47 protein-coding genes and 1 riboswitch (1 of these 48 cut by a window edge) are annotated in these 57671 nt (G+C 69.9%); of the genes, 27 read left to right on the forward strand and 20 right to left on the reverse strand.

The genetic code is table 11. The features are described from left to right. Positions 1-177: 177 nt before the first annotated feature. Positions 178-1716, reverse strand: a complete 1539-nt coding sequence (locus ACFU9P_RS28675; protein WP_384086222.1) for a S1C family serine protease — start codon at positions 1714-1716, stop codon at positions 178-180. A gap of 392 nt (positions 1717-2108) precedes the next feature. On the opposite strand from ACFU9P_RS28675, the gene ACFU9P_RS28680 reads away from it, so the two are divergent. From ACFU9P_RS28680 to ACFU9P_RS28690, 3 genes are all read left to right on the forward strand, one after another. Then, entirely contained in the window at positions 2109-2909 is an 801-nt protein-coding gene (locus tag ACFU9P_RS28680; protein ID WP_376383162.1) for a glycerophosphodiester phosphodiesterase, read from the forward strand. Between the two features lie 299 nt (positions 2910-3208). Then, on the forward strand, positions 3209-3817 hold the full coding sequence (locus ACFU9P_RS28685) for an ATP-binding protein (protein ID WP_384086404.1): 609 nt from the start codon (positions 3209-3211) through the stop codon (positions 3815-3817). A 258-nt stretch (positions 3818-4075) separates the two neighbouring features. Continuing rightward, a complete protein-coding gene (locus ACFU9P_RS28690) occupies positions 4076-5041 on the forward strand; it encodes a DUF5926 family protein (protein WP_384086225.1) in 966 nt (321 codons plus the stop codon). 443 nt (positions 5042-5484) lie between these two features. On the opposite strand, the gene ACFU9P_RS28695 is transcribed toward ACFU9P_RS28690, so the two are convergent. Both ACFU9P_RS28695 and ACFU9P_RS28700 read right to left on the reverse strand, forming a co-directional pair. Then, positions 5485-6108 (reverse strand): hypothetical protein, encoded by a 624-nt coding sequence (locus tag ACFU9P_RS28695; protein WP_384086228.1) that lies wholly within the window; start codon positions 6106-6108, stop codon positions 5485-5487. A gap of 347 nt (positions 6109-6455) precedes the next feature. Then, positions 6456-7133 (reverse strand): bifunctional DNA primase/polymerase, encoded by a 678-nt coding sequence (locus tag ACFU9P_RS28700; protein WP_376383276.1) that lies wholly within the window; start codon positions 7131-7133, stop codon positions 6456-6458. 737 nt (positions 7134-7870) lie between these two features. On the opposite strand from ACFU9P_RS28700, the gene ACFU9P_RS28705 reads away from it, so the two are divergent. After that, positions 7871-9367: a PP2C family protein-serine/threonine phosphatase gene (locus tag ACFU9P_RS28705; RefSeq protein ID WP_384086231.1), complete on the forward strand. Its 1497-nt coding sequence runs from the start codon at positions 7871-7873 to the stop codon at positions 9365-9367. A 159-nt stretch (positions 9368-9526) separates the two neighbouring features. Continuing rightward, positions 9527-11002, forward strand: coding sequence for an aminopeptidase P family protein (locus tag ACFU9P_RS28710; RefSeq protein WP_384086234.1), 1476 nt, complete (start codon positions 9527-9529; stop codon positions 11000-11002). A gap of 48 nt (positions 11003-11050) precedes the next feature. On the opposite strand, the gene ACFU9P_RS28715 is transcribed toward ACFU9P_RS28710, so the two are convergent. Beyond that, positions 11051-11569, reverse strand: a complete 519-nt coding sequence (locus ACFU9P_RS28715; protein WP_384086237.1) for an ATP-binding protein — start codon at positions 11567-11569, stop codon at positions 11051-11053. Positions 11570-11809: 240 nt separating this feature from the next. Between ACFU9P_RS28715 and ACFU9P_RS28720 the strand changes: the two genes are divergently transcribed. The 9 genes from ACFU9P_RS28720 (at position 11810) to ACFU9P_RS28760 (ending at position 22398) form a co-directional block, all read left to right on the forward strand. After that, on the forward strand, positions 11810-12661 hold the full coding sequence (locus ACFU9P_RS28720; protein ID WP_384086240.1) for a hypothetical protein: 852 nt from the start codon (positions 11810-11812) through the stop codon (positions 12659-12661). Between the two features lie 176 nt (positions 12662-12837). Beyond that, complete coding sequence (locus tag ACFU9P_RS28725; protein ID WP_384086243.1) at positions 12838-13629, forward strand: YcnI family protein; 792 nt, start codon at positions 12838-12840, stop codon at positions 13627-13629. Positions 13630-13796: 167 nt separating this feature from the next. After that, positions 13797-14453, forward strand: coding sequence for an SCO family protein (locus tag ACFU9P_RS28730; RefSeq protein WP_376383179.1), 657 nt, complete (start codon positions 13797-13799; stop codon positions 14451-14453). Continuing rightward, on the forward strand, positions 14450-14968 hold the full coding sequence (locus tag ACFU9P_RS28735; RefSeq protein ID WP_384086246.1) for a copper chaperone PCu(A)C: 519 nt from the start codon (positions 14450-14452) through the stop codon (positions 14966-14968). The genes ACFU9P_RS28730 and ACFU9P_RS28735 overlap by 4 nt, the downstream gene beginning before the upstream one ends. 14 nt (positions 14969-14982) lie before the next feature. After that, positions 14983-17085 (forward strand): copper resistance CopC/CopD family protein, encoded by a 2103-nt coding sequence (locus tag ACFU9P_RS28740; protein ID WP_384086249.1) that lies wholly within the window; start codon positions 14983-14985, stop codon positions 17083-17085. A 144-nt stretch (positions 17086-17229) separates the two neighbouring features. Beyond that, complete coding sequence (gene efeB / locus ACFU9P_RS28745) at positions 17230-18456, forward strand: iron uptake transporter deferrochelatase/peroxidase subunit (RefSeq protein WP_384086407.1); 1227 nt, start codon at positions 17230-17232, stop codon at positions 18454-18456. Positions 18457-18616: 160 nt separating this feature from the next. After that, positions 18617-19552, forward strand: a complete 936-nt coding sequence (gene pheA, locus ACFU9P_RS28750; RefSeq protein WP_384086252.1) for a prephenate dehydratase — start codon at positions 18617-18619, stop codon at positions 19550-19552. 648 nt (positions 19553-20200) lie between these two features. Continuing rightward, on the forward strand, positions 20201-21478 hold the full coding sequence (gene serS / locus ACFU9P_RS28755; RefSeq protein ID WP_384086255.1) for a serine--tRNA ligase: 1278 nt from the start codon (positions 20201-20203) through the stop codon (positions 21476-21478). 113 nt (positions 21479-21591) lie between these two features. Then, the gene (locus ACFU9P_RS28760; protein ID WP_384086257.1) at positions 21592-22398 is read left to right on the forward strand and encodes an HAD family hydrolase; all 807 of its coding nucleotides are present in this window, start codon (positions 21592-21594) and stop codon (positions 22396-22398) included. A 428-nt stretch (positions 22399-22826) separates the two neighbouring features. On the opposite strand, the gene ACFU9P_RS28765 is transcribed toward ACFU9P_RS28760, so the two are convergent. The 5 genes from ACFU9P_RS28765 to ACFU9P_RS28785 form a co-directional block, all read right to left on the reverse strand. Beyond that, positions 22827-23522, reverse strand: a complete 696-nt coding sequence (locus tag ACFU9P_RS28765; RefSeq protein ID WP_384086410.1) for a hypothetical protein — start codon at positions 23520-23522, stop codon at positions 22827-22829. Between the two features lie 261 nt (positions 23523-23783). Next, positions 23784-24503, reverse strand: coding sequence for an ABC transporter permease (locus ACFU9P_RS28770; RefSeq protein ID WP_376383190.1), 720 nt, complete (start codon positions 24501-24503; stop codon positions 23784-23786). A 16-nt stretch (positions 24504-24519) separates the two neighbouring features. Beyond that, positions 24520-25431, reverse strand: a complete 912-nt coding sequence (locus tag ACFU9P_RS28775; protein ID WP_376383192.1) for an ABC transporter ATP-binding protein — start codon at positions 25429-25431, stop codon at positions 24520-24522. After that, the gene (locus tag ACFU9P_RS28780; RefSeq protein ID WP_376383194.1) at positions 25428-26351 is read right to left on the reverse strand and encodes an ABC transporter permease; all 924 of its coding nucleotides are present in this window, start codon (positions 26349-26351) and stop codon (positions 25428-25430) included. Before ACFU9P_RS28780 ends, ACFU9P_RS28775 begins: the two co-directional genes overlap by 4 nt. Continuing rightward, positions 26341-27375 (reverse strand): ABC transporter ATP-binding protein, encoded by a 1035-nt coding sequence (locus ACFU9P_RS28785; RefSeq protein ID WP_384086414.1) that lies wholly within the window; start codon positions 27373-27375, stop codon positions 26341-26343. Before ACFU9P_RS28785 ends, ACFU9P_RS28780 begins: the two co-directional genes overlap by 11 nt. A gap of 298 nt (positions 27376-27673) precedes the next feature. On the opposite strand from ACFU9P_RS28785, the gene ACFU9P_RS28790 reads away from it, so the two are divergent. The 4 genes from ACFU9P_RS28790 (at position 27674) to ACFU9P_RS28805 (ending at position 32157) form a co-directional block, all read left to right on the forward strand. Further along, a complete protein-coding gene (locus ACFU9P_RS28790; protein ID WP_384086261.1) occupies positions 27674-28507 on the forward strand; it encodes a M24 family metallopeptidase in 834 nt (277 codons plus the stop codon). After that, positions 28504-30354: an SDR family oxidoreductase gene (locus ACFU9P_RS28795; protein WP_384086264.1), complete on the forward strand. Its 1851-nt coding sequence runs from the start codon at positions 28504-28506 to the stop codon at positions 30352-30354. Before ACFU9P_RS28790 ends, ACFU9P_RS28795 begins: the two co-directional genes overlap by 4 nt. A gap of 59 nt (positions 30355-30413) precedes the next feature. Beyond that, positions 30414-31358 carry a metal-dependent hydrolase gene (locus tag ACFU9P_RS28800; RefSeq protein ID WP_384086417.1) on the forward strand — a complete coding sequence of 315 codons (945 nt, stop codon included), beginning with the start codon at positions 30414-30416 and terminating at the stop codon, positions 31356-31358. 244 nt (positions 31359-31602) lie between these two features. Next, positions 31603-32157 (forward strand): RNA 2'-phosphotransferase, encoded by a 555-nt coding sequence (locus tag ACFU9P_RS28805; RefSeq protein ID WP_384086267.1) that lies wholly within the window; start codon positions 31603-31605, stop codon positions 32155-32157. 130 nt (positions 32158-32287) lie between these two features. Here ACFU9P_RS28805 and ACFU9P_RS28810 read toward each other — a convergent pair whose 3' ends face one another. After that, positions 32288-33181 carry an LLM class flavin-dependent oxidoreductase gene (locus ACFU9P_RS28810; RefSeq protein WP_384086270.1) on the reverse strand — a complete coding sequence of 298 codons (894 nt, stop codon included), beginning with the start codon at positions 33179-33181 and terminating at the stop codon, positions 32288-32290. A gap of 171 nt (positions 33182-33352) precedes the next feature. Here ACFU9P_RS28810 and ACFU9P_RS28815 point away from each other — a divergent pair, with 171 nt between their 5' ends. Next, the gene (locus ACFU9P_RS28815) at positions 33353-34264 is read left to right on the forward strand and encodes a Cof-type HAD-IIB family hydrolase (protein WP_384086273.1); all 912 of its coding nucleotides are present in this window, start codon (positions 33353-33355) and stop codon (positions 34262-34264) included. Between the two features lie 167 nt (positions 34265-34431). Here ACFU9P_RS28815 and ACFU9P_RS28820 read toward each other — a convergent pair whose 3' ends face one another. From ACFU9P_RS28820 to hisC, 5 genes are all read right to left on the reverse strand, one after another. Beyond that, entirely contained in the window at positions 34432-36138 is a 1707-nt protein-coding gene (locus ACFU9P_RS28820; protein ID WP_384086276.1) for a GAF domain-containing sensor histidine kinase, read from the reverse strand. A gap of 66 nt (positions 36139-36204) precedes the next feature. Continuing rightward, a complete protein-coding gene (gene cydD, locus ACFU9P_RS28825; protein WP_384086279.1) occupies positions 36205-39981 on the reverse strand; it encodes a thiol reductant ABC exporter subunit CydD in 3777 nt (1258 codons plus the stop codon). A 62-nt stretch (positions 39982-40043) separates the two neighbouring features. Continuing rightward, entirely contained in the window at positions 40044-41042 is a 999-nt protein-coding gene (gene cydB / locus ACFU9P_RS28830; RefSeq protein WP_384086282.1) for a cytochrome d ubiquinol oxidase subunit II, read from the reverse strand. Positions 41043-41069: 27 nt separating this feature from the next. Continuing rightward, entirely contained in the window at positions 41070-42578 is a 1509-nt protein-coding gene (locus ACFU9P_RS28835) for a cytochrome ubiquinol oxidase subunit I (protein WP_376383209.1), read from the reverse strand. A 306-nt stretch (positions 42579-42884) separates the two neighbouring features. Next, entirely contained in the window at positions 42885-43991 is a 1107-nt protein-coding gene (hisC, locus tag ACFU9P_RS28840) for a histidinol-phosphate transaminase (protein WP_384086285.1), read from the reverse strand. A 546-nt stretch (positions 43992-44537) separates the two neighbouring features. Between hisC and ACFU9P_RS28845 the strand changes: the two genes are divergently transcribed. From ACFU9P_RS28845 to ACFU9P_RS28855, 3 genes are all read left to right on the forward strand, one after another. Further along, positions 44538-45650: a LacI family DNA-binding transcriptional regulator gene (locus tag ACFU9P_RS28845; RefSeq protein ID WP_376383213.1), complete on the forward strand. Its 1113-nt coding sequence runs from the start codon at positions 44538-44540 to the stop codon at positions 45648-45650. A gap of 344 nt (positions 45651-45994) precedes the next feature. After that, positions 45995-47098, forward strand: a complete 1104-nt coding sequence (locus tag ACFU9P_RS28850) for a metallophosphoesterase (RefSeq protein ID WP_384086288.1) — start codon at positions 45995-45997, stop codon at positions 47096-47098. 147 nt (positions 47099-47245) lie between these two features. Beyond that, positions 47246-48196 carry a hypothetical protein gene (locus tag ACFU9P_RS28855; RefSeq protein WP_384086291.1) on the forward strand — a complete coding sequence of 317 codons (951 nt, stop codon included), beginning with the start codon at positions 47246-47248 and terminating at the stop codon, positions 48194-48196. Between the two features lie 118 nt (positions 48197-48314). Here ACFU9P_RS28855 and thiC read toward each other — a convergent pair whose 3' ends face one another. Continuing rightward, the gene (gene thiC, locus ACFU9P_RS28860; RefSeq protein WP_384086294.1) at positions 48315-50189 is read right to left on the reverse strand and encodes a phosphomethylpyrimidine synthase ThiC; all 1875 of its coding nucleotides are present in this window, start codon (positions 50187-50189) and stop codon (positions 48315-48317) included. Next, a riboswitch (TPP riboswitch) is annotated at positions 50182-50327 on the reverse strand. It overlaps the preceding gene by 8 nt. 71 nt (positions 50328-50398) lie before the next feature. Here thiC and ACFU9P_RS28865 point away from each other — a divergent pair. After that, positions 50399-51853, forward strand: coding sequence for a YibE/F family protein (locus ACFU9P_RS28865; RefSeq protein WP_384086297.1), 1455 nt, complete (start codon positions 50399-50401; stop codon positions 51851-51853). Positions 51854-51929: 76 nt separating this feature from the next. Here the strand turns inward: ACFU9P_RS28865 and ACFU9P_RS28870 are convergent, their stop codons facing one another. From ACFU9P_RS28870 to ACFU9P_RS28880, 3 genes are all read right to left on the reverse strand, one after another. After that, entirely contained in the window at positions 51930-52364 is a 435-nt protein-coding gene (locus ACFU9P_RS28870) for an SsgA family sporulation/cell division regulator (RefSeq protein WP_376383223.1), read from the reverse strand. 565 nt (positions 52365-52929) lie between these two features. After that, the gene (locus ACFU9P_RS28875; RefSeq protein ID WP_376383225.1) at positions 52930-53148 is read right to left on the reverse strand and encodes a DUF5326 family protein; all 219 of its coding nucleotides are present in this window, start codon (positions 53146-53148) and stop codon (positions 52930-52932) included. Positions 53149-53365: 217 nt separating this feature from the next. Next, positions 53366-53683: a cupin domain-containing protein gene (locus ACFU9P_RS28880; RefSeq protein ID WP_376383227.1), complete on the reverse strand. Its 318-nt coding sequence runs from the start codon at positions 53681-53683 to the stop codon at positions 53366-53368. A gap of 14 nt (positions 53684-53697) precedes the next feature. On the opposite strand from ACFU9P_RS28880, the gene ACFU9P_RS28885 reads away from it, so the two are divergent. The 4 genes from ACFU9P_RS28885 (at position 53698) to ACFU9P_RS28900 (ending at position 56924) form a co-directional block, all read left to right on the forward strand. Then, positions 53698-54075 (forward strand): phage holin family protein, encoded by a 378-nt coding sequence (locus ACFU9P_RS28885; protein ID WP_376383229.1) that lies wholly within the window; start codon positions 53698-53700, stop codon positions 54073-54075. A gap of 37 nt (positions 54076-54112) precedes the next feature. Continuing rightward, positions 54113-55234 carry a cystathionine gamma-lyase gene (locus tag ACFU9P_RS28890; protein WP_384086420.1) on the forward strand — a complete coding sequence of 374 codons (1122 nt, stop codon included), beginning with the start codon at positions 54113-54115 and terminating at the stop codon, positions 55232-55234. A gap of 264 nt (positions 55235-55498) precedes the next feature. Then, positions 55499-56392, forward strand: coding sequence for a LysR family transcriptional regulator (locus ACFU9P_RS28895; protein ID WP_376383231.1), 894 nt, complete (start codon positions 55499-55501; stop codon positions 56390-56392). A gap of 52 nt (positions 56393-56444) precedes the next feature. Next, on the forward strand, positions 56445-56924 hold the full coding sequence (locus tag ACFU9P_RS28900; RefSeq protein ID WP_046494291.1) for an NUDIX domain-containing protein: 480 nt from the start codon (positions 56445-56447) through the stop codon (positions 56922-56924). A gap of 127 nt (positions 56925-57051) precedes the next feature. Here the strand turns inward: ACFU9P_RS28900 and ACFU9P_RS28905 are convergent, their stop codons facing one another. After that, positions 57052-57671, reverse strand: the final stretch of a protein-coding gene (locus ACFU9P_RS28905; protein ID WP_384086422.1) for a globin domain-containing protein. 1030 nt of this gene lie beyond the right edge of the window; 620 of the gene's 1650 nt are visible here — the last part of the coding sequence; its start codon lies off the right edge, out of view — the gene reads right to left on this strand; its stop codon occupies positions 57052-57054.

Raw genomic sequence — 57671 nt, forward strand, 5'->3', positions numbered from 1 at the left:
CGAAGAGGGCGGGATGGGAGAGGGACACCCGCTAACTGGGATGTCGGGCAGGCGGTGACGAGGAACGAAACAAAGAGAGCCCTGCCGAAAAGAGGAACAACGGGAGACCCGCCCCCCCCCGGCCCCCCCGCCTTCTGGCCTGCTACGGGCAGGCCCGTCAGTTCTCGTGCCCGCTCGTCAGTTCTCACCCTTGCGTTCGCCCAGGGTCACCTGGACCGTGGCTTCCTTGCCGTCGCGCTTGTACGTGAGGGTCACCTTGTCGCCCGGCTTGTGGGTCCAGATCTGGCCGATCAGGGTGGGGCCGCTGTCGATCGGGGTGTCGTTGAACTTGGTGATGATGTCGCCCGCCTTGAGGCCGGCCTTCGCGGCCGGGCCGTTCGGGGTGATCGCCGGGGTGCCGCCCTCGCCCTGGGGCGAGATGGTGGCGCCTTCGCCGCCCTCGGCCATCGTCACCGTGGCACCGATCAGGGGGTAGACCGGCTGGCCCGTCTCGATGAGCTGCTCGGCGACGTTCTTCGCCTGGTTGATCGGGATGGCGAAGCCGAGGCCGATCGAGCCCGCCTGGGACTGGCCCAGGCCGCCGCTGCCCGCCGACTGGATGGCCGAGTTGATGCCGATGACCGCGCCACGGGCGTCCAGCAGCGGGCCGCCGGAGTTGCCCGGGTTGATGGAGGCGTCGGTCTGGAGGGCGCTCATGTACGAATTGCTCGCCCCGGAACCGTCACCCGAGGCCACCGGGCGGTTCTTGGCGCTGATGATGCCCGTCGTCACCGTGTTGGACAGGCCGAAGGGCGCGCCGATCGCGATCGTCGAGTCGCCGACCGCGACCTGGTCCGAGTTGGCGAGCGGCAGCGGGGTCAGTCCGGCGGGCGCCTTCTTCAGCTTCACCACCGCCACGTCATAGCCCTGGGCCCGGCCGACGACCTCGGCGTCGTACTTGTCGCCGTTCGAGAACGTCGCGGTCAGGTCACCGCCGTTGGCCGCGGACGCCACCACGTGGTTGTTGGTGAGGATGTGGCCTTCCTTGTCGTAGACGAAGCCGGTGCCCGTACCGCCCTCGCCGTTCCCGCCCTGTGCCTCGATGGTGACCACGCTCGGCAACGACTTCGCGGCCACCGCGGCGACCGTGCCGGACTCACGCTTGATGTCCTTCGGGGCGTCCGCCGCGGCGACCGTCGTCGAACCGCTGCCACCGCCGTCGCTGCGCTCCGCCGCCCAGTAGCCGACTCCGCCGCCGATACCGCCCGCGACCAGCGCGGCCGCGACCACGGCGGTGATCAGCCCGCCCTGCCGCCTGCGCGGCGGCTTGGAACCGTCGCCGGGAACCGGGTCGCCCCACTGCGGCCCGTCGCCACCGCCTCCGTACGAGCCGCCATCGCCGTACGAACCACCGCTCCCGCCGCCGGTCCCGTACGAGGGGAGTACGGGCGGGGGAGGCGGCCAGCCGGCATCGGCCGCCGCGTGCCCGGAGGCAGGACCAGAACCGGAGGCAGGACCAGGCCCGGAAGAAGCCGGACCCGAACCGGAAGCCGGACCCGAACCGGCCCCGGAGGCAGAACCGGAATCAGCCCCAGGAGCCTGCTGCCCCTCCCCATGCGCCTGCCCGTCCCCATGCGCCGACTGCGCCGACGCGGGCGTGGCCCGGGGAGCGGCATCCGGCACGGGAGGTACGGACGGGGCGGCGTCGGCCGCAGTGCCCTCGTTCTCAGTGCTCACAGCTCGTTCTCCTCGGTTCCGCATCAGTCTTCGGCAAGCGTCCCGCAGAGTCCCGCCCTGCGAGTTCCGCGGTTGTGCACATCGGTCGCGCACGTCAGTCGGTCGCACGTCAGTCGGTCGCACGTCAGTCGATCGCGCACGTCGGTCGACCGCACAAGTCAGTCCACCGCGCATGTCGGTCGATCGCGCACATCAACCACGCACGTATCTGCGGTCAGCTTTTCCCACAGCACGTCAGACCACTGTAAGCAGGACCTGTGTGTCAGTCCGCCGCCCTTTACTTCGGACACTTCACATAAAACGATTGCATCGTGATCCGATCAGCCGCAGAACCCCGTCCGTTCACCCGCCTACTCCGCCTGCCTACCCCGTCTCGATGACACCATGACGCGGTGACTCAAGCACGACAGCACAGCATCCAGGTCGTCGCCCACCGAGGAGCCTCGGAGGACGCGCCGGAGCACACCCTGGCCGCGTACACAAAGGCCATCGAGGACGGCGCCGACGCCCTGGAATGCGATGTACGGCTCACGGCCGACGGCCATCTCGTCTGTGTCCACGACCGCCGTGTGAACCGCACCTCCAACGGCCGCGGCGCCGTCTCCGCCCTGGAGCTGGCCGATCTCGCGACGCTCGACTTCGGCTCCTGGAAGGACAGCGAGGAGAGCCCGGACTGGCGGGACCGCGAGTTCACCTCCGTACTGACGCTGGAGCGGCTGCTCGAACTGGTCGCGGACGCGAGCCGGCCCATCCAGCTCGCCATCGAGACCAAACACCCCACCCGCTGGGCCGGACAGGTGGAGGAACGGCTGCTCAACCTGCTGGGCCGGTTCGGGCTGAACGATCCGGAACCGGGCGAATCGGCCGTACGGATCATGAGCTTCTCGGCGCGCTCGCTGCACCGGATCGCGTACGGCGCGCCCCGGCTGCCGACCGTCTATCTGATGCAGTTCGTCACACCCCGGCTGCGCGACGGGCGGCTCCCCGCCGGCGCCCGGATCGCGGGCCCCGGAATGCGGATCGTCCGCAATCACCCCGGCTACATCGCGCGGCTGCACAGAGCGGGCCACCGTGTCCATGTCTGGACGGTGAATGAGCCGGAAGACGTCGATCTCTGTGTACGTCTCGGAGTCGAAGCGATCATCACCAATCGCCCCAAACAGGTGCTGTCCCAGTTGGGCCGCCTTTCCTGACATTCACCGCGCCACCGCGCCCATTCCCGTACCCACGCCTCGACAAAGCGGTGCGAATCACCACCAAATATCCGATGACTGGGAGTGCACCGGCGCATTCGGTCCGTATCCGATCGTCATGAGTGCGTCAAAGGGCTTCTCCTGGCCGGTTTCCGGTCCAGGCCATTCGGGCATCCAAACGGTGGCGTGGGGCAAAGGAGGTCTCGGGGGTGGCGTTTGTGGTGGCACAGGAGGTGCCCACGTCGTCGAGCATGGCCGTTCCCCATGGCCCTGCGGGCGTGGGGGAAGCACGGCACCGGATGCGGGAGCAGCTCAGCCGCAGCGGGGTGTCGGACACGGTGGTCGACGATGCCGTACTGATCCTTTCCGAACTGGTCAGCAATGCCTGCCGGCACGGCAGACCGCTGGGGCGCGAGCAGATCGGCGACGGTGACATCCGTGCGGCCTGGCGCGTCGACAAGGCGGGGCGGCTGATAGTCGAGGTGACGGACGGCGGTGGCCCGACCCGGCCCATACCCGCGACGCCCTCGGTGACGGCCCGCGGCGGCCGCGGACTGAACATCATCTCGGCGCTCGCCCAGGAGTGGGGCGTACGGGACAGCGAGTCGGGCGAAGTCACCGTGTGGGTGATCGTCTCAGCGATACACCACCGCGACGATTACGCTACGCGCGTCACAGGCCCAGGATCGGGAGCAGGATCCGGTACGAGCACGGCATCGGGTGCGAGCACAGGATCGGGTACGGGTACGGCCCTGGCGCCCGGCAGAAGCGCGGCCGGTGCGTGCGCCGAACTGGACGCGATCGACGAGCTGGACGCGATCGACGAGTTGGACGGGCTCGACGGACTGGAGAGCCTCAGCGGCCTGGACCGCCTCGCCTTCGCGGACCCCTTCGACGACGCGACCTGAACGGCCGCCCGCGGCGAAGCCCGTACCGTACGGCAGCGGCACCGGCAGCAGCACCGGCCCGCCTCCGTACGCCCGCACCGCCTCCCGTACGCCCGCAGCACCGCCCCGTACCGCCCCCGCACACACGACGTACGCCCAACGTACGCACCACCGCGCCCCGCACCGACCCTCCCGCGCGTCGCGTAGCGCCCCCCGCCCTGCCCGTACGGCTAGGCTCGCGCCGACATCGCACCGCCGCTAACGGGAGAAAGCCACACCATGGCCAAGAAGCGCCCCCAGACGAAGGCCGCCACGGCGCAGCTCAAGGACGGACCGATTCCGGTGGTGGGGGCCCGCGAGCCCTGCCCGTGCGGTTCGGGCCGCCGCTACAAGGCCTGTCACGGCCGGGCCGCCGCGCACGCCGTGACCGAGCTGGTCCAGCGCCCCTTCGAGGGCCTGGCCGGTGAGTGCGACTGGGTCGCCCTGCGCGAGCTGGTGCCCGCCGCGACCGCCGAGCTGACCCTCAAGGACGGGCTCCCCGAGGGTGTGCCGTCCGTGACGCTCGCGACCGTACTGCCCATGGCCTGGCCGGCGCTGCGCCGCGACGACGGCTCCGTACTGCTCGCGCTCCAGAACGACACCTCGTCCGGCGATCTGAGCCGCGATCTCGCCGATACGCTCCGGCGTGCGCTGACCGCAGAGCCCGGCAATCCGGTCGCCGCGCAGCGGGTGCCCGCCGACGGCCCGCGGCTCCAGGACCTGCTCGACCCGGACGCCGACTTCAAGCCCGTCGTGCACGCCGGGTTCGAATTCTGGGTGCCGGACGCCGAGAACGCCTCGGCCGAGGTCAACGCCTCGCTGGAGCGCGCCAACGCCGCCGCGATCCCGACCGTACTGCTCTCGGGCAGCGACGCCGCCTACTGGTGCGAGACCCCGGAGAAGAACCATCTGCGCTGGGTGATGCCGTACGACGAGGAGCCGTTGCTGGACGCGCTGGCCCGGCTGCACGCCGCCGGTACGGCGAGCCTCGGCGAGGGGACCCGGCTGGTCGGCTCCTTCCGGGCGCACGGGCTGACCGTACCGGTGTGGGACCTGCCGAGCGCGATGAGCGCCGAGGAGTGCGAGAAGCCGGCGGCGGAGTTCGCCGAGCGGCTGACGGCGGCGCTCGGCGTCAATGCGCCATTGACGGCGGACGAGCGCCGGGCGCGCGGCGGACTCACCAACCGCCAGGTGACCCTGAGCTGACTCACCGCGGCGGCGCCGGGCCGGCTCCCGGGGCTCCAGGCACGGGCGCCGGCCGCATCGTCACCGGACCACCGGATCGCCACCGGGCCGCCACCGGACCGCGTTCGGAGCGCCTTCGGGCCGCCGGAACGTTAACGGAACGTATCCGTCACCGAGTCCTCGGCCGCGTGACGTTCGCACGGCCGGCTGGTGACACCTGTCACATCAGGCCTCACACGCGCCCGTACCTGCCGGTAATTCATTGTCCGAATACACCGGATCGAATTTGCTAACTGCCGATCTCTTGTTACCGTTCTAAAAGCCCGGTCGCTGGTGCATCCCCCGTCGCCAGCGATCGGGCGTCCGCGTTCCCGGATGCGATCGGTACGCCAACAGGCCGCAGCAGCCCACGAGTTGCTCCCCACCAGCATCCCACCCCTGTCGCGGCCGCCGCCGGGCGGCAGTTACGAGTTGCTCCCCGCGCGCAGAAGCAAAGGCCCGATGTCCTCGCTGTCGCCCCCGGTCCGGGGCGCTGCCTGGGCCGTCGAGGCCGCGAACTCCGCGATCGCGGTGTACTCCACGAGCGCTCCCAGCGAGGGCTCACGCGGCGTCTGACAGGTCGCCGACCCGGCCGTCGCGGCGACCACGCACTGTGTCTGTACGGTGCGTCCGCGCGGGCCCATCAGGCTCAGCGCGGCGACCAGTTCATCGCCGGACGCGTTGCGGTAGTGGGTACGCGCCCAGGTGTCGCGCCCCTCGCTCAGTACACATGTCCGCGCCTCGATCCCTTCCGGAGAGGCGACTTCAGGCCCACATCGTTCACCGGCGCGTACGACCGGGTCTTCGGACGGAGCGGACGCGGAAGCCGCGTCCGTGGGCGAGGCGGACCCGTCAATTCCGGACAGGGACTGACGGCCCGGTCCCGGCTTCGCGTCGAGGTCTCCCGGTGCGGAACCCGTCCGGGATGCGTCGGCGGGTTTGACGGCTTCGCCGGGCCGGGCAGGATCGGAGGACCCGGCGGTGGCGGCCACCGGCAGAAGTACGGCGAACACCGCGACGGCGGCGAACCCGATCGCGCGAAGATTCATGGTGGGCCACCTGCCACTGCCGGAGATCGCTGACGGTGGCCGAAGATACCCACGGCACGGGCTGTTGAGAGGCACCGCGCGCACAGTCCCCGTACATGTCGGGGCAGCTCACACCCGTACGAGTGATGCGCGTGATGCAGTGGTACGAGCGACCGGCGCGCCGCCCGCGGGACGGCACACGGACGCGACCGCGCCGACCGCCGCCGGTGCGGCGGTCCGTACGCGATCCCGCGTCCCCGTTCGCTGAGCGCCGTTCACCGTCGCTGAGCGCGGTTCACCATGCGCCGTTCTTCATATGTCCGTACGTGTTCATCTGTCCGTACGTGGACGTGCTGGACCGGCGCAGATCAGTACGCGAGTCTGCTGCCGCCGTCCGGCGCGCTGGTGCTCGCCTCCACGAGCGCGTCCACGACCGCCTCCACATCCGGCAGCCAGGGCGCCGCCGAGCCCGCCAGCGGCCCGCGCTCCCAGCGGACCTGTCCGCCCGCCGCCTCGGAGGGCGGCAGTACGAGATAGCCGCCCTCGCCGTGGAACCGCAGCGAACTGGGCACCCAGGCCTTGGCGTAGAGCAGCTCGCCGAGCTGTTCGAGGGTGTACGGAGCCACCAGCAGCGACCAGCGCGTGGGCGTCGCGACCACAGGACCGAGCCGGATCTCCATCCGGTCCAGCTCCGCCAGCGCCCGCGCCCCGGCGACGGCCGGCAGGCTCACCGCGCAGGGCGCGCTGCCGCCGGTGGCCAGCACGATCGGGGCCGTGGGCCGGTTCCGCCACCACCAGCGCACCATCCGCTCATCGGTGGTGGCGGCGAGCAGCCCCGGGTCGAAGGGGTGTGCGCCGGGTACGGCGCAGTCGAGGTCGGGGCAGGCGCAGCCGCGCCCGCGCGTCCCGCGTCCGCCGGCCGCCGTGAGTCCGGCGCCCGGGAGTACGGGCCATCTCCACGCGGTGGCGCAGACGAGCGCCGTGTCGAGCTGGTCAGGCCCCCCCTTGCGCCGGAGCCTGCGTCGCCTTCCGAGGATCTCGCGCATGAGCGCTCGTTCCTTTCCGTTGAACGCCGAGGTCCACATGACACTGACACCATGTGTGTGCATCACTTCACCGTGCGTACCGCCGTGCGTATTCATCGCGTGACTCGTCAACACGCGCCGCCATGCACGGCCGTACACCGCCATGCACCGACACGTACCGTCGTATACCGCCACGCACCGCCGCATGACCGCTCCGTACCTCAGGGCACGGACAGACTTCTCCCGGCCTGCGGCGCGCCGCGCCGTTCCTGGGCCGAGACCGGACTGTCTTCGTTGAGCGTGTGGCGAGGGGTGGCGTGCGCGTGGCGCTTACTGTCCCGCTCTGTCCCGCTGTACTTTTCTCGCCACTCCGGGGGATGAGGCTTGGCCTACGGCGGTTAAGACGCCCGGTCCTGCCGCCAGGTTCCAGGGCGGTCCCAACTGCCCCTGTCCGTCACCGTTTACGTACCCATCACGTTCGGAATGACGCTCCACCCGGGTCGTACATGAACTCATCCCTGGAGGACCCCCTGTTGAGCTCCCTCAGTCGATCGCAAAACCTGACCCGGGGGGTAATTTTTTTGCCAACTTGAACGTCTCAGGACACCGGCCATCCGGACCGGACAATGCTGGACATTGCTCAAGTTGTACGTGTACATGTGGACACATAGGCAGTCGTGCGGAATGACGTAGGGGTTTGCGATGCTATGGAGTGAAACGCACCCGTCGGAAAGCCGACTGCCATGAGCGCCCCGAACATGCCGAAAGTGGCTGGAATCGATCCAACAGTTCCCGCTCCCGCGCACACTGCGCAGCCGCCGGCCGATCTTCCGGCCGCGCCCGGCGCGCTGATCCGGGACCGGCTGGCGGGCTGGGTCTCCGATCTGACCACGCTCCACGAGCTGACCGAACGCCTGGCCAGGACCGGCTCACTGGACGGCGCACTCAAGGAACTGCTGCGCGCCGGAGCCGCCCTCGTCGGTGCCCGCCGGGGGCTGGTCGTCTTCGAACCGGCCGACCGTCTGGGGCCCGCCACCACCCTCGGACTCGGGCTGGCCCACGCGGATCTCGGCCATCTTGAGACCGTGCCGCGCCGCGTCTCCTCGTACGGCGGGCTCCTCGACGGCACCACCGCGCGCAACGAACCGGTGGCCGCGCCCGATCTGTTCGGCGGCACGGATGTGGACCCGCGCCAGCGCGAGGTCGCGGTACGGCTCGGATACGGCGCGAGCTATGCCGTACCGCTCATCGCCGGAGCGGCTGCCGGCGCGGGTGCTGGTGCTGGTGCTGGTGGCGGTACGGGTGCCGGAGCCGCGAGCAGTGGTCGTACCGGCGCTGTTTCCGGACGGCTGGGGGCCGTTGTCTGGTTGTACGACGAACCCGCCGAACCGGTGGAACGGCAGCGCCATCTCGTCGGTCTCTACGCCCGGTACGCGAGCGAGCATCTCGCGCGGCTGCTGGAGCTGGAGCGGGCCCGTACCCGCGTGGCCACCATCGCCGAGGAACTGCTCCCCACCCGGCTCCCCCGGATCCCCGGGGTCCGGCTCGCCGCACGGCACCGCACCGGACCGTACGGCGGCGGCGACTGGTACGACGCGCTGCCGCTGCCCGAGGGCGCCCTGAGCCTGGCCGTGGGCTCCGTCAGCGGCTCCGGGCCCGGCGCGGTGGCCGCGATGGGACGGCTGCGCGCCTCGCTGCGCGCGTACGCCGTGATGGAGGGCGAGGATCCCGTCGCCGTACTCTCCGATCTGGAACTGCTGCTGCGGCTCACCGAGCCCGCTCGTACGGCCACCGCGCTGTTCGCGTACGCCGAACCGGCCCAGGGCAAGATCGTGCTGGCGGGAGCCGGGCACGCGCCGCCGCTGATCGTCGGGGACCGGCGCGCCGAGTTCGTGGAGACGTCCCTGTCCGCGCCGCTCGGGATGCTCTCGTGCTGGGAGGCGCCCAGCGTGGAGCTGTGGCCCGCGTCCGGCGAAACGGTGCTGCTGTATACGGACGGGCTGTTGCGGCGTACGGGCGACCCCATGGACCGCGCCTTCGCGCGGCTGCACAGCGCGGCGGCGAGCGTGCCCGCGTCCGCCAGGGAGGATCCGGGGGCGGTCGCCGACCATGTGCTGCGGACCGTACTGCCGCGCGGGCACGAGACCGGGCGCGGCCAGGGTGCGAGCGCAGGCGTGGGTGCGGGTGCTGGCACAGGTGCGGGGAAGGCTGAGGGCGCGGAGGATGTCGTGGTGCTCGCCGTCCGGTTCGACTGACAGCTTTCACCGACCGCTTGCACCCACCGCTTTCACCGACAGCTTTTTGACCGCTTTCATTCGCGGCTGATCGATTCCTCACAGGCGCCCGGGGCCGTCTTCCTCTCGCACATACGATGGGAAGGATGACCCGCACTGATAGTCGTACAAGGAGAAGACGTGGCTGACGAGCTCCCCCAGGAGACCCCGGAACCGGCGACCCCGGAGACCGAGGAAGAGCCGATCAAGACCAGGAAGAACGGTTTGTATCCGGGCGTGTCCGACGAGCTCGCAGAGATCATGAAGTCCGGCTGGGCCGACACCGAGCTGCACGGCCTGGAGCCCGTCCCGCAGGCCGCCCACACCGCCGCGCGCCGCGCCGCGCTCTCCGCGCGCTTCCCCGGCGAGCGTCTGGTGATCCCCGCGGGCAACCTCAGGACCCGCTCCAACGACACCGAGTACCCCTTCCGCGCCGCCACCGAGTACGCGTACCTCACCGGCGACCAGAGTGAGGACGGCGTCCTCGTACTGGAGCCGAAGGACGGCGGGCACGACGCGACCATCTATCTGCTGCCGCGCTCCGACCGCGAGAACGGCGAGTTCTGGCTCGACGGGCAGGGCGAGCTGTGGGTGGGCCGCCGCCACTCCCTCGCCGAGGCCGGACAGCTCCTGGGCATCCCCGCCAAGGACGTACGGAAGCTGACCGCCGCCCTCAAGGACGCCACGGGACCGGTCCGTAACGTACGTGGACATGACGCCTCCATCGAGGCCGCGCTGACCGACAAGGTCACCGCGGAGCGCGACGAGGAGCTGCGCGTCCATCTCTCCGAGGCGCGGGCCGTCAAGGACGACTTCGAGATCGGCGAACTGCAGAAGGCCGTCGACTCCACCGTGCGCGGCTTCGAGGACGTCGTGAAGATCCTCGACAAGGCCGAGGCGACCAGCGAGCGCTATATCGAGGGAACGTTCTTCCTGCGCGCCCGCGTCGAGGGCAACGACATCGGTTACGGCTCGATCTGCGCGGCGGGACCGCACGCCACCACCCTGCACTGGGTGCGCAACGACGGCGACGTACGCTCCGGGGACCTGCTGCTGCTCGACGCCGGGGTGGAGACGCACACCCTCTACACGGCCGACGTCACCCGCACACTGCCCATCAACGGCCGCTACAGCGAGCTGCAGCGGAAGATCTACGACGCGGTGTACGAATCGCAGGAAGCCGGTATCGCGGCGGTGAAGCCGGGTGCCAAGTACCGCGACTTCCACGACGCCTCGCAGCGTGTCCTCGCCGAGAAGCTCGTCGAGTGGGGACTGCTCGAAGGGCCGGTCGAGAAGGTCCTGGAGCTGGGTCTCCAGCGCCGCTGGACGCTGCACGGTACGGGTCACATGCTCGGCCTGGACGTGCACGACTGCGCGGCCGCCCGCAGGGAGGCGTATGTGGACGGGACGCTGGAGCCGGGAATGTGCCTCACCGTTGAGCCGGGGCTCTACTTCCAGGCCGATGATCTGACCGTGCCGGAGGAGTACCGCGGCATCGGGGTGCGGATCGAGGACGACATCCTCGTCACCGAGGACGGGAACCGGAACCTTTCGGCGGGGCTGCCGCGCCAGGCCGATGAGGTGGAGGCGTGGATGGCCGGCCTCAAGCAGGCCTGATCACTCTGATCACCGACTTACTGATGCGCGGAGGGCGCGCTGCTCGGGTCACATGGCCCTGAGCAGGGCGTCCTCCCGCCATTTGAGGATCTTGTCGAAACTGACCACCGCGCCGTGCCCGGGTTTGTTGCGGAAATGGACATGATCGGCGAGCTGTTCGATCAGACCGAGTCCCCGGCCGTTCTCGCAGGTGGGGGCAGGCGCGGGCGCGGGACGGCGGAGCACCCGCCGGGCGGGGAAGCCGGGGCCCGAGTCGGCCACTTCGATACGGCATCTCTCACCGTCCAGATACGCGGTGACGCGGTACGCCCCCGGCGCCTCGGCGGCCGGTCCGTCCGCGCCGGGCCCGCTGTCGCCGGCGTCCGCGGTGCCCCAGCCGCCCCCGCCGTCGGCACCGGCGCCGCCGTGCTCGACGGCGTTCGCACAGGCCTCGGTGAGCGCGACCGAGAGATCGAAGGAGACGTCAGGATCGACCCCCGCGGTCTCCATGGCGCCGAGCAGGAGATGACGGGCGAGTGGAACACTCGCGGCTTCGCGCCGCAAGTGGAGAGACCACCAGATGCTCATGCTCCAGCCTTTCTGGCTGTGGCTCGACATACCGATACGTATTGCCCCTCTTGGGGGGTCGTAAGCACGCGGTTGACGTGATAACGCTCATTCGGCGGACGCGAACGCGGCGCATGGCGGTGTATGGGGGCGCTGTACGGAACGGGCGCGGACCGGTGCACGGGCGGTGTATCGGACAGAGGGCGACCTTACGGACCTGCCCTACGGCGCCCGGAACCGCAGTGCGATGATGGCCCGGCCATGTCTGCTCGACTCGCACGCGCCGGAGCCGCTCCGCGGCTGCTGAGGGCCGCGGTGTTCACCGCGGTCTGTGTTGTGCTGTCGGCGACCGGACATGTGCTGGCCGCCTGCGCTCCGGTCCCCTGGTGGACCCTGCTCCTGGGCTTCGTGGCCGTCTTCGCGGTCGCCGCTCCGCTGGCCGGGCGTGCGCGCTCGACGGGGTCCATCGTGGTCGCCCTGACGGCTGGACAGCTCGGTCTGCACAGCCTGTTCGGCATCGGCCAGCAGCATCCCACCGTACCGGCGGGCACCGACGACGCGCTGATCAGGCTGGCCGCGAAACTCGTCTGCGGAGCCGGTCCCGCTTCACTCAGCGCCGTCGACGCACAGCGCATCGTGGCCAACGCCGGGCTCAACCCGGCGGGTTCGGGCGCGACGGCCGGTACGGGCTCAGATGTGATGGCGGGCGCTCATCAGCATATGGCGGGCATGGGCGTGCCTTCGGGCTCCGCTTCGGCTTCCGTACACGCTTCCGTCGAGGGGCTGCTGCCGTCGCTGCCCATGGTCCTCGGGCATCTGCTGGCCGCCCTCGCGACCGGCTGGCTGCTGCGCCGCGGGGATCTCGCGCTCGTACGGCTCGCGCAGCTCTCGGCGCAGGGCATCGGTGAGGTGACGGACAGCGCGGCGCTGCGAGCGCTGCGCGCCGCCCTCGCGCTCGTACGGGCGCTGCGCGCCGGGCTGCCCGGCGTACCCGCTGCTGCCGTACGCGCCCCGCGCACCTCGTATCTCACTCCCCCGGTGACGCCCGGGGAGACACTCCAGCACTCGGTGATCAGGCGCGGGCCTCCCGCCGTCCTCGCTCTCGCAGCCTGACGCGACGCATCCCTCCCGTCCGTCCGTACACCCCCGGCATGTCCGTACGCCATGCCCGTACTCCATGTCCGTACGCCGTGGGTTTTGCCGGACCGGGTGATGCCGCGCAGCCGTCGCGCGTCCGCGCCGCGGCCTTCGTCCGACCACCTCTTCATCACAACACCGTGGAGTGTTCCGTGTTCTCACCGTTCTCCGCCCCCTCCGGGTCCGCGGCCAAGAACCTCACGCGCCTCTCCGTCGCCGGCGGTATCGCCGCGACCGCTCTTCTGCTGCTGGCGGGCCCCGCCTCCGCGCATGTCAGCGTCCAGCCGCAGGGCGAGGCCGCCAAGGGCGGCTACGCCACGATCAACTTCAAGGTCCCCAACGAGCGGGACAACGCCTCCACCGTCAAGGTCGAGGTGAACTTCCCCACCGATCACCCGCTGGCGTCGGTGTCGCCGCAGGCGGTGCCCGGCTGGAAGATCGATGTCACCAAGAGCAAGCTGGCCAAGCCGCTGGAGATGCACGGCAATACGATCACCGAGGCCGTCTCCAAGGTCACCTGGACCGCGGACGGCGGCAAGATCGCACCGGGGTATTTCCAGCAGTTCCCCCTCTCGGTCGGGCAGCTTCCCGAGGACGCCGACCAGTTGGTGTTCAAGGCGATCCAGACGTACGACAACAAGGAAGTCGTGCGCTGGATCGAGGAGCCCAAGGAAGGCGCGGCGGAGCCCGAGAACCCCGCGCCCGTCCTGAAGCTCAGCGCGGCCACCGACGACGAGCACGGCGGGGCGGCCACGGCCGACAAGCCCGCCGCCGAGCCGGCCGCCGCGCAGGACAGCGCGAAGGCCGCGGACACCAAGACCGAGACGGCATCGGCGGACAGCAGCGACACGACCGCCCGGGTCCTGGGCATCGTCGGAATCGTCGTCGGCATCGCCGGGGTGGCCTTCGGCGTCCTGGCCGGCCGGCGCCGTACGACCGTCTGACCCGCCCCCATCGGCACTGCCGACCGCCGCACTTGACGCAACCGCGGCACTTGACGCACCAGGCAAGCGCCACGCTCCACGTATCCGAGGCGCCCGGGGCACGCGAGGCCGGAACTTCCCGGCCCCGCGTGCCCGGTGCCCGTACTCCACAACCGGGAACTCTCTCCATGCGCAAGAAGACCCTGACCTCCGCCGCCGCTCTCGCGGTGACGGCGGTCCTCGCCCTGACCGCCTGCGGCAGCGGCGACGACCCCGCGAAACCGATCGCCGAAGTCTCCGTCCAGGAGAAGACCAAAGCGGCGACGGTGCTCGACCAGCCCTTCAAGAAGCCGGACCTCGTCCTCAAGGACACCAAGGGGCAGAGCTACGACTTCCGCGAGCGGACCAAGGGCAAGCCGACGCTGATCTACTTCGGCTACACCAACTGCCCGGACGTCTGCCCGCTGACGATGAGCAATATCGCCATCGCCAGAAAGGCACTTCCCAAGGCCGACCAGGACAAGCTCCAGGTCGTCTTCGTCACCACCGACCCCGAGCGCGACACCTCGGCGGAGCTCGCCAAGTGGCTGCCCAGCGCGGGCGACCCCTCCTTCATCGGGCTCACCGGCGACTTCCCCACCATCCAGGCGGGCGCGCGTCAGCTCGGCATCGGGATCGACCCGGCGAAGAAGGAGAAGGACGGCAGCGTCGTCTCCATGCACGGCGCCCAGGTCATCGCCTTCTCGCCGAAGACCGACGCCGGCTATGTCCTCTACGGCGAGGACACCACCGCCGACGACTACGCCAAGGATCTGCCGAAGATCATCAGGGGTGAGACCCCGTGAACCGCCGCGCTCCGCTCGCGCTCGCCGCCGGACTCACCGCCACGCTGGCGCTGGCCGGCTGTTCGTCCGACTCATCCGTATCCACCTCCGGATCTGCCTCCGGGTCCGCCTCCAACTCCGCTTCCGCGCAGGGCGGCTCGTCCGAGCGGCCCCAACTGTCCGTCAGCGGCGCCTATATGCCCGAGCCCGTCAGCGATCTCGCGGCCGGTTTCGTCGTCGTCACCAACAAGGGCGGCACCGCCGACAAGCTCACCTCCGTCACCGGGGACATCTCCGACGACATCACCATCCACAAGACCGAGAACCAGAAAATGATGGAGGTGACGTCCTTCGACATCCCGGCCGGCGGAGAGCTGGATCTCGAACGCGGCGGCAGCCACATCATGTTCATGAATCTCAAGCACCGCCCCCGGCAGGGGGAGAAGGTCCGTATCGAACTGCGCTTCCAGAAGACCGCCCCCATCACGGTCGAGCTTCCCGTGAAGGAGACCACGTACAACCCGGCCCAGCAGTGAGGGACTGAGACGCCATGACAGCCACCGCTCCGCGCTTCGGACACGCTCCCCTGATGCGACTGCTGCTCGTCACCACGGTGCTCTTCGGCACCGTCTTCACCGTGCTCTCCGGCACGGCGTCGGCGCATGCCGCACTGACCGGGAGCAGCCCCGGGGACGGGGCGGTGGTGGCAACAGCTCCCAAGGACATCACTCTCACCTTCTCCGAACAGGTCGCCATGGGCGACAACTCGATCCGCGTACTCGATCCGGACAGCAAGCGCGCCGACGCGGGGAAGATCCGCGATCTGGGCGCCGGGGGCACCGTGCGCTACGGCGTCGGTCTGCGCCCCGGACTGCCCGACGGCACCTACACCGTCGCCTGGCAGGCCGTGTCCGCCGACAGCCACCCCGTCTCGGGCGCCTTCACCTTCTCCATCGGTGCGCCGTCCGAGACCACCGCCACCGTGCCCACCGAGGAGGTGGGCGGCGGACTGGTCGGCACGCTGTACGGCGCGGCGCGCTATGTCTCGTACGCCGGGTTCATCCTGCTCGTCGGCGGCGCCGCCTTCGTACTCGCCTGCTGGCAGCGCGGCGCGTCCGTACGGCCCCTGCAACGGCTGGTCGTACAGGGCTGGCTCGCCCTCACGGCCGCCACACTCGTCCTGCTGCTCCTGCGCAACCCGTACACCGGCTCCGGCAAGCTGGGCGACGCCTTCGATCTCGACGGCCTCCAGGACGTCCTGGCCACCAAGACCGGAGCGGCGCTGGTCTCCCGGCTGCTGCTCCTCGGCGCCGCGGCGCTCTTTGTCGCCGTCCTCTTCGGCGCGTACGCCAAGAAGGTGGTGGCGGACGAGAGCGGGCAGCCGGACGGCGAGCGGTCGGATGACGGCAAGCGGTCGGACCAGGAGGGGCGGGGGGAGAGCGAGGAGCGCAAGGAGAGGAAGGACCTCACCTTCGGGCTCAGCCTGGGCGGCACGGTCGTGGCCGCCGGGATCGCCGGTACCTGGGCGCTCGCCGAGCATGCCTCGACCGGGATCCAGCCCGGTGTGGCCATGCCGGTGGACGTCCTGCATCTGCTGGCGGTGGCGGTCTGGCTGGGCGGCCTCACCGCACTGCTCGTCGCTCTCTACCAGGCGCCTTCGATGGAGAGCGCGGCGGTACGGCGCTTCTCGCGCATCGCCTTCCTCAGTGTCGTCGTGCTCGCCGCGACCGGGCTCTACCAGTCCTGGCGTCAGGTCGGATCGTGGTCGGCGCTCGGGGAAACGGCATACGGGCAGCTCCTGTTGGTCAAGGTCGGACTGGTCGCTGTACTGGTCGGAATCGCTTGGTTCTCACGGCGGTGGACAGGGCGGCTGGGAGAGCCGGCCGAAACGGGCGAAGAAGAAACGGGCGAAGAAGCAGAAGAAGGCCAAGAAACGGCGGACGGACTGACGGCGGGCGGACGGACGGCGACCGAGGCCGGCGCAGAGGCGGAGGCGGAGGCCGAGGCAGAATCGGAGGCCGCGACACGCTCCGGATCCGAGACCGCCACCGCGACGGCTGTGGTCGATGACAGTCGGAGAGCTACCCAGCTCGCCCGCCAGAAAGCCGCACTGGCGACTGCACGCCAGAAGCGCCTCCGGGACGCCGACCCCGCGCGGACCGGACTGCGCCGTTCCGTTCTGGCCGAGGCCGGTGTCGCCGTGGTGCTGCTCGCCGTCACGACCGTACTGACCTCCACCGAGCCGGCCCGTACCGCCGAGCAGGAGGCCGGCCGGACCGGCGCCGCCGTGGCCCAGGCACCCGCCGACCAGGGCCCCATCAGCGTCAGCATGCCCTTCGACACCGGCGGCCCGAAGGGCAAGGGAACGATTCGGCTGACCCTGGATCCCGGCCGTTCCGGCGGCAATGTCATGCACATCTACGTCGACGGCACCGACGGACAGCCGCTGGAGGTACCCGAGGTGAAGGCCGCTTTCACGCTCGATGCTGAACAGATCGGCCCGCTGCCGATCGTTCCCGACCGTTTCGCGCCAGGGCACTGGAGCGCGGACGGCGTACAGATCCCGATGCCCGGCGACTGGCGGCTCCAGGTGACCGTGCGGACCTCCGACATCGACCAGACGACCGTCGACAAGAACGTGAAGATCGGCTGACCCATCGTGAGCGAGACCCGACAGGACCACAACGACCGGACCGGCCAGAACGGCGGGCAGGGGGTGCGCGGCGGGCAGAGCCCGCACGGCTCCCCGAAATCGCAGGACTCTCCGGGCTCCCCGGACTCCCCGGCCGGTTCCGGCATCTCCCGGCGGCGGCTCCTCGGCACCGCGGGCGCCGCCGGAGCCACCGGGCTGGCGCTCGGAGCGGCCGCCGGAGCCGGTACGTACGCGGCGAGCCGCCCCGAGCCGGCGATGGCGCTGACCGCGCTCGGTTCGGCGGCCGTCCCCTTTTATGGCGCGCACCAGCCCGGAATCACGACACCACTGCACGCCCGCGGGCATCTGATCGCCTTCGATCTCGCCCCCGGCGCCGGCCGTAAGGAAGCCGCCGCGCTGCTCCGCCGCTGGTCGGAGTCGGCGCGGGCGATGATGGCGGGCGAACCGGCGTCGAGCGGTGACACCGGAATCGCGCTGGACGCCGGGCCTTCCTCCCTCACGGTGACCTTCGGCTTCGGCCGTACCTTCTTCGACCGTACGGGCCTGACCGGCCGGCGCCCCGCCGCCCTGGACCCGCTGCCCGCCTTCTCCTCCGACCATCTCGATCCGCGGCGGAGCGAGGGTGATCTCTGGATCCAGATCGGCTCCGACGACGCACTCGTCGCCTTTCATGCCCTCCGTACGCTCCAGAAGGACGCGGGCGCGGCGGCGCGGGTGCGCTGGCAGATGAACGGGTTCAACCGTTCGCCCGGCGCGACCCCACACCCGATGACCAGCCGCAATCTGATGGGCCAGATCGACGGGACGGGCAATCCGAAGCCGTCGGAGCCGGACTTCGAGCGGCGGATCTTCGTCCCGGCGGCCCCGCCGTCCGACACCCCGGCCTGGATGGCGGGCGGCTCGTACGCGGTCGTACGGCGGATCCGGATGCTCCTCGACGACTGGGAGAAGCTCGCCCTCGCCAAGCAGGAGCAGGTCATCGGCCGCCGCAAGTCCGACGGCGCGCCGCTCACGGGCGGTACGGAGACGACCGAGCCGGATCTCGACCGGCTGGGGGCCGACGGCAAGCCGGTCATACCGGCGAACGCGCATGCCCGGATCTCCACGCCGGAGGCGAACGGCGGGGCCGCGATGCTGCGCCGCCCGTTCTCGTTCCATGACGGGATCGGGGCGGACGGGACTCCTGACGCCGGACTGCTCTTCATCTGCTGGCAGGCGGATCCGCTCAAGGGGTTCGTACCGGTGCAGCGCAAGCTCGACCGGGGGGACGCGCTGTCGGCGTTCATCCGCCACGAGGCGAGCGGGCTGTTCGCGGTGCCGGGGGGCGCGGGGCAGGGGGAGTACGTGGGGCAGCGGCTGCTGGAGTCCTGAGGGCCGCGGTCCGGGGGGCCGCGCATGTGCAGGGCGCGCGGGTGAGGGCTCGGGGGACGCGTCGGCGCCCAGGCGGCGGGTCGGGGCTCGGGGGCGCGCTGGTATTCGAGGGCGGGTCGCGCTCGCGGCATGAGATCCGCCGGGCCATTAGGGTGACCGTATGTCGGCCACGCGCTACACGTATCTCGGCCCCGAAGGCACCTTCACGGAGGCAGCCCTCCGTACGCTCCCGGAAGCCGCCACCCGCGAACTCGTCCCCATGGTGTCCGTACCGGCGGCGCTCGACGCCGTACGGAACGGAGATGCGGCGGCGGCGCTCGTACCGATCGAGAACTCGGTGGAGGGCGGTGTCACCGCGACCCTCGACGAGCTGGCCTCCGGCGAGCCGCTGATGATCTACCGCGAGGTGCTGCTGCCCATCACCTTCGCCCTGCTCGTACGGCCCGGGACCAAGCTCTCCGATGTGAAGACGGTGACCGGTCATCCGGTCGCGCAGCCGCAGGTACGCAACTGGCTGCGGGCCCAGCTCCCGGACGCACTGTGGGAGTCGGCGGCGTCGAACGCGGACGGGGCGCGGCTGGTCCAGGAGGGGCGGTTCGACGGGGCCTTCGCGGGTGAGTTCGCGGCGGCGACGTACGGTCTCGAACCGCTGGTGACCGAGATCCATGACGCGGAGAACGCGGAGACGCGCTTTGTGCTGGTGGGCCGGCCCGCGCGCCCGGCGGCGCCGACCGGCGCGGACAAGACCTCGGTGGTCATCTGGATGGGCGACGACCACCCGGGCGCGCTGCTCGAACTGCTCCAGGAGTTCGCGGTACGCGGGGTCAACCTGATGCTGATCCAGTCGCGGCCGACCGGCGCCGGGATCGGGAACTACTGCTTCGCGGTGGACGCCGAGGGCCATATCTCGGAGCGGCGGGTGGGCGAGGCGCTGATGGGGCTGAAGCGGATCTGTCCCAAGGTGCGCTTCCTCGGCTCGTACCCGCGGGCGGGGGTGTCGGCGGACGATGTGTCGACACTGCGACGGGGAACTTCGGACGCGGAGTTCATCGAAGCGGCCGAGTGGCTGGCGCGAAGCCAGGACGGCCGCGCCTGAGGGCTGGGCTTGAGGACTGGTCCTGAGGGCTGGACCTGATGGGGGCGTGGCTGGGCGCCGCGCGGGTTCTGTGAACCTGCCCTGTGAACCTGCGGTCTGTGAGCCTGTGGATGAAGGCCGGAGTTATCCACAGGCGCGCTTCTCGACCTGGGGACAAGTCGACAACGCAGGCCGACCAAGTCGACAAATCTCTGCGGTCACCCACATCCATCCACAGGGCGTCCGACGGCCTCGCGTCAGCCCGATTCCAGCGATCAACTCGTTGGAGCGAGCAATTCCCACCCGAATGAGTGTGTGAAGTGGGTTTACGAGGGAAATCTCCGGCCCGCCCGCAGCTCGCACGACCCGTTCTTTTCCGCAATCCACAGGCCCCTCGCGCAGCCTGTGGATAACTCGCGCGACCGGTGCGCCTCTGTGGACAACACCCTGTGGGGTTCGACTCAAGTCCCCTTCTCCACAAGGGAAGTGAGTCAAGCAGACCACCACCTTATGCCTCGTTGCGGCGAATTGGATCCGCTTTATTGACGAACAGCGAATGACCGCCGGGATATTTTCCGGCAGATTTCTCATTCACGACAATTTAGACAAAGAGGTGTGCCTGTTGATATCGAGTGGGTCGGTGTCAGCGGGCACCGGTAGCCTGGTGGGGTGATTGACCTTCGCCTGCTCCGTGAGGACCCCGACCGTGTCCGCGCCTCCCAGCGCGCCCGTGGAGAGGATGTCGCCCTGGTCGACGCCCTGCTCTCCGCCGATGAGCGGCGCAGGTCGTCCGGCCTCCGCTTCGACGAGCTGCGTTCCGAGCAGAAGTCGCTCGGCAAGCTGATCCCCAAGGCGTCCGCCGAGGAGAAGGCCGAGCTGCTCAAGAAGGCGGAGCAGCTCAAGGCGGATGTCAGGGCCGCCGACGCCGAGCAGCACGACGCGGACGAGGAGGCCAGGCGGCTGCTCCTCCAGCTCGGCAATATCGTCCACCCCGATGTCCCGGTCGGCGGCGAGGAGGACTTCACCGTCCTGGAGACGCACGGCACGATCCGGGACTTCGCGGCGGAGGGCTTCGAGCCCAAGGACCATCTGGAGCTGGGCGAGGCGCTGGGCGCCATCGACGTGGAGCGCGGCGCCAAGGTGTCCGGCTCGCGCTTCTACTATCTGACGGGCATCGGCGCGCTCCTGGAGCTGGCCCTTGTCAACGCGGCGATCGCCCAGGCCACCGAAGCCGGGTTCACCCCCATGCTGACTCCGGCGCTGGTCCGCCCGCGCGCCATGGAGGGCACGGGTTTCCTCGGCCAGGCCGCGGAGAACGTGTACCACCTGGAGAAGGACGACTTCTACCTGGTCGGCACGTCGGAGGTGCCGCTCGCCGCGTACCACATGGACGAGATCATCGAGGCCGACAAGCTGCCCCTGCGGTATGCGGGCTTCTCGCCGTGCTTCCGCCGTGAGGCCGGTACGTACGGCAAGGACACCCGGGGCATCTTCCGGGTCCACCAGTTCGACAAGGTCGAGATGTTCTCGTACGTCGATCCGGAGGACGCGCAGGCCGAGCACCAGCGGCTGCTGGACTGGGAGAAGCAGTGGCTGGCCGGTCTCGGGCTGCCCTTCCAGGTGATCGATGTGGCGACCGGCGATCTGGGGGCCTCGGCCTCGCGGAAGTTCGACTGCGAGGCATGGATCCCGACGCAGGGGAAGTACCGCGAGCTGACCTCGGCGTCGAACTGCGACGGTTTCCAGGCGCGCCGGCTCTCCATCCGGGTGCGGGACGGCAAGCAGATCAAGCCCCTGTCGACGCTGAACGGCACGCTGTGCGCCGTACCGCGCACGATCGTGGCGATCCTGGAGAACCACCAGCAGGCCGACGGTTCGGTGGTGGTGCCCGAGGTGCTGCGGCCCTATCTGGGCGGCCGTGAGCTGCTGGAGCCGGTCGCCAAGTGAGCACCGGCCCCGACCCGGCGTCGTCGCCGGCGCCCTCGTCGTCCGCGCGGTCCTCCGTGGCCGGGTCCAGGTCTTCAGAGGTCCCGGCCACAGGCTCGTCCGCAGGTCCGTCCGTGGCGTCGTTCCCGTACCGGCTGGTCGCGACCGATCTCGACGGGACGCTGCTGCGTGAGGACTACACCGTCTCCGGGCGTACGCGCGAGGCGCTCACCGCGGTCACGGAGGCGGGGGCCGCGCACATCATCGTCACCGGGCGCGGCGTGCCCTGGACGCGGCACATACTGGACGATCTGGGTTACGAAGGCCTCGCGGTGTGCGGCCAGGGCGCGCAGGTCTATCACGCCGGTGAGCGCAGGCTGCTGACGTCGGTGACGCTGGACCGCCAACTGGCCAGGCTGGCGCTCGCCAAGACCGAGGCGGAGACCGGGCCGCTGGCGCTCGCGGCGAGCCGGGACGGCCTCGACGGCGAGGTGGTCATCGGCCCTGGTTACCGGGTGCTGGACGGTGAACTTCCGGCGCTGTTCGTCGACGACTTGGCGGAGCTGTGGGCGGAGCCGCTCAACAAGGTGTACATCCAGCATCCCGAGCTGGACGACGACGCACTGGCCCGGGCCGCGCGGGCGACGGTCGGCGGCCTGGTGGATGTGGTGATGGCCGGGGCCGGGGTTGTGGAAATCCTGCCGCTGGGCCTGAACAAGGCAACGGGGCTCTCACTGGCCGCGCGCCGGCTCGGGGTCACGGCCGCGGACACGATCGCGTTCGGCGACATGCCCAATGACATCCCGATGTTCGCCTGGGCGCGGCACGGGGTCGCGATGGCGAACGCGCATGAGGAACTGAAGGCCGTGGCGGACGAGATGACGGCGTCGAACGAGGACGACGGCATCGCGGTGGTGCTGGAGAAGCTGCTGCTGGGCTAGTTACGGCCTGGGGTAGTTACGGCCTGGGGTAGTTACGGCCGTCGGCTGCGGTCTGTGGCTACGGCGTGGTGCTGATCTGGGCCTGCGCGTCGCAGCCGTACCGCCGTTCGTCTGACGCTCGCTCAGTCCTCCGGGAAGGGGCGGCCCGCGCGGATGCGCGCTCGAAGCGGCCGCCCCCGGGCAGCGCCCCGGCGGCCGCGCGGAGCAGTGATGGCTACTCCGGCGCCTGCGCGGTGCTGCCCTGCTGGGAACTCGGCGGACACGGAATCCCGGTCGTCGCCGTGCTCCGCTCCCGGTCCTGAGGTGTGCCTTGACAGAACTACTGTGCCCGGGGCGGCGACGTCCCGCCACCGAATATCGGCGCCATGGCCCACGCCCGCCCGTACGGTTACCACGGACGGACGCGGGCCTGCGGGCTACGAGCCGGATCAGCGGCGCTTACGGCCCCGGCGCAGATCCCTCAGTTGATGGACGACATCGTCCACCCTGGCATCCACCCGGTTGATGTCCTCGGACATCTGGCACAGCCGGTTGCTGATGGCCCCGACGACCTGATTGGTCGCATCGAGCCGCCGGTCCAGACTGTCGAGCCGGTACGACATCCGGCTCAGAACCGGCCCCAGCTCCTGAAGCGCCACACCGACCCCGCCGAGACACGCCTCGACATCGGTCACCCGCCGGTCAAGGTTCGCGTACCCCGTGCGCAGCTCGTCCTCGGCGTCGAGGAGATACGTACGCACGCACCGCGCGATGTCACTGTCGCGAAGAAGCATCGCGATGTTGAGCACGGCGCGGCGGGTGTAGAGCGTGAGCTGAGTGGCTGCCTGTGGATAACTTTTGGCTGCCTCGGAGCCCCATAGTGACACCATGTCACTATGATAAAGACGCAGGTCAGCGCCTCGCAGCACGCGCATCCCATTTTCGACGAGCTCCGCCCGATGCCGGGCTGTGAGTTGCCTGACCACATCTGTGGATACTTCGAAGTACCGGGCCACGTCCTCTGTGCGAACGTGAATTCCGTCAGGAAGCATGACAAGAGCCTTGATCTTGTCGAGAGCGTCTACGCGCCCGAGATGCTCGACACGCAGCGTCTGCGATTCGAGCAGGGCACCTTCTAGTGGCATGGACATGCCTTCCACGTGAAACCGATTGATGGTCGGCCCTCTCCCCGGGCTACAGGGGCGGAGGTCGGCTCACGGTGGCTACTCACTCAATGACCGGCATACGCAGCTTTGGGCCCCGCGCCGGCAATCCCCAGCTTCACAAACGCTCGACGTCACAGACTCCAGTTGCCTCCACGCGCCCTGGACAACGAAGCGATAAACGTACAGTTACGCGGCAACCCCCGCCCATCGGGCGGGGGTTGCCGTGCGGAGCGCACGCGTCTATTCCTCGCCCGCGAGCTTCAGCGTCCTGAGCTTCTGGCCCGCGTACCAGGTCGCGGCCACCGAGACCCCCGCCAGCAGGCCCACCGCCAGCGGCAGGCCGACGTCCGAGGTGATCGTGCCCTCGCCGCCTATCTTCTGGGCGAGCGCCAGAGACCACTGCTGGACGCTGAGCGTCCGCGCGCCCGCGACCAGGCTGCCGAAGAGCGTCTCCCAGACCAGCGCGTAGACGAGTCCGATGACCACCGCATGGCGGCTGACCGTACCGAGCAGCAGGAAGAGCGCGCTGTACGCGATCGAGGCGACCAGCGCCGCGACCGTGTAGGCGACCGCGATCTGCTGGCCGTTGCCGTTCAGGATGTATCCGGCTATGAACGTGGGGATCGCGGAGAAGGCCATGGTCACGGCTATCGCGACGATCAGCTTGGTGAAGATGATCGACGACCGCTTCACCGGCTTCGAGAGCAGATAGACAATCGAGCCGTCGTCGATCTCGGGCCCGATCGCTCCGGTCCCCGCGATGACACCGATCAGCGGCACCATCGTGGCGAGCGCGAAACCGCCCAGCACATCCACCGCGACCTGGTCGTCCGCGCCGTTGAGCACACGGACGGCCACCGCGATGACGATCAGCAGCGCGGGCAGCAGGAAGAGAATCGCGGCCCGGCGCCTGCCGAGCAGGGCCCGGTAGGTGAGCCGGGCGACTGTGGGGTTGTACATGACGTCACAGCTCCTTTCAGGCCGCTACGAGGTACGAGAAGACCGACTCAAGGGACTCGTCGGAGGGCGAGACCGTGAGCAGCCGGATGGAGTGTTCACGGGCGACCCGCGGCAGCAGTTCGGTGAACCGGCCGAAGTCGACCGCCTGGATGCGCAGCGCGCCCTCGGCGAGGTCCACCTCGATACCGGCCGTCGACGGGTCGGCGATCAGCGCGGCGGCGAGCGCGCGGTCGTCGCTGGACCGTACGAGATAGCGGTGCGGCCGGTCGGTCATCAGCCGGCGGATCTTGCGGAAGTCCCCGGAGGCGGCATGGCGCCCGGCCACGATCACCTCGATGTGCGAGGCGAGCTGCTCGACCTCCTCCAAGATATGGGAGGAGAAGAGAACGGTGCGGCCCGTGGCGCCCATACGCCGCAGCAGATCCATGAGCTGCATGCGCTGACGCGGGTCCATACCGTTGAACGGCTCGTCCAGAAGCAGCACGGACGGGTCGTGGACCAGCGCGGACGCCATCTTCACGCGCTGGCGCATGCCCTTGCTGTACGTCGCGATCTTGCGGTCCTGCGCGTACTCCATCTCGACCGTGGCGAGGGCCGCGCGGGCCTCCTTCATCCCCAGCCCGTGCAGTTCGGCGTTGGCCACGACGAACTCCAGGCCGGTCAGGAAGTCGTACATCGCCTCCCGCTCCGGCACGATGCCGATCTGCCGGTAGACGGACTCGTTGCGCCAGATCGGCTGCCCGTCGAGGGTGACACTGCCCGTGGAGGGGGCGAGGAAGCCGGCCATCATATTGATCAGGGTCGACTTGCCCGCGCCGTTGGGGCCCAGCAGTCCGGTGACACCGGGCGCGATCGTCATCGTGACGTCGTTGACGGCCACCACATTGCCGAACCAGCGCGAGGTGTGCTCGATATTGATGGTGGTCACAGCCCGACCTTCCGGTAACGGCGCATCAGAACGGCGTACGAGCCGGCTACGAGCGCGAGGACGACCAGCAGATAGACCACGCCCACGCCGGCCGAGGGCCCCGCCTCGCCCGGGAAGGCGGAGGTTGCACCCAGGAAGGCGGTCTGTACGCCGTCGATGAGCGTGACCGGCGAGAAGAGGCCGAGCCACTTGACGGCTCCGACCGCGTCCGAACTCCACGCGATCGCCTGGAGGGTGGAGACCGCGCCGTACGAAATGGTCAGGGTGGCTATGACGGCGGCGACGCCGAAGCCGCGCCGCGGTGTGAGGGCGGCCATCACCAGGCCGAGCCCGCCGAAGAGCAGGGAGAGCAGCGCCACCGACACCAGCCCCTGGCCGAATCCCTTGGTCTGGTCCGCGAAGTCCATCTTGGCCAGCAGTGAGCCCGCGTAGAGGATGACGAGCGGCGCCCCGGTCAGTACGAAGAGGGCGGAGGCCATCGCCCCGTACTTCGCCAGTACGTAGTCGATGCGCTCGATGGGGCGGGAGAAGTAGAGCGGCACGGTCTTGAAGCGCAGATCGCGGGAGACGGACTGCGGGGCCTGGGAGGCCAGATAGAGACCGATGACGGCCTGGGTGAAGATCGCGTAGCGCGTGTAGTCGAGGGGCAGTTCCTTGAGGTTGGTCGCGATGGCGACGGCGACGATGATGGCCGCGGGCAGGCACATCACCGCGAAGAGGATCATCGGCAGGACCTTGGACTTGGCCGAGCGGCCGAGTCCGTACGCACCGCGCAGGGACTGCGAGTAGAGGGAGCGGCGCGCGTAGGCGCGGCCGAGGCGCGCTCCGTCGTAGGTGCGGTATCCGATGTTGTGGATCCGGGTGGCCGCGGCTCCGGTTCCCGTACCGGCCTCGGTCCCGGTCGTGGTCTCAGCGCTCATCGTGGACGCCTCCCTTCACCAGTGCGTGGTCCGTTCCCTGTGCGGCCCGGCCGTCCGGGGCCTGTTGAGGTGTGCCCTGCGGGTGTTCGGTCTGCTGGGGGCGGAACACCTCCGCTATGTGGTGGCGCCGCTGTTCCATCCGTACGAGTCCGAGGCCGAGCCCGGCGACGGTGTCGCGGACGACGTCGTACGTCTCCTCGCCCTTGGCCTCGATCAGCAGGATGTGGCCCGCGCCGGGGAGCCCCTCCTCCACGCCCGCGTGGAGGGTCAGTCCGGCCGTCGTGAGGGCCTCGCGCAGTGTCCCGGTGCCGTCGGGGTGCGTGTCCGTGTCCGTGACCTCGACCGCGAGGGTCGTGGTGATCTGGGTGAAGTCGCTGGTGGAGCTGGAGCGCAGCAGCGTCCCGCCGTCGATGACGACGACATGGTCACAGGTCCGTTCGAGCTCACCCAGGAGGTGCGAGGTAACCAGGACGGAGATGCCGAAGTCTGTGTATACGCGGCGGATCAGGCCGAGCATCTCGTCGCGGCCGACCGGGTCGAGGCCGTTGGTCGGCTCGTCCAGGAGGACGAGCTGGGGGTCGTGGACCAGCGCCTGCGCGAGCTTGACGCGCTGCTTCATGCCGGTCGAGTAGCCCCCGATGGGGCGGTAGCGCTCCTCGTAGAGGCCGACATGGCGCAGCGTGTCCGCGGTGCGCTCGCGCGCCGCGGTCGGGGGGAGTCCGGACATGCGCGCCATATGAACGACGAACTCGGTGGCCGAGACGTCCGGCGGCAGGCAGTCGTGCTCGGGCATGTAGCCCACGCGCTCACGGATGGCACTGCCGCTGGTGGCGACATCGAGACCGAGCACCGTGGCCCGGCCTTCCGTGGCGGGGGAAAGACCCAGCAGGATCTTGATCATGGTGGACTTGCCGGCTCCATTGGCACCCACCAGACCGGTCACGCCCGGTCCGATGTCCAGAGAGAGCCGGTCAAGCGCGGTTACCCGTGGGAACCGCTTACTCAGGCCTTCTGTCGCGATCACATTCACGGCTCCGACGGTAGTGGCGAAGGTAACAAGGGGCGTCAGCCTTGGCGGCTGTATCCCTGTCCCCCTCAGGGCGTACGGACCCGTAAGGGGGCTGTTGGGGAACTGGGAGAAACCGTAGTCGATCGGCCGATTCGCCGGCCGAGTTGTCCACAGGGCCCGGCGGGCGGTTATCCACAGGTACAGTCCGGCCCTTGACGTTGCCGCCGGGGCATTGCCACATTCGTCACTGCAATATCGGTTTGCGTGACATGACGAACACGCACCGCACACGGAACCAGTCGGAGGCGATGCCGTGACGGACCAACGGACCGCGGAGCTGCGGGGATTCAGGGAGGTCCAGCGCCTGGCGTACGAATGCGCGGAGACCGTCGCCGCGCGGCTCACGCCGGGGGTGACGGAGCGCGAGGCGGCGCGGATGCAGCGCGCGTGGCTGCGCGCCCGCGGCGTGCGCGACTGGTTCCACCTGCCCTTCGCCTGGTTCGGGGACCGTACGGCGTTCGCCGGCTTCCGGATACCGCTGCAGTTCTTTCCCACCGGCCGACGTCTGGAGACCGGGATGCCGTTCATCCTGGACCTCGCGCCCGTCCACCGCGGCTTCACGGCGGATGTCGGCTATTCGGGCTGCCTCGGTCCGAACCCTCTGCACGACAGACTGCTCACCGATCTCCGGGTCCACCGCGAGCTGATCCTGCGGGAGGTGCGTGAGCGGCGGACGCTGCGGGAGATCTACGAGGACGTGGACCGCCTCATGGTCCGGCAGGGCTACGCCAACAGACACCGGGCGTATCCCTTCGGCGTCATCGCCCACAAGGTCGACCGGGTGAAGGACCGCCGCTGGTCACCGCATGTGTTCGGGTTCGGCACCCAGTCGCTCAAGGGGCTCGCGAGCGACGCGCTGCGCGGCCACCGGGACGGCTGGTCGCCGCTGTGGAGCCCGTACCGATTCTCCGACCACCCGCCGACGCCGGGGCTGTGGGCGGTCGAACCGCATCTCGGGTTCCGGGGTACGGGCGCGAAGTTCGAGGAGATCCTGGTCGTCACCGACTCCCGGGATCCGGAGCAGAGCGCGTTCTGGCTGGATGACGATCTGCCGCATGTGCGGCGCTGGACGGAGGCGGCCGTATGAGTACGGACACAGGTGCGGACGCGGGCGCGGGTGCGGGCTCCTCGGGCGGCTGCGGCGGTACGGTCCCGGGGCTGGAGGGGGCGCGGGAGCGCCGGGTGCGGACGGGCGGGGTCGAGCTGTGTGTCGCCGAGCTGGGCGATCCGGCGCGGCCGACCGTGGTGCTCGTGCACGGCTATCCGGACACCAAGGAGGTCTGGTCGGAGGTCGCGGGAAGGCTGGCGAAGCGCTTCCATGTGGTGCTGTACGACGTGCGGGGACACGGCGGGTCGACGGCGCCGGACCCGCTGCGCGGCGGCTTCACGCTGGAGAAGCTGACGGACGACTTCCTGGCGGTCGCCGACGCGGTGAGTCCGGACCGGCCGGTGCATCTCGTCGGCCACGACTGGGGTTCCGTACAGGCGTGGGAGTTTGTGACCGTCGCACGCACCGAGGGCCGGATCGCCTCGTTCACCTCGATGTCCGGGCCGTCCCTGGACCATATGGGGCACTGGATCAAGCGGCGCGCGGCGCGCCCCACTCCACGCCGGGTCGGTCAGCTCCTGGGCCAGGGCGCCAAGTCCTGGTACGTCTATGTGCTGCATACGCCCGTGCTGCCCGAGTTGGCCTGGCGCGGTCCTCTCGGCAGGCAGTGGCCCAAGATCCTCCGCCGGGTCGAAAGGCTTCCCGGCGAGGCGTATCCGACCGCGTCCCTGCCCCAGGACGCGGCGCACGGGGCGTGGCTCTACCGGGACAACATCCGCGCCCGGCTGCGCCGTCCTCGTACCGACGCCCATGCGCACGCACCTGTCCAGCTCATCACTCCGACCGGCGACGCCTTCCTGTCGGAGCGGCTCTACGACGATCTGGAGCAGTGGGCTCCGGGCCTGGTACGGCGCACGCTGCCTGCCAAGCACTGGGTGCCACGCACCAGGCCCGACCAACTGGCCTCCTGGATCGGCGACTTCGTCATCGCCCACGAGAGCGGTGGTCCTCCGGAAGGAGGTGCTGAGTCAGGTACGGGCACGGCGCCGAGGGGAGCGTACGCGCAGCGCTTCGGCGGACAGCTCGTCCTGGTCACGGGCGCGGCCAGCGGCATCGGCCGCGCCACCGCCTTCGCGTTCGCCGAGGCGGGCGCGCGGATCGTGGCGGTCGACCTGGACGGGGAAGGGGCCGCCAGGACCGCGGAACTGGCCCGGCTGACCGGAGCCCCCGAGGCCTGGGCCGAGACGGTCGATGTCGGTGACGGCGAGGCGATGGAGAAGCTCGCCGAGAAGGTCGCCACGGAGTACGGCATCGTCGATGTCCTGGTCAACAACGCGGGGATAGGGCTGTCCGGCCCCTTCCTCGACACCACCACCGAGGACTGGAAGAAGGTCCTGGACGTCAATCTGTGGGGTGTCATCCATGGCTGCCGCGTCTTCGGCAGGCAGATGGCCGCGCGCGGACAGGGCGGCCATATCGTCAACACCGCCTCCGCGGCCGCCTATCAGCCCTCGAAGGCACTGCCCGCGTACAGCACGTCCAAGGCGGCCGTGCTGATGCTCAGCGAATGTCTCCGGGCGGAACTGGCCGGGAAGGGCATCGGGGTCTCCGCGATCTGCCCCGGTTTCGTCAACACCAACATCACCTCCACCGCACGCTTCGCCGGTGTCTCGGCGGAAGAGGAGGAGCGGCGCAGAAAGAAGACCTCCCGGCTGTACGGGCTGCGCAACTACCCGCCGGAGAAGGTCGCCGACGCCGTACTGCGCGCCGTGGTGCGCAACCAGGCCGTCGTGCCGGTCACTCCGGAGGCCCGCGGCGCACGGTTCCTGTCCCGCTTCGCACCCGGGGCGCTGCGCGCAATCGCACGGGTGGAGCCGCCGCTGTGAACACCGACAAGCGAGCAGGGGACGGGGAGTTCGGGCCGGACGAAGAGAACGGGAAGCCCATGGGGACCGAGCGGACCCGGGAGACCGACGGGACCGGGGAGCGGTATGCCATCGTGCCGCGCCGGGTCTCGTTCGACTGGCACGGGACTCCTCTCCACTGGATACCGGACGAGCCCACGGCCACCCATGTCATCAATGTGCTGCACCTGCTGCTGCCGGCGGGCGAGCGGTGGTTCGTCAAGGTCTTCAAGGAGGCCCTGCCACTGGTCACCGACCCGGAACTGCTCAAGGACGTCAAGGGGTTCATGGGGCAGGAGGCCACGCACAGCGTCCAGCACTCCTATGTACTGGACCACCTGGCCGAGCAGCGGCTGAACACCGACGCGTACACCCGCCGTGTCGACTACCTCTTCGAGAAGTTCCTCGGCGAGAAGCCGCCCTGGGGGATACCCTTCCCGGCCGGAAGATGGCTGCTCTATAGGCTGGCGTTCGTCGCCGCGATCGAGCAGTTCACAGCGGTCCTCGGTGACTGGGTGCTGCGCGCGGAAGGGCTGGACCGGGCGGGATCCGACAAGGTCATGCTCGATCTGCTGCGCTGGCACGGCGCGGAGGAGGTCGAACACCGCGCCGTGGCCTTCGACATGTACGAGCACTGCGGCGGCCCGGGCGCACTGCGCTACGCGCGCCGGGTCGGCACGATGTGCGTCACCGCGCCCGTACTGCTGTGGCTCTGGTCCTCGGGCGCCGCCTATCTGATCCGGCACGACCCCCAACTCGCCGGACGGCCGCGCTACTCGCTGCGGGAGCACAACAAGGCGATGAGCAAGGGGCTGTTGCCGACCTGGCGCGAGCTGGGCGGGGCGATACCCCGCTACTTCCGCCGGTCGTACCACCCCTCGCAGGAAGGCTCGTTGCGCAGGGCTGTCGACTACCTCGCGACCTCGCCCGCGGCCCGGGCGGCGGCGGACGCGGTGAGCCGCGCGGCGCCAGGACGGAGGGAGTGAGCGCGCCGGGGCTGTCATCGCAGCGGCGACCGAACGGGAGCTACGCCCAAGGACCTTGGGCGCTCTCGCCTCAATCAACAAACAAGGCAGCCATATTGATCAAATAGGCTATAAGCCACAGACCTTGTCCACAGGATCGTCAAATCCCCCTGTGGATAACTGAGTTGGCTGTGGATCAAACCTGTGAACACGACGAATTTCAAATGAGTGGCGGCCTGGAGACCCTACCGGCCACGCTGTTCGGATGAACGTAACACCCGATGAACGACGCACCGTGAAGGTGTCGAAGTACCTCGCCAAGCATCTGCGCCACCAGCCCGAGCGGATCGGTATCACGCTCGACACGAACGGCTGGGTGGCGGTCGACGAGCTGATCCGCGCCGCCTCCGCGCATGGCTTCCGGATCACCCGCGCCGAACTGGACCATGTGGTCGCCGTCAACGACAAGCGGCGCTTCACGGTCGACGGTGACCGTATCCGCGCCAACCAGGGCCACACCGTCACGGTCGACCTGGACCTGCCACCGGCGGAGCCGCCCGCGTACCTCTACCACGGGACCGTCGCCCGCCATCTCGACGCGATCCGGGCCGAAGGGCTGCGGCCCATGGCCCGCCACCATGTGCACCTCTCGACCGACCGTGAAACGGCGACCCGGGTCGGCGCGCGCCGCGGCCGGCCGATCGTGCTCTCGGTGGACGCGGGCGCGATGCACCGGGACGGGCTGGTCTTCCATGTGAGCGCCAATGGGGTCTGGCTCACCGACTCCGTACCACCGCGGTACCTGCGCTTCCCCGACTGACCGCCGCCCCCACGAACGCGCACGGCACAGCCCGGCCCCTCGCCCAAGCCCGAGCCCCGGTCCCGGCAGGCCCCGACCCGAGACCCGGTCCCGCCCCGTCCAAGCCTCAGCCCCGGCCCTCGCCCCCCCGTTACGAGCGAAGCTGCGCCGGCGCCTCGGTCGCGATCCGCTCGAAGACCCGCTGGTCGGCGGCGAAGACCGAGTCCGGAATGGGGGCGTGCACCACGATCTCGTCGATCCCCAGCTCCATATGCCTGCCCGCGAAGTCCACGAACGCGTCCAGAGACCGCATCGGCCCGTCCCGGTCCGGTGTGAAGCCGGTGAGCAGGATCTTCTCCGGCACCTCGCGCCCGACCTCCGCGCAGACCTTGCCGAGCCGCTCGATCTGCCCGCGAATGGCCTCCCGGGACTGCTCGGGCGTACCGGTTTCGAACAGCTTCGGATCGCCCGTCGTCACCCAGGCCTGGCCGTACTGCGCGGCGAGTCGCAGCCCGCGCGGCCCGGTGGCCGCGACCGCGAACGGCAGCCTGGGCCGCTGCACACACCCCGGGATGCCACGGGCCTCGACGGCGGAGTAGAAGGTCCCCTCGTACGTCACGGAGTCCTCGGTCAGCAGCCGGTCCAGCAGCGGCACGAACTCGGCGAACCGGTCCGCCCGCTCCCTCGCCGTCCACGCCTCCTGCCCCAGCACCGTGGCGTCGAAGCCCGTACCACCCGCACCGATCCCAAGAGTGATGCGTCCGCCCGAGACATCGTCCAGCGTGAGCAGGTCCTTGGCGAGCGTGACGGGATGCCGGAAGTTCGGCGAGGTGACGAGCGTCCCCAGCCGCAGCCGCTCGGTGACGGCGGCTGCCGCCGTCAGTGTGGGCACCGCCCCGAACCACGGGCCGTCGCGGAAGGTACGCCAGGACAGATGGTCGTACGTGTACGCGGCGTGGAAACCGAGCCGCTCGGCGCGCAGCCACTCGTCGCGGCCGCCGTCGTGCCAGCGGCGGGCGGGAAGGATCACGGTACTCAGGCGCATGCCCCGACCCTACGTCCCGTCGTGCGACGGTCCGCGCGCCAGTCGGCCGTACGCGTCCCGTCCCTGCCCTGGCCCCAAACCGCCCCTCTGCCCCGCGCACCGCCGGCTGATCCCGTCTCAGATGTGCGCCCCTCTGCACGCCCGTGCGCACCCGTACGGGAGAATGGCGCCGTGACCTCGCCCACGGACGACTCCCCAGAAGCCCCGGACGCCACAGCTTCCCCAGCCGCCCCGGAGGCCGCGGCCCCTCCCGGCGCCCCGCTTCCCGCCCGGCCCCGGCTGATCGCGACCGATCTCGACGGCACCCTGCTCCGCGACGACAAGTCCGTGTCGGACCGTACGACCGCCGCGCTCAAGAACGCCGAGGAAGCGGGCATCGAGGTCTTCTTCGTCACCGGGCGTCCGGCCCGCTGGATGGATGTCGTCAGCGAGCATGTGCACGGCCATGGCCTGGCGATCTGCGCGAACGGTGCCGCGGTGGTCGATCTGCACGCCGGCGGCGAGCTGCTGAAGGTCCGGGACCTGGACCGCGCGACCGGGCTGTATGTCGTCCAGGCCCTGCGCGACGCCGCCCCCGGCACGGCCTTCGCCGTCGAGATGGCCCATGGCATCCGCTACGAGCCGACGTATCCACCCTTCCTTGAGGACCCGGGCGCGACCGTCGCCACCGCAGAGAAGATCTTCGACGAGGCGTACGAGGACTCAGCGGGCCCTGTCGTCAAGCTGCTCGCCCACCACCCCGCCCTGACGCCCGACGCCTTCCTCACCCTGGCCCGTACGGCGGCCGGCGACCGCGCCACGATCACCCGGTCGAGCCCCACCGCGCTGCTGGAGATCAGCGCCCTGGGCGTGAGCAAGGCCAGCACGCTCGCCCTCTGCTGCGCCGAGCGCGGCATATCGTCCGACGAGGTCGTGGCCTTCGGCGACATGCCGAACGACCTGGAGATGCTGGCCTGGGCCGGGACGTCGTACGCCATGGGCAACGCCCATCCGGATGTGCTGGCCGCCGCATCAGGCCGTACGGTCACCAACAACGAGGACGGCGTGGCGATCGTCATCGAACAGATCCTGGCCCGGCTCTAGGCACTGTCCGCCCGGCTCCAGGCCCTGTCCGCCCGCCTCTAGGCCCTGTCCGCCCGGCTCTAGGCCTTGTCCGCCCGGCTCCAGGCCCTGTCCGGCAAACCCCGCCTGGCGCGGTTCTGGCCCCCGCCGCGCCACGCAAAGCCCGCAACAAACCACAACGCCCCAGGTCACAGCGGCGCCTCCCAGAGCACCGTCGTACCGCGTCCGCCCCTCCCGATCCCCGGCCCGCACACGCTCGAACCGCCCAGCGACTCGGCCCGCCGCGCCAGATTGCGCAGTCCGCTGCGCCGCCCGCCGTCCGGGATGCCCACCCCGTCGTCGGCGACCGACAGCCGTACCGCCGCCCTGCCGTCGGGCAGCCGGGCCGTCGCGTCGACGACCACTTCGATACGGGTGGCATGCGCGTGCCGGAACGCGTTCGAGAGGGCCTCACGGAGCGCGGCGATCAGATTCTTCCCGGCCAGTTCACCGACAGCGGCGTCGACCTGCCCGAGAAAGCGGTGGCTAGGCCGGAACCCCAGGGGCACCGCCGCCATATTGATCTCCCGCAGTACGCGCGTGCGCACCCCGGCCAGCGCCTCGGCCGGACCCTGCTGGAGCGCGAAGATGGCCGTACGGATCTCCTGAATGGTCACATCCAGCTCGTCGACGGCCTTGTCGATGCCCTGGTGCACCTCGGCGGCGACCGCTCCGCGCTGGGCGCTCGCCAGCGTCATCCCCGTGGCGAACAGCCGCTGGATGACCAGATCGTGCAGGTCACGGGCGATACGGTCCCGGTCCTCCAGAACCGCCAGCCGCTCCCGGTCGCGCTGCGCCTCGGCCATCATCAGCGCCAGCGCGGCCTGGGCGGCGAACTGATCGGCCATGGTCCGTTCCCGCTCCCCGAAACGGCGCGCGCCCCGCGCCCGGGGCATGGCCAGCGCGCCCAGCACCCGGCCGTCGGCCCGCAGCGGCAGCAGCATCCCGGGCCCGAAATCCGCGGCAAGAGCGGGCGTCACCCGCGGATCGGTGGCGAGATCGTCCAGAAACATGGACTCACCGGCCAGCAGGGTCACGGCGACAGGATTCGTGGCCGGTACGACGTACTTCCGCTTCACCGTCGGATGCTCGGCGGATACGGCCACGACCTCCAGCCCGCCGCCCTCCGTGCGCAGCAGCACCACGCCGATGACCGAATCCGCCAGCCGGCGCGCCTGCTCGGCAACCACGGACAGCGCGTGCCCCGCGTCACCGCTGGTGAGCAGGGCCGTGGTGACGGCGACCGAGCCGTCGATCCAGCGCTCGCGCTGTCTGGCCGCCTCGTACAGCCGGGCGTTGCCGATGGCGTTCGCGGCGTCGGTGGCGAGGACACGCACCATGTGCAGGTCGTAGTCGCTGAACTCGCCCCCGCCCGGCTTCTCGGCCAGATAGAAATTGCCGAGCGCCTCGCCCTGGGCGCGGATGGGGACCCCCAGGAACGTCCGCATCGGCGGATGGCCGGGGGGATATCCCGCGGCGCGCGGATCGGTGGTCAGATCGGCCAGCCGGATCGCTTCGGGATGCCTGATCAGCGCGCCGAGCAGGCCCGTACGTCCGTCGGGTCTGCGGCCGATCCGCCGGGCCACGTCCTCGCCCACGCCATGGGCCACGAAGTCCGAGAGACCCTCGCCCGCCTCGTCGAGCACCCCGATGGCGGCGTAGCGGGCTCCGGCCAGCTCGGCGGCGGTCTCACAGATCCGCTTGAGCGTGGTGTGCAGCCCCTTTCCCGTACCGACGGAACACATCGCCTCCAGAAGCTCCGGCACGCGCGCGGTGTTCTCGACGGACAGGCCCTCCAGACTGCTCGCAGCGCGGGTGACCGCGTCGAGGGGCTCCAGCGGCTCGGGCACTTTCATAGGCCAGAGCCTAATAATTCCCATTTGATAGGGAAAGTCCGCGAGCAGGCACGAGCCCGCCGAGCCTCAGACACGGGCCTTCCGAGCCTCAACCGCCCGGAAACCCGCCGTCCGCGCACCGGCCACCTGCGCATCCGCCACCCGCGCACCCTCCAGCCCGCCGGCCGCGTCCCCCGCCCGCTCCCGGTCCAGCATCCGGCGCAGCGGCCCTTCGCCCGCCGCCAGCTCGGCGTACGCACCACGCTGTACGGCACGGCCGCCGTCCAGCACGATCACCTCGTCGACCGCGTCGAGCCCCCGCAGCCGGTGGGTGATCAGCAGCGTCGTACGGCCGGCCGTCGCCGCCAGCAGATCGGCGGTCAGCGCGTCCGCGGTCACCAGGTCGAGATGTTCGGCGGGCTCGTCCAGGATCAGTACGGGAAAGTCGGCCAGCAGCGCGCGGGCCAGCGCCAGCCGCTGCCGCTGTCCGCCGGAGAGCCGGGCGCCGTGCTCGCCGACGAGCGTGTCGAGGCCCGCAGGCAGGGAATCGGCCCAGTCGAGCAGCCGGGCCCGGCGCAGGGCCTCGCGCAGTTCGTCCTCGGTCGCGTCCGTACGGGCGAGCCTCAGGTTCTCCCGTACGGAGCTGTCGAAAAGGTGCGCGTCCTGCGCGCACAGACCGATGAACCGGCGGACGGTGTCCCCGTCGAGCGAGGCCAGGTCCGTACCGCCGAGGCGGCAGCCGCCCTCGCGCGCGTCCAGGAAGCGCAGCAGCACGTGCGCGAGCGTGGTCTTGCCCGACCCCGAGGGCCCGACGACGGCGACCCGTTTCCCGGCGGTCAGTGTCAGATCGAGCCCGCTGAGCGCGTCCCGCCGCTGCCCCGCGTACCGCGCGGACAGCCCCCGTACCTCCAGCGGGAACGGTGATACGGGCGCGGGGACCGGCCGCTCCGGCTCCTGTACGGGGACGGGGGCGTCCAGCACCTCGCACACCCGCTCCGCACTCCGCGCGGCGCGCCGCCGGTACCGCACGGCGAGCGGCAGCCCGGTGACCGCCTCGAATGCGGCGAGCGGGGTCAGGACGACCACGGCCAGTTCGACGCCGTCGAGCCGTCCCGCGCGTACGGCCGCCACGCCCACCAGCGCCGCCGCGGCCACGGTCAGTCCGCAGGCCAGCGCGGAGAGCCCGCCGCCGAGGGCCTGGGCGACCGCCCCGCGCGCGGCGATCGCGGTCAGCGTTCCGTCGGTCTCGCGCACCTGACGCAGACGGCTCCGCAGCGCGCCCGCGACGGTCAGTTCGGCGGTGCCGCGGAGCAGATCGGCGACCCGTGTGGCCAGCGCTCCGCGCGCGGGGGCGAGCCGGTGCTCGGCCCTGCGGGCGCAGGCGGCGCTCACCAGCGGCACGCCGACCCCGGCGACCAGCAGCCCGGCGGCGAGTACGGCGCCCGCCTCCGGCAGCAGCCACGCGGTGAATCCGACCGTGCCCGCCGCGACCAGCAGCGCGGTACCGGCCGGGAGCAGCCACCGCAGCCAGTAGTCCTGGAGTTCGTCCACATCGGCGACGAGCCGGGACAGCAGATCCCCGCGCCGGGTCCCGCCGAGGCCGGCGGGCGCGATGCGCTCCAGCCGCCGGTACACCGCGACCCGCAGATCAGCGAGCATCCTGAGCACGGCGTCATGCGACACGACGCGCTCGGCGTACCGGAAGACGGCCCGGCCGATCCCGAAGGCGCGGGTGGCCGTCACCGCGACCATCAGATAGAGCACGGGCGGCTGTTCGGAGGCGCGCGAGATGAGCCAGCCGGACACCGCCATGAGTCCGACGGCGGAGCCGAGGGCGCAGCTTCCGAGGAGCAGGGCCAGTACGAAGCGGCCGCGCAGCGCCCCGGCTGCGGCCCGCATCCGCGCGAGCGGAGCGAGCGCGGCAAGCGGATCCCCGGACGGTACGGGTATCTCGCCGCCAGCAGCCGGTACGGCCTGCTCTTGGCCGACAGGAGGCGCGGGCGCCGGACCGGAGCCGGGGCCCTGCTCCCTCGCCGAAACCTGCAAGCCCGCGCCAAGCCGCGAAGCCTCCGCACCCGAGCCAAGACCCGAAACGCCCGCACCCGAGTCGCCTGCGCCAAGACCCGAACCGGCCTCCCCCACGCCAACCCCCGAAGCCCCGTCGCCCGCGCCAACACCCAAACCCGCCGCGCCCACGCCAAGCCCCGATCCCTCGTCGCCCTCCGGCCGCTCCCGCAGCGCGATCACCCGGTCCGCCGCCGCGAGCAGTGCCGGCCGGTGGACGACGAGCAGCACCGTACGGCCCCTGGCCAGCCGCCGTACCGCCTCGACGATGCCCGCCTCCGTCTCACCGTCGAGCGCCGCCGTGGGCTCGTCGAGCAGCACCAACGGCCGGTCGGCGAGAAACGCCCGGGCCAGCGCCAGCCGCTGCCGCTGGCCGGCCGACAGCCCGGCACCGTCCTCGCCGAGGACGGTCCGCACCCCCTGAGGGAGCGCCGCCACGAACTCGTACGCGCCCGCCTCCCGCAGCGCGTCCCGTACCGCCGCGTCGTCCGCGTCCGGCCTCGCCAGCCGTACGTTCTCCGCGACCGTCCCGGCGAAGAGATACGGCCGCTGCGGCACCCACGCGATCCGCTCCCGCCAGCGGTACGGATCGAGCGAGGCCAGATCGCGGCCGTCGACCCGTATCCGCCCCTCGTCCGGCACGGTGAAGCCGAGCACGACATCGAGCAGCGTGGACTTCCCCACCCCGCTCGGCCCGACCAGGGCGACGGTCTCCCCCGGCTCGACCGTCAGCGAGGCCGCGTCCAACGAGGGTTCCGTACGGCCCTGATGGCGTACGGTCACCGCCTCCAGCTCCAGCCGTGGCGCACCGGAGCCGGGGATCACCTCCGTACCGCACGCGGGAGGCTCGGTCTCCAGCACCGTGAAGATCTCCTCGGCGGCTGCCAGCCCCTCGGCCGCCGCGTGGTACTGCGCGCCCACCTGGCGGATCGGCAGATAGGCCTCGGGCGCGAGGACCAGCACCACCAGGCCCGTGTACAGATCGAGATCGCCATGCACCAGCCGCATCCCGATACCGACCGCGACCAGCGCCACCGACAGCGTCGACAGCAACTCCAGTGCGAAGGACGAGAGGAAGGCGATCCGCAGCGTACGGAGGGTGGCCTGCCGGTACTCGGAGGTGATCGCACGGATCGACTCGGCCTGCGCCTTGGCCCGGCCGAAGACCTTGAGAGTCGGCAGCCCGGCGACCACATCCAGGAAGTGGCCCGACAGCCGGGACAGCAGCCGCCATTGACGGTCCATCCGCGCCTGGGTGGCCCAGCCGATCAGCACCATGAACAGCGGGATCAGCGGCAGGGTCACCACAATGATCGCCGCCGAGACCCAGTCCTCGGTCACGATCCTCGCCAGAACCGCCGCCGGCACCACCACGGCGAGACCGAGCTGTGGCAGATAGCGCGCGAAGTAGTCGTCCAGAGCATCGACCCCGCGCGTGGCGAGCGCGACCAGCGAACCGGTGCGCTGCCCGCTCAGCCAGCCCGGACCGAGTTCCGCCGCCCGCTCCAGCAGCCGCCCGCGCAGCTCGGACTTGACGGCGGCGCTCGCCCGGTGGGCCGCCAGCTCCGTCAGCCAGGAGACCAGACCGCGACCGATGGCGACCGCGGCCAGCAGAAGCAGGGGAGTGCGCAGCCCGGAACCATCGAGCCCGCGCTGGAACCCTCCCACCACCACCTCGGCGATCAGCATCGCCTGAGCGACCACCAGCCCCGCGCCGACCAGCCCCAGCGCCACCACGGCCGCCAGAAAGAAACGAGTGGCGCGGGCATATCGCAGCAGACGCGGATCGATTGGTTTCACGTGAAACACCTACTCTGATGCCGCCCGACACTCATGACCATGAGCAAATCCCGCATAGTGGCTCACGCATCCGCGATGTGCTGCGTCCCGATCCGCTTGCGGAACACCCAGTACGTCCACCCCTGATAGAGCAGCACCACCGGAGTCGCGATCCCCGCACACCAGGTCATGATCTTCAGCGTGTACGGGGTGGACGAGGCGTTCGTCACCGTCAGGCTCCAGGCCGGATCCAGCGACGACGGCATGACATTCGGGAAGAGCGTCAGAAAGAGCATCGCCACAACGGCCACGATCGTGACGCCGGAGAGGGCGAACGACCAGCCCTCGCGCCCCGCCGCGATGGTCCCGACCGCGCCGGCCAGCGCCACCACGGCCACGATCAGGGCGACCAGGCTCGTACCGTCGCCCTTGTCCGCCTGGGTCCAGAGCAGAAAACCGAGCGCCAGCAGGGCGGTGAGCAGCCCCAGTCCTACGGCCAGCTTCCTGGCCCGGACCCGTATGTCCCCCACCGTCTTGAGCGCGGCGAACACCGCGCCATGGAAGGTGAAGAGGGTCAGCGTGACCAGTCCGCCCAGCAGCGCGTACGGATTGAGCAGGTCGCCGAAGCTGCCGACGTACTCCTTGTGCGCGTCGATCGCGACGCCCCGCACGATATTGCCGAAGGCGACACCCCACAGCACCGCGGGCAGCAGCGAGGTCCAGAAGATCGCGTGCTCCCAGTTGCGCTGCCAGTTCTCCTCGGGCCGCTTGGCCCGGTATTCGAAGGCGACACCGCGCACGATCAGACAGACCAGGATGAGCAGCAGCGGCAGATAGAAGCCGGAGAAAAGGGTGGCGTACCACTCGGGGAAGGCGGCGAAGGTCGCCCCGCCCGCGCTCAGCAGCCAGACCTCATTGCCATCCCAGACAGGCCCGATGGTGTTGATGAGGACCCGCCGCTCCTTGCGGTCGCGGGCCAGCAGCTTGGTCAGGATCCCGATGCCGAAGTCGAAGCCTTCTAGGAAGAAGTAGCCGGTCCAGAGAACGGCGATCAGGACGAACCAAACATCGTGGAGTTCCATAGCTCCTCGCTTCCCTCGGTCGAATCGTCAGTACGAGAAGGCCATCGGCCGGTCGGCGTCCGCCGGATCGCCGCCGATCTTCGTGGGCGGATGGAGATCGGCGTCCGTCAGCTCCGGCGGCCCGGCCTTGACGTACTTGATCAGCAGCCTGACCTCGATGACCGCGAGGACGGCGTACAGCAGGGTGAAGACGGTCATCGAGATGAGCACCTCGGCCTGCGAGACACCGGGGGAGACCGCGTCGGCCGTGCGGAGCACCCCGTACACGACCCAGGGCTGGCGTCCCGTCTCGGTGAAGATCCAGCCCCAGGAGTTGGCGATCAGCGGGAAGAGCAGGGTCCAGAGGGCGGTGATCCAGTACCACTTGGCGAACTTCGGGCTCAGCGCCTTCTTCCTGAAGAGAACGAGATGCGGCACCTCGTCCTCGCCGGTCCGCAGGGCGGGCGGCAGCAGGAACTTCTTCCGGGTCAGCCAGAGTCCGAGCAGCCCGATGGCGAAGGACGCCATGCCGAAGCCGATCATCCAGCGGAAACTCCAGTAGGCGACCGGGATATTGGGCCGGTAGTCGCCGGGCCCGTACTTCTGCTGCTCGGCCTTGTTGACGTCGTTGATGCCGGGGACATGCGAACTGAAGTCGCTGTTGGCGAGGAAGGACAGCAGTCCGGGGACCTCGACGGCCACGGTGTTGTGGCCCTTCTCGACATCTCCGTACGCGAAGAGCGAGAAGGGCGCGGGCGCCTGGCCCTCCCAGAGGGCCTCGGCCGCGGCCATCTTCATCGGCTGCTGCTTGAACATGACCTTGGCGAGCGTGTCACCGCTGACGGCGGTGAGCAGTCCGGCGATCACCACCGTGACCAGGCCGAGGCGGAGCGAGGTCCGCATCACCGGGATGTGCTTCTTACGGGCGAGATGGAAGGCCGCGATGCCGACCATGAACGCGCCGCCGACCAGGAAAGCGGCCGTCAGGGTGTGGAAGAACTGGGTGAGCGCGGTGTCCTGGGTGAGGACTTTCCAGAAGTCGGTGAGTTCGGCGCGTCCGGCTTCCTCGTTGATACGGAAGCCGGTCGGGTGCTGCATCCAGGAGTTGGCCGCCAGGATGAAGTAGGCGGAGAGGACCGTGCCGATCGAGACCATCCATATACAGGCGAGATGGATCTTCTTCGGCAGTTTGTCCCAGCCGAAGATCCACAGCCCGATGAAGGTGGACTCGAAGAAGAAGGCGATCAGCGCCTCGAAGGCGAGCGGGGCTCCGAAGATGTCACCGACGAAGCGCGAGTAGTCGGACCAGTTCATCCCGAACTGGAACTCCTGCACGATGCCGGTGACGACCCCCATCGCGATATTGATCAGAAAGAGCTTGCCCCAGAACTTGGTGGCTCTGAGGTACTTCGGATTCCCCGTGCGGACCCAGGCGGTCTCCAGGCCGGCGGTGAGCGCGGCGAGCGAGATCGTCAGGGGGACGAAGAGGAAGTGGTAGACGGTGGTGATGCCGAACTGCCATCGCGCCAGGGTCTCCGGCGCCAGAGCCAGGTACACGTCGCCTTCTCCTTAATCGCCTTGCAAATCGCCTTGCACAACCGCCCTGCGCGCCTCGGTCGGCCGTGGTGACGGAGGCGGCTTGCCCCTTTCACCCCGGACATACCGCGACGAACAAGACGAGCTTGTGAACGCGTTCACATTCACAAGCATTATGTCGCACACCCTTCCGAGCCGACGCAGGGGGGGTCGAAGACCAGCCACTGCAGCCACCCCCGGTCAGCCACCCGCCACCCCCGGACATGCGGAAGGGGCGGCCCCGAAGAGACCGCCCCCGCCCGCCTTCACCGGCCACACCCCGCCGGACTACATCTCCTTACGGAACGCCTCGGCCGCCTGAAGGAACAGGTCATTGGCCTCGTGCTCGCCGATCGTGACCCGTACCCCCTCGCCCGGGAAGGGCCGTACGACCACACCGGCCGCCTCACACGCCGCCGCGAACGCGACCGTACGCTCACCGAGCCGCAGCCAGACGAAATTGGCCTGCGTCTCCGGTACGGTCCAGCCCTGGCCGATCAGCCCCGCGTGCACCCGCTCGCGCTCGGCGACCAGCGCGCCCACCCGTCCCAGCAGCTCGTCCTCGGCACGCAGCGAGGCGATCGCCGCCTCCTGCGCGATCTGGCTCACACCGAACGGGACCGCGGTCTTCCGCAGCGCGGCGGCCACCGGCTCATGGGCGATCGCGAAGCCGACCCGCAGCCCTGCCAGCCCGTACGCCTTGGAGAACGTACGCAGCACCGCCACATTCGGGCGGTCGCGGTAGATCTCCACCCCGTCCGGCACCTCGCCGCCCTCCGCGCCCCGCCCGGGCCGCATGAACTCCCGGTACGCCTCGTCGAGCACGACCAGCACATCCGCCGGCACCCGGTCGAGGAACCGTTCCAGCTCGGCCCGGCGCACCACCGTGCCGGTCGGGTTGTTGGGGTTGCAGACGAAGATCAGCCGGGTCCGCTCGGTGATCGCCTCGGCCATCGCGTCCAGGTCGTGCACGTCGCCCGGGGTCAGCGGCACCTTTATGGAGGCCGCGCCCGCGATCTGGGTGATGATCGGGTACGCCTCGAAGGAGCGCCAGGCGTAGATGACCTCGTCACCGGGGCCCGAGGTGGCCTGGAGCAACTGCTGTGCGACCCCCACCGACCCCGTACCGGTCGCGAGATGCGACACGGGCACCCCGAAGCGGTCGGCCAGCTCCTCCATCAGCCCGCTGCAGGCCAGGTCCGGGTAGCGGTTGAAGGCGCCCGCGGCCTCGATCGCCCGCTCCATCACGCCCGGCAGCGGCGGGTACGGGTTCTCGTTGGAGGACAGCTTGTACGCGGCGGGGCCGCCGGACGCCGTCGGCCCGCCAGGTTTGCCCGGCTTGTACGTGGGGATGCCGTCCAGCTCGGCACGCAGCTTGGGGCTCGTCTCGCTCACCGCAGGTCCTCCTCGGCCGTTCACGGGTCCGTACGACTTCGACTCCGGCATCACCGTCAGGGATACCGGTGTCGATTCCGGCATCGATGACGACTTCAATGCTGCACACCTTATGAGGATTCGTGTCCGCTGCGAATGGCGGCCGAGGGAGGTCCGCCGCACACCCACCGCACACCCGTCACGCAGCCGAAGGGCACGCGCCGCGCTGTGGCGGGCCTCCCGCAGGACGTCCTGCGGGAGGCCGCCGGATGGCCTGCGGACGGCCTGCGGACGGCCGCCAGGGGAGGGGCGCACACGCTCCCCTGGCGCGCGCCGGTGGCCCGCGCCGTGGCGCGCGTCCCCCGTAGAGGTGAGTTGAGACCTCTTCGAAACATGGCCCCTTCGCCAGGTCCATGCCGCTCGTTGCATGGCAGAACATAGCTACACGTGTTAACTCCCTTGCCTTCCAAGGCCATTTACCACCTGCAACCATGCAAAAACGTGCCTGCCCATAGGTGATTGTGCGACCGGACCCACCGCCCGCCCGAGCCCTACTATCGGCTCGCCATGACAGCAGCAGGGAAACACCAGGTGAGCCGGACGGACACAACCCGCCGGGGAAGCCGGCAAGGTCGGGCGGGCATCCGGGACGTGGCCGCCGCAGCCGGTGTCTCCATCACGACTGTCTCGGACGCGCTCAACGGCAAGGGCCGGTTACCCGACGCCACCCGACGCCATGTCCGAGAAGTCGCCGAACGCCTCGGCTACCGGCCGTCCGCCGCCGCCCGAACCCTCCGTACCGGCAAGTCGGGCCTCATCGGCCTGACCGTGACGACGTACGGGGATGAACCTTTCACCTTCACCGAGTTCGCCTACTTCGCCGAGATGGCCAGGGCCGCGACTTCCGCCGCACTCGCTCGCGGCTACGCCCTCGTCATCCTCCCCGCCACCTCCCGCCATGACGTCTGGGCCAATGTCGCCCTCGACGGCACCGTCGTCATCGACCCCTCCGACCACGATCCGGTGGTCACCGAACTCGTCCGCCAGGGCCTTCCCGTCGTCTCCGACGGCCGGCCCGCGGGCACCCTTCCCGTCACCGCCTGGGTCGACAACGACCACGAAGCGGCCGTCCTCGATCTGCTCGACCATCTCGCCGCCGCCGGCGCACGCCGGATCGGCCTGCTCACCGGCACCACCACGGACACCTACACCCGGCTCTCCACCACCGCCTATCTGCACTGGTGCGAACGAGTCGGCCAGGACCCGGTCTACGAGTCCTATCCCGCCCACGACCCGTGCGCGGGGGCCGTCGCCGCCGACCGGCTGCTGGCCCGCCCGGACCGGCCCGACGCCGTCTACGGGCTCTTCGACCCCAACGGCACCGATCTGCTCGCCGCCGCACGGCGGTACGGACTGCGCGTACCGGACGATCTCCTGCTCGTCTGCTGCAGCGAGTCCACCGTGTACGCCTCGACGGAGCCGCCGATCACCACGCTCTCGCTCAAGCCGCGCCGTATCGGCACCGCGGTCATCCAGCTCCTCATCGACGCCATCGAGGGGCTGGAGACCGACCGGCCGGTCGAGCAGGTGATACCGACCGAACTGATCGTCCGGACCTCCTCCCAGCGCCGCCCCCCGCGCACCACGGTCAGCGCGCCCCGGTCCCCCGCGGGCGACTGAGCCTGAGTACGCCTCAGCACACCTCCGTACGGCGGACCCCTGACCGCGCGAAGCACAGCACGCGGTCAGGGGCTGCCGAGACGCCTGGGACACAGGGGGGAGGAGCCGGTGCAATGACCGGTGAAGGCCCAGACCTTTGACATTTCGGGCGATCGATCCGAAAACAGCCGGTGAACCGGAGGTGCAATCGGATTCACCACCCCTGGTGCGTCACACGGGAGGACCTGCATTCCTATGATGGGCGCACGACACCACGGACCTTCGCTCACCGCCGACGGGCTCATCCCCCACCGGCCGGGCTGGCCCCACAGGTGTACGGCGGCACGACGGCGGTGGAGGGGTCGATGACACAGGGGGCCGGCCAGGGACCCGTGGTGCGGACGGCGACGTTGCGCGACTTCCGCGTACCGCCGTACGCGCTGGTCCCCGTGCAGTCCGGAGAACCCGGCCCGTCAGGCCCCGCGGCCGCCGGCCCGTCCGGGCATCCCGGCAACGCGGTCCCCGACGACGAGCCCCCGGAGGGCTACACCCCCACCGAACGCGATCTCCCGGTGATCAACCGGGGGGACACGGTCCAGGTGCATGTCGGCCCCGTGGCGGAACCGTCGGTGCCCGACGGCCTCGGCCCGCTCTATGTCGTCGGCGACGTCCACGGCTATCTCGACGAACTCCTCGCCGCGCTGACCGCACAGGGACTGATCGACGCCGACGGCCACTGGGCCGCGGGCACCGCGCGTCTCTGGTTCCTCGGTGACTTCACCGACCGCGGCCCCGACGGCATCGGGGTCATCGACCTCGTGATGCGGCTCTCCGCGGAAGCGGCGGCGGCGGGCGGCTACTGCAAGGCCCTGATGGGCAATCACGAACTGCTGCTGATCGGCGCCAGACGCTTCGGCGACACCCATGTCAACTCCGGCGCGGGTACGGCCACTTTCCAGGCGGCCTGGCTGCTCAACGGCGGTCAGCGCACCGATATGGAGCGCCTCCAGGACGTCCATCTCCAGTGGATGTCCCGGCTCGACGCGGTCGTCGAGGCGGACGGACATCTCCTCCTGCACTCCGACACGACGGCCTATCTGGACTACGGATCCACGATCGAGGACGTCAACGACACGATTCATCAGATCCTCACCCGCAATGACGCGGACGAATGCTGGGACCTGTTCCGCAAACTCACCAAGCGCTTTGCCTTCCGCGACGACGGCGGCCCCGAGGCCGTACGGGAACTGCTCTCCCGGTACGGCGGACAGCGCGTCGTCCATGGCCACAGCCCGATTCCCTATCTGCTGGGCGAAGTCGGCACCGAAGACGCCTCGGACGGCGAAGCCGACACGGGTCCGCTGGTGGAAGGGCCACACGTATATGCCGACGGACTTGCCATCGCGATGGACGGCGGTGTGACGATGGCGGGAAAGCTGCTGGTCGTCCGGCTTCCTCTGGAGAACTGAGACAACGGAGTCGAGCCGATTTAGGTAAACCCCCTGTCACCTCACGCCAAAACAGCTCTACCATCGGCTTATCCGTAGCAGGCTCTCCTCCGTTTCCGCCAACTGCCCGTCCCACGCGGGCGAACCGGCCCTACGGAGCATCGGGGGATGCACATGAACAGCGCTCCGCACCTGCTCAGCGAGGATCGCGCGGAATTCGAGCGGATCCTCGATGTCGTGCTGCACAACGCGCACGAGCGCCCTGATCTCGCCGCGATCGGGGAGCGGCTCACCAGCGAGCAGCTACGCACCATGGCCCTGAAGTCCACGGCGCGGATCACCACGGCCGCGGCCGCCGAGTACGAGCACTACACGAAGATCCGCGAGGAGTTCCGCTCGCCGGGTCTTTCCGCTTCGGCCCGCGCCGGCTCCGTACGATCCGACTCGGCGGGGTCCGACCCGGCCCGCTCGGACTCGACGCGCTCCGATGCGGCTCGTTCTGATGCGGCTCGTTCTGATGCGGCTCGCTCCGGCTCGGCGCGCGATTCCGTGCTGGATCCGGCCGAGGCCGAAGTACCGGAATCCGGCGCGGGGTTCACGGCGATCATCACGGTGCTGGTCCCGGTCCTCGGTGGCGTCGCCGCGGTGATCTTCCTGCTCGTCGGTTATCTCCTCAAGGCACTCAGCCGACCGCCCGCGTTCGCGGACAGCCTGCTGGCCGTGGGCTGGTTCTTCGGTGCCATCACCGCGCTGGGCATCCTGGCCGCCGCGATCGGTCTGCTGGTCACGGCCCTGCGCAACAGCAAGACCCAGCTCCCGGCCGAGGAGTCGCCGAGCGGTGAGCTGCCCGACGAGGTGGCCCGGGCCCGGGAGGCCTGGCGCCATGCGCTGCTGGAGAGGGGCATCCTGCCCTTCCTGCGCGACGTTCTGGCCGACCCGAGCGCGGACCCGGCGGCCCCGGGACCGGTCCGGCCGGCCAAGCACCTGCCCAAGATCGGCTACAGCCGGCCGGACTTCAGCAGCCCGGACGAGGGCGCCACCACCGGCCAGCGCCCCAGCTTCACCAGCCCGGACTTCACCAGCCCAGATTTCGGCGGCCCGGACCACCGACCGGAGTGACCTCCGGCCGGTGCCCGGCACCGTTGGCCCGCCGTTCCGTCGTCCGGCCTCCGAGGCTGCGTAGCCTCTCAGGCCCGGCGCTCGGTCCGGAGGGCCGCCGGCCCTCAGTCCGCCGGGTTCAGTCCGCCAGCGGCAGATAGACCCGGTTGCCGGCCGCGGCGAATTCCTTGGACTTCTGCGCCATGCCCGCCTCGATCTCGTCGGCCCCGATCGCTGCGCCCGCCTCGCCCGCGCTTCCCGTACCGTCGCCGCCGCCGTCGCTCTCGAACTCGCCGCCGTGCCGCCGCCGGATGTCCTGCGAGATCTTCATCGAGCAGAACTTCGGGCCGCACATCGAGCAGAAGTGCGCCGTTTTCGCCGGCTCCGCCGGCAGCGTCTCGTCGTGGAACTCCCGGGCCGTGTCCGGATCCAGGGCCAGATTGAACTGGTCCTCCCAGCGGAACTCGAACCGGGCGTCGGACAGCGCGTCGTCCCACGCCTGCGCCCCCGGGTGCCCCTTGGCGAGGTCCGCGGCATGCGCGGCGATCTTGTACGTGATGACACCGGTCTTGACGTCGTCCCGGTCCGGCAGCCCCAGGTGCTCCTTGGGGGTGACGTAGCAGAGCATCGCCGTACCCCACCACGCGATCATCGCCGCGCCGATGCCGGAGGTGATGTGGTCGTACGCCGGGGCCACATCGGTCGTCAACGGGCCGAGCGTATAGAACGGCGCCTCCTCGCAGATCTCCTGCTGGAGGTCGATGTTCTCCTTGATCTTGTGCATCGGGACATGGCCCGGGCCCTCGATCATGGTCTGTACGCCGAGCCGCTTGGCGGTCGAGTTCAGCTCCCCCAGCGTGCGCAGCTCGGCGAACTGGGCCTCGTCGTTGGCGTCCGCGATGGACCCCGGCCGCAGGCCGTCACCGAGGGAGTACGTCACGTCGTACGCCGCGAGGATCTCGCACAGCTCCTCGAAGTTCTCGTACAGGAACGACTCCTTGTGGTGCGCGAGGCACCATGCCGCCATGATCGAGCCGCCGCGCGAGACGATGCCCGTCTTGCGGCGCGCCGTCAGCGGAACGTACCGCAGCAGCACCCCGGCATGGACCGTCATGTAGTCGACGCCCTGTTCGGCCTGCTCGACGACCGTGTCCTTGTAGATCTCCCAGGTCAGCTCCTCGGCCTTGCCGTCGACCTTTTCGAGCGCCTGGTAGAGCGGCACGGTGCCGATCGGCACGGGGGAGTTGCGCAGCACCCACTCGCGCGTGGTGTGGATATTGCGGCCGGTGGAGAGGTCCATGACCGTGTCGGCGCCCCAGCGGGTCGCCCAGGTCATCTTCTCCACCTCCTCCTCGATGGAGGAAGTGACCGCGGAATTGCCGATGTTGGCGTTGACCTTCACCAGGAACCGCTTGCCGATGATCATCGGCTCGATCTCCGGGTGATTGACATTGGCCGGCAGTACGGCACGGCCCGCGGCGATCTCCTCGCGCACGACCTCCGGGGACACGTTCTCCCGGATCGCGACGTACTCCATCTCCTGCGTGATCTCCCCGCGCCGGGCGTACGAGAGCTGCGTCACGGTCTGTCCGGCCCGCGCCCGGCGCGGCTGGCGCGGCCTGCCGGGGAAGACCGCGTCGAGGTTGCGCAGCCCGCCGCGCGGCGCCGTGTGCTTGAGCCCGTCGTCCTCGGGGCGGACCGGCCGGCCCGCGTACTCCTCGGTGTCCCCCCGCCCGATGATCCAGTTCTCCCGGAGTGGCGCGAGACCGCGGCGTACATCGGTCTCGACGGCCGGATCGGTGTACGGACCCGAGGTGTCGTACAGCGTGACGTCCTGGCCGTTGGTGAGGTGCACCTGGCGGACCGGAACCTGGAGGTCAGGGCGCGAGCCCTGGACATATCCCTTGTGCCAGCCGATAGTCCTTTGAGTCCGGCTCGAACCATGAGCCTCGCTCGAATGTCCAGACTCGTTTTCAGAATCGGAGGCAGGCGTGTGTGCGTCCTGAACGGTCATGAGACCTACTCCCTACGCCGGCATTACCCGGTAACAGGTTCAGCGGTCGGCGCAGCTCAGGGGTCCAGGGGATACTCCCCGGAACGCCACAGTCAGCGCCCTCTCAGCCCGGTGCTCCGAGCTCCCGCGTGTGCAAAAGGTGCCCCCACGCTAGCGTCATATCCGGCGTGCTGAACAGAGGGCCTCAGGCTTCTTGCGATGATCGGTCGGTGACCTCATCCCAGCAGACCCATGAATCGCACGGGCACTCGCACAGTCATGGCCCCGCCGCGCCGGTCTCCCAGCACCTTCGCAAGGTCATCGCGGCGGTTCTGATCCCGTTCGCGGCCGCGGTGGTCGTCGGTCTGGTGGTGCTCTGGCCGGGCGGCGCTCCGGCGCATGAACGTACGGGGGTGGGCTTCGACCGGCAGACCGAGCAGGGCCGGGTGGTGCAGATCCAGCAGGTCGACTGCAAGTCCGTGAACGCCGCCCAGGTCCCGTCCACCGGTGACACCTCGAAACCCCAGGGGCGCGAGGCGGACCGGGAGCAGACCGGTGACTGCAAGAAGGCCACCATCGAAGTCACCAGCGGCAAGGAGAAGGGCCGGACCTTCGTCGAGATCGTCCAGCCGGACGCACCGCGGCAGTTTCACGTGAAACAAGGCGTTGTGGTGGCATACGCACCCGACGCTCCCCGCGATCTCCAGTACTCGGTGACGGATGTCAACCGGAAGTTCCCCATGGCCCTGCTGGCCGGGATCTTCGCGCTCGCTGTGGTCGTGGTGGGGCGGCTGCGCGGGGTCATGGCGCTGGTCGCGCTGGCGGTCTCGTTCGCCGTGCTGACGCTGTTCATCCTGCCCGCGATACTCCAGGGCTCGAATCCGCTGGTCGTGGCGGTGATCGGGGCCAGCGCGATCATGCTGATCGCGCTCTATATGTGCCATGGACTGACGGCCCGTACCTCGGTCGCGGTCCTCGGCACTCTGGTATCCCTGCTGCTGATCGGGCTGCTGGGGTCGGTCTTCATCGGCTGGGCGAGCCTGACCGGCAACACCGACGACAACACCGGGCTGATCCACGGTCTCTATCCCGGGATCGATATGAGCGGACTGCTGCTCGCCGGGGTCATCATCGGTTCGCTGGGTGTTCTCGACGATGTGACGGTCACCCAGACCTCGGCGGTCTGGGAGCTGCATCAGGCGGATCCGTCGATGGGGCCCCGTGCCCTCTACCGGGCGGGTATCCGGATCGGCCGGGACCATATCGCCTCGGTGGTCAATACGCTGGTCCTGGCCTACGCGGGCGCCGCCCTGCCTCTGCTGCTGCTCTTCTCGATCGCGCAGTCGGGTGTGGGTACGGTCGCCAACAGTGAGCTGGTGGCGGAGGAGATCGTACGGACCCTGGTGGGCTCGATCGGTCTGGTCGCGTCGGTGCCGGTGACCACGGCGCTGGCGGCTCTGGTGGTCTCCGCCGACCGGGCGGGACACGGGGCGCCTCCCGTATCGCCGGCCCAGGCTCCCGGGACGGCGGGTCCCTGGTCCACAGGCCCGGCCGGTCCGGCGGGTACGACAGGCCCGGCAGCTCCGGCAGGTCCGGCGAGTCCGCAGACAGGGCCTGCCCTGCCGGTACAGAGCGCACCGGCGCGCGGGCTGGGCGGCGGCAAGGGCCGGCGCCGCAAGAAGTAGCAGTACGTTCAGCGCCGGCCGGGGCCGCGAAACGGCCGCCGGGAAGGATCACCCGTACGGCCCCGTCCAACCGGGCTCAGCCGGCGTTCTCCCCGGCCAGGATGCGGTCGAGCGCCTGCTCCAGATTGACCTCGAAGTCACCGAGCGTGCGCTCCTGCCCGAGCGGCACCAGCCGGTCCGTACGGTCGAGGAAGGCCACCAGCGGCGCGGCACTGACCCGGAAGAGCGCGTGATCGTCGCCGACCTGGAGGCGGATATGGACATCGGAGAGGTCCTCGGGCTCGGTCGGCGCGATATGCACATCACCGTCGCCACTCGGCGTGTTGATGCCGTCGAGCAGTAGCTCACGGCCAAAAGTCCAGGTCACAGGGGCATCGCCGGGCAGATGGAATGTCATGCGCACGGCGTAGGGATCCCTCACCTCGTAATGGAGTTCCACCGGGATCCGGAACGCCAGTTCCTCGGAGACGAGGAAGCTCATCAGGACCTCGGCCTGCACCGACTCGCGCATCGCTGTACTCCGGAGTAGATGAAACAGTGGCTGGGAATGATCCCCGTTGACCCTCTTGACGCAATCGTCCTGTAAGCGCTAGCAGATCACAAGGAGTAATTTTTCAGATACGGAAAGAGAAGGCGAGCGGGCTGACCAGCGATGCGATCCCGTTGCGTAATCGTTCCACCTCCGGAAGCGGTCGCTCCCGTTGACGGTGGAGCACAGAAAAAGCCACGGCCCGCGCCCTACATGGCAAGGCCGTGGATCGCGAAACCGTGGATCGGAAAGCAGACAATCGCCGCGCCTCAGGCCGACGATCTTGCCGCGACGATTCTGCAGGGCATGTCGACGATTCCGCACAGCGTGTTGTGGGGCCGTGGCCAAGGTCTCACCCCCGGGATGGTGACGGGCGAGGGCCCGCCCGCGGGGGCCGCCCCCGCGTGCCCGCCGCACCCCTGAGGGGGACTGGGGGACGGAGAGATATGTCACTCTAGGGGCAGGCCGGGGGCCGAGATGGTTTCTGGTTCACCTTTCCCTCGCGCGGGCTAACGGGCGTACGGCCCGCTGACTTACCGGTCGCCGCCTACCAGTCGCCCCGCGAGGACGACGAGGACATGAACTTCCGTACGACATAGATGAGTCCGCCGACGAGTGCCACAAAGATCAGCACCTTGAAGAGCACTCCGATCACAAACGCGACCACGCTCATGATCAGCCCGCCGAAGACCACGATGGCGATGACGGGCACCGCGATCCACTTCACCCACCAGGGCAGCCCCGTGAGTATCTCCCGAACCGCCATCGTCCTTACCTCGCTTCACCGAGTGGCACACGTATCCCCTTGCACCATCGATGCTAGAGCCGCCGGGGCGCCCATGGAGGCCGCGCGGCCCCCGCTCTCCCCTGATCCGACCCTGAGCCACCCCTGAGAAACGGAATCCCGAGCGACGCCGAGAGACCCCTGGAGACCCCGGGAGACATGGTCAGCCTTCGGGACACGGTCGGCTCCCGGGACACGGTCAGCTCTCGGGCGGCGAGAACACGACCATCACCCGCAGATCCTCCGTGATGTGGTGGAACTTGTGCGCGACTCCGGCCGGCACATAGACCACGCTGCCCCGGCCGACCTGGGTCGTCTCCATCCCCACGGTGATCGAAGCCCGGCCGCTCACGACGAAGTACACCTCGTCCTGCCGGTGCGGCTGCTGCGGGTCGATCTCCCCGGCGTCCAGCGCGTACAGGCCCACTGACATGTTGCGTTCGCGCAGAAACTGCAGATACGCCCCGTCGTTGGCGGCACGCTCCGCCTCCAGCTCATCAAGTCGGAATGCCTTCATGCCACGATCAGACCATGAAGAATTTCGTAGTCAAGACGATCGCCAACGCGGGCGCTCTGGCAGTGGCCATCTGGCTGGTCCCGGACATCACGCTCACCGGTGACAACACCGCCAACCAGGCCTTGACGCTGGTGCTCGTGGCACTGGTCTTCGGCCTGGTGAACTTCATAGTCAAGCCGGTGGTGAAGCTCCTGACGCTGCCACTGTTCATCCTCACGCTCGGCCTGATCACCCTGGTGATCAACGCCCTGATGCTGCTGCTGACCTCATGGCTCGCGGACAAGCTGGACCTGAGCTTCCAGGTCGACGGCTTCTGGACTGCCGTCCTCGGCGGACTGATCATCTCGATCGTCTCCTGGGCCCTGCACGTCGCGCTCCCCGACAATGACTGACCACCCCGTGACCGGCGGCAGCAGAGACACCGACAGCATGGACATCGGGGACGGTACGCGGGCCGTACGGGCCGGGCTGCCGGAGCCCGTGCCGTACGAACCGACCCTGCCGGGGCCGGTCTTCGCCGCCCACTACCACCTCCCGGGCGAGCCGACGGGCCCGTACACCTACGGACGGGACGAGAACCCGACCTGGACCCGTCTCGAACAGGCCATCGGCGAGCTGGAGGCGCCGGGGGAGTCCGTCGAGACCGTCGTCTTCGCCTCCGGCATGGCCGCGATCTCGGCGGTGCTCTTCTCGCAGCTCCGCGCCGGAGAGACCATCGTGCTGCCGGACGACGGCTATCAGGCCCTGCCGCTGCTGCGGGAGCGGCTGGAGGCGTACGGCGTGACGGTACGGACGGCGCCGACCGGCGGCGATGCCCAACTCGGCGCTCTCGACGGCGCCAGGCTGCTCTGGATCGAGACCCCGTCCAACCCGGGGCTCGATGTCTGCGACATCCGGCGCCTGGTGGACGAGGCGCATGCCGCGGGCGCTCTCGTCGCCGTCGACAACACCCTCGCCACTCCGCTCGGCCAGCGGCCCCTGGAGCTGGGCGCGGACTTCTCCGTGGCCAGCGACACCAAGGGCATGACGGGCCATGGCGATATCCTCCTCGGCCATGTGACCAGCGCGGATCCCGCGCTGGCGGCGGGGGTACGGCACTGGCGCAAGGTCGTCGGGGCGATCCCGGGGCCCATGGAGGCCTGGCTCGCGCACCGTTCGCTGGCCACGCTCCAGCTCCGCGTCGACCGGCAGTGCGCGAACGCGCTGACGCTGGCCCGGGCGCTGGAGGGGCGCGACGAGGTGACCGGGCTGCGCTACCCCGGGCTGCCGGGCGACCCCTCGTACCCCGTGGCCTCGCGGCAGATGCGGCGGTTCGGCTCCGTGGTCTCGTTCGTACTGCCGGACCGGGAGCGCGCCGAGCGCTTTCTCGGCGGACTGCGGCTGGTGGACGACGCGACAAGCTTCGGCGGGGTACGGTCGACCGCCGAGCGCCGCGGGCGGTGGGGCGGCGACGCCGTACCGGAAGGTTTCATCCGCTTCTCCGTCGGGGCCGAGGATCCCGAGGACCTGGTGGCGGATGTACTGCGCGCGCTGGCCGGGTCGGCTCGCTGAGCAGTGCGTTCGCCACAGCGTTCGTCGCCGCGATCGTCGCTGTGTATGTCGCGGGGACGCAGACGGTCCGAGCCTCCCCCCTCATGGCTCGGACCGTCCTGGGTTCCGTGCGTTCCACGCGCGGAGAACCGTTCGCCCAAGGCTAGTTGACTCTGCGTCAGTGTCCAATCACAGTAGCGACAGCAACCTATCGACTTATTTATAGTTGACGGTCCGAAGACGGCGCGGGGGCGTGGTACGAGACAGGAGAGCGGTACTCGGAACATGGACCTCGCTCTGCTGCGCACCTTCGTCACCGTCCACCGCGCCGGCTCCTTCACCCGGGCGGCGGCCCTGCTCGGCCTCTCCCAGCCCGCCGTGACCAGCCAGATCAGAACCCTGGAGCGACAGCTCGGCCGCCCGCTCTTCCTGCGCCAGGCCCGGGGCGTGACCCCCACGACGATCGGGGACGAACTCGCGCAGCGGGCGGCTCCCCATCTCGACGCGCTGGTCGAGATCGCCGAGACCGGCCTCGACGAGGAATCCGGCATAAGGACGCTCCATCTCGCCGGGCCGCCGGAGTTCACTTCGCTGCGCGCGCTCCCCGCGCTCGCCCCGCTCACGGCCCAGGGCCTCGCGCTGCGCACCTCGTTCTGCGGCAATGCCGAGGAGGCCCTGGACGGGCTGGCAGCCGGACACCACGATCTGGTCATCGCCACGGCCAGGCCCCGGGGCGGACTGTTCACCGCGACTCCCCTGTGCGACGAGGAGCATGTGCTGGTCGCCGCGCCCCGCTGGGCCGCGCGGCTGGGGCACACGGTGCTGCGCGAGGGGCATGTGGTGCTGGAGCGGCTGCCGGTGGTGGAGGTGCACGAGTCCCTGCCACTCGTCTCGCGCTACTGGACGGCCGTCTTCGACTCCCGGCCGGCCGCCGCGGGCACGGTGATCGCGCCCGATCTGCGGGCCGTACTGGAATGCGCGGTGGCGGGCGCGGGCCTTGCCGTACTGCCCCGCTATCTCTGCCAGGGGGCGCTGGAGCGGGGAGAGGTGGTCGCGCTCCTCGATCCGCCGGTGCCCCCGCTGCGTACCTACTTCCTGGTCGTACGCACCGGGACCCTCGCCCTGCCGCCGGTCGCGCGGGCGCACGAGTGGCTGCTGCGCGCCGCGGCGGACTGGTGACCGCACGGCGGGCGGGAGTTTCAGAACGGGTGGTACGGGCGAACCTCTTCCCATGACCGAACGGCCCGTGGTCAAGCGCACCGCACGCGCCATCCTGCTCGACGGGGACGATCTGATCCTCATCAAACGCACCAAGCCGGGGGTGGATCCGTACTGGATCACTCCGGGCGGCGGGGTCGAGACGGCGGACACCACCGTCGTCGACGCGCTCCACCGCGAAGTCCACGAAGAACTGGGCGCCAAGATCGTCGATGTGGTGCCGTGCTTCGTCGACACCGTGGAGCACATCGCCGGCGGCGGAGTGACCGGCGTCAAGGTGCAGCACTTCTTCGTCTGCCGGCTGGAGTCGATGGACACCTCGCTGCGGCACGGCCCCGAGATGGACGAGCCCTGCGGGGAGTACGAGATCGTCCGGGTGCCGTTCAGCAGGGTCGGGATCGCCGCCGTCCATCTCGTACCGCTGTCGCTGCGGCACTATCTGGACGGAAATATCGAGGGCGTGCGCGCGATGCACGCCCCCGACCTGGGCTGACGCCCTCGAAGCCGCCGGCCTGGGCTGATGGCCGCCACTGAGTCGTGTCCGTCGCTGATGGTCGCCGCCGAGTCGTGTCCGTCCGTGGGCCGGGCGCGCGGTGTCCGTCCGTGGGCCGGGCGCGCGGTCAGTTGGCGCCGGCCGCCACCAGCTCTTCGAGTGAGTCGTGGCGTATCCGCTCGGACGGAATCCCCGCGCCCTTGAGCGCGTCCAGCCCGCTGCGGATCATCCCGGGCGGCCCCGACAGATACGCGTCGTACTCGTGCCAGGGACCGTGCTCGCGCACCGCCTCCGGAAGCTGTCCCTTCAGGCCCTGGCTGGGACCCTCGGCGACCACCGGGCGTACAGAGAGCCAGGGGTGCTCGCTCTGGAGCCGCAGCATCGTCTCGATGTCGTACAGGTCCTGATCGCTGCGCGCGCCGTAGAAGACCTCGACCGGACGCCGGTGCCCGTGCTCGGCGACATCCTCGACGAGCGCCTTGATCGGCGCGATGCCGGTGCCGCCGCCCAGACAGAGCAGACCGTTCCGGCTGCTGTGGTCGACGGTCATCGAGCCGGCGGGCGGGCCGAGGCGCAGCACATCGCCCGGACCGGCGTGGTGGACAAGGGCGTTGGAGACCCAGCCGGCCGGGACGGCCTTGATGTGGAAGGACAGCAGCCCGTCCGGGCGCGGCGCCGAGGCGAACGAGTAGTGCCGCCAGACCCGGGGCCACCACGGCGTCTCCAGGCTGGTGTACTGCCCGGCCA

The organism is Streptomyces sp. NPDC057617 (assembly GCF_042800555.1).
Classification (GTDB): Bacteria; Actinomycetota; Actinomycetes; order Streptomycetales; family Streptomycetaceae; genus Streptomyces.

Excerpts from the sequence above, each read along its gene's own strand:
- ACFU9P_RS28685 (WP_384086404.1), top strand. The coding sequence starts at position 3,209 with ATGCGGGAGCAGCTCAGCCGCAGCGGGGTGTCGGACACGGTGGTCGAC.
- ACFU9P_RS28690 (WP_384086225.1), top strand. The coding sequence starts at position 4,076 with ATGGCCAAGAAGCGCCCCCAGACGAAGGCCGCCACGGCGCAGCTCAAG.
- ACFU9P_RS28695 (WP_384086228.1), bottom strand. The coding sequence starts at position 6,108 with ATGAATCTTCGCGCGATCGGGTTCGCCGCCGTCGCGGTGTTCGCCGTA.
- ACFU9P_RS28700 (WP_376383276.1), bottom strand. The coding sequence starts at position 7,133 with ATGCGCGAGATCCTCGGAAGGCGACGCAGGCTCCGGCGCAAGGGGGGG.
- ACFU9P_RS28705 (WP_384086231.1), top strand. The coding sequence starts at position 7,871 with ATGCCGAAAGTGGCTGGAATCGATCCAACAGTTCCCGCTCCCGCGCAC.
- ACFU9P_RS28715 (WP_384086237.1), bottom strand. The coding sequence starts at position 11,569 with ATGAGCATCTGGTGGTCTCTCCACTTGCGGCGCGAAGCCGCGAGTGTT.
- ACFU9P_RS28720 (WP_384086240.1), top strand. The coding sequence starts at position 11,810 with ATGTCTGCTCGACTCGCACGCGCCGGAGCCGCTCCGCGGCTGCTGAGG.
- ACFU9P_RS28730 (WP_376383179.1), top strand. The coding sequence starts at position 13,797 with ATGCGCAAGAAGACCCTGACCTCCGCCGCCGCTCTCGCGGTGACGGCG.
- ACFU9P_RS28740 (WP_384086249.1), top strand. The coding sequence starts at position 14,983 with ATGACAGCCACCGCTCCGCGCTTCGGACACGCTCCCCTGATGCGACTG.
- pheA (WP_384086252.1), top strand. The coding sequence starts at position 18,617 with ATGTCGGCCACGCGCTACACGTATCTCGGCCCCGAAGGCACCTTCACG.
- ACFU9P_RS28765 (WP_384086410.1), bottom strand. The coding sequence starts at position 23,522 with ATGCCACTAGAAGGTGCCCTGCTCGAATCGCAGACGCTGCGTGTCGAG.
- ACFU9P_RS28770 (WP_376383190.1), bottom strand. The coding sequence starts at position 24,503 with ATGTACAACCCCACAGTCGCCCGGCTCACCTACCGGGCCCTGCTCGGC.
- ACFU9P_RS28780 (WP_376383194.1), bottom strand. The coding sequence starts at position 26,351 with ATGAGCGCTGAGACCACGACCGGGACCGAGGCCGGTACGGGAACCGGA.
- ACFU9P_RS28795 (WP_384086264.1), top strand. The coding sequence starts at position 28,504 with ATGAGTACGGACACAGGTGCGGACGCGGGCGCGGGTGCGGGCTCCTCG.
- ACFU9P_RS28800 (WP_384086417.1), top strand. The coding sequence starts at position 30,414 with ATGGGGACCGAGCGGACCCGGGAGACCGACGGGACCGGGGAGCGGTAT.
- ACFU9P_RS28805 (WP_384086267.1), top strand. The coding sequence starts at position 31,603 with ATGAACGTAACACCCGATGAACGACGCACCGTGAAGGTGTCGAAGTAC.
- ACFU9P_RS28810 (WP_384086270.1), bottom strand. The coding sequence starts at position 33,181 with ATGCGCCTGAGTACCGTGATCCTTCCCGCCCGCCGCTGGCACGACGGC.
- ACFU9P_RS28820 (WP_384086276.1), bottom strand. The coding sequence starts at position 36,138 with ATGAAAGTGCCCGAGCCGCTGGAGCCCCTCGACGCGGTCACCCGCGCT.
- cydB (WP_384086282.1), bottom strand. The coding sequence starts at position 41,042 with ATGGAACTCCACGATGTTTGGTTCGTCCTGATCGCCGTTCTCTGGACC.
- ACFU9P_RS28845 (WP_376383213.1), top strand. The coding sequence starts at position 44,538 with ATGACAGCAGCAGGGAAACACCAGGTGAGCCGGACGGACACAACCCGC.
- ACFU9P_RS28850 (WP_384086288.1), top strand. The coding sequence starts at position 45,995 with ATGACACAGGGGGCCGGCCAGGGACCCGTGGTGCGGACGGCGACGTTG.
- ACFU9P_RS28855 (WP_384086291.1), top strand. The coding sequence starts at position 47,246 with ATGCACATGAACAGCGCTCCGCACCTGCTCAGCGAGGATCGCGCGGAA.
- thiC (WP_384086294.1), bottom strand. The coding sequence starts at position 50,189 with ATGACCGTTCAGGACGCACACACGCCTGCCTCCGATTCTGAAAACGAG.
- ACFU9P_RS28870 (WP_376383223.1), bottom strand. The coding sequence starts at position 52,364 with ATGCGCGAGTCGGTGCAGGCCGAGGTCCTGATGAGCTTCCTCGTCTCC.
- ACFU9P_RS28875 (WP_376383225.1), bottom strand. The coding sequence starts at position 53,148 with ATGGCGGTTCGGGAGATACTCACGGGGCTGCCCTGGTGGGTGAAGTGG.
- ACFU9P_RS28880 (WP_376383227.1), bottom strand. The coding sequence starts at position 53,683 with ATGAAGGCATTCCGACTTGATGAGCTGGAGGCGGAGCGTGCCGCCAAC.
- ACFU9P_RS28885 (WP_376383229.1), top strand. The coding sequence starts at position 53,698 with ATGAAGAATTTCGTAGTCAAGACGATCGCCAACGCGGGCGCTCTGGCA.
- ACFU9P_RS28890 (WP_384086420.1), top strand. The coding sequence starts at position 54,113 with ATGGACATCGGGGACGGTACGCGGGCCGTACGGGCCGGGCTGCCGGAG.
- ACFU9P_RS28895 (WP_376383231.1), top strand. The coding sequence starts at position 55,499 with ATGGACCTCGCTCTGCTGCGCACCTTCGTCACCGTCCACCGCGCCGGC.
- ACFU9P_RS28900 (WP_046494291.1), top strand. The coding sequence starts at position 56,445 with ATGACCGAACGGCCCGTGGTCAAGCGCACCGCACGCGCCATCCTGCTC.